General features: G+C 46.5%; 53 protein-coding genes and 1 tRNA gene (2 of these 54 cut by a window edge). 27 read left to right on the forward strand and 27 right to left on the reverse strand.

The genetic code is table 11. The annotated features are described in order from the left end of the window. Nucleotides 1–195, reverse strand: the start of a protein-coding gene (locus tag CWE08_RS10505; protein ID WP_126768087.1) for a hypothetical protein. 846 nt of this gene lie to the left of the window's left edge; the window shows 195 of its 1,041 coding nt (coding positions 1–195); it begins with the start codon at nucleotides 193–195; its stop codon lies beyond the left edge, outside the window. Nucleotides 196–383: 188 nt separating this feature from the next. Here CWE08_RS10505 and gorA point away from each other — a divergent pair, with 188 nt between their 5' ends. Next, complete coding sequence (gene gorA / locus CWE08_RS10510; RefSeq protein WP_126768089.1) at nucleotides 384–1,739, forward strand: glutathione-disulfide reductase; 1,356 nt, start codon at nucleotides 384–386, stop codon at nucleotides 1,737–1,739. A gap of 36 nt (nucleotides 1,740–1,775) precedes the next feature. Here the strand turns inward: gorA and CWE08_RS10515 are convergent, their stop codons facing one another. Continuing rightward, nucleotides 1,776–2,459 (reverse strand): DNA-3-methyladenine glycosylase I, encoded by a 684-nt coding sequence (locus CWE08_RS10515; RefSeq protein WP_126768091.1) that lies wholly within the window; start codon nucleotides 2,457–2,459, stop codon nucleotides 1,776–1,778. A 272-nt stretch (nucleotides 2,460–2,731) separates the two neighbouring features. On the opposite strand from CWE08_RS10515, the gene dsbG reads away from it, so the two are divergent. Beyond that, nucleotides 2,732–3,508, forward strand: a complete 777-nt coding sequence (dsbG, locus tag CWE08_RS10520) for a thiol:disulfide interchange protein DsbG (RefSeq protein ID WP_126768092.1) — start codon at nucleotides 2,732–2,734, stop codon at nucleotides 3,506–3,508. Nucleotides 3,509–3,571: 63 nt separating this feature from the next. Here the strand turns inward: dsbG and CWE08_RS10525 are convergent, their stop codons facing one another. From CWE08_RS10525 to CWE08_RS10535, 3 genes are all read right to left on the reverse strand, one after another. After that, the gene (locus CWE08_RS10525; protein WP_126768094.1) at nucleotides 3,572–4,288 is read right to left on the reverse strand and encodes a YebC/PmpR family DNA-binding transcriptional regulator; all 717 of its coding nucleotides are present in this window, start codon (nucleotides 4,286–4,288) and stop codon (nucleotides 3,572–3,574) included. Nucleotides 4,289–4,377: 89 nt separating this feature from the next. Next, nucleotides 4,378–5,718, reverse strand: coding sequence for a mechanosensitive ion channel family protein (locus CWE08_RS10530; RefSeq protein ID WP_126768096.1), 1,341 nt, complete (start codon nucleotides 5,716–5,718; stop codon nucleotides 4,378–4,380). A gap of 164 nt (nucleotides 5,719–5,882) precedes the next feature. Further along, nucleotides 5,883–8,171, reverse strand: coding sequence for a S9 family peptidase (locus CWE08_RS10535; RefSeq protein ID WP_241973887.1), 2,289 nt, complete (start codon nucleotides 8,169–8,171; stop codon nucleotides 5,883–5,885). A 222-nt stretch (nucleotides 8,172–8,393) separates the two neighbouring features. Between CWE08_RS10535 and prlC the strand changes: the two genes are divergently transcribed. Beyond that, entirely contained in the window at nucleotides 8,394–10,433 is a 2,040-nt protein-coding gene (gene prlC, locus CWE08_RS10540; protein WP_126768099.1) for an oligopeptidase A, read from the forward strand. A gap of 197 nt (nucleotides 10,434–10,630) precedes the next feature. On the opposite strand, the gene CWE08_RS10545 is transcribed toward prlC, so the two are convergent. Together CWE08_RS10545 and CWE08_RS10550 are read right to left on the reverse strand one after the other, a co-directional pair. Continuing rightward, a complete protein-coding gene (locus tag CWE08_RS10545) occupies nucleotides 10,631–10,888 on the reverse strand; it encodes a DUF2970 domain-containing protein (RefSeq protein ID WP_241973888.1) in 258 nt (85 codons plus the stop codon). A gap of 31 nt (nucleotides 10,889–10,919) precedes the next feature. Next, nucleotides 10,920–11,213: a hypothetical protein gene (locus CWE08_RS10550; RefSeq protein WP_126768100.1), complete on the reverse strand. Its 294-nt coding sequence runs from the start codon at nucleotides 11,211–11,213 to the stop codon at nucleotides 10,920–10,922. Nucleotides 11,214–11,412: 199 nt separating this feature from the next. On the opposite strand from CWE08_RS10550, the gene rpe reads away from it, so the two are divergent. Next, nucleotides 11,413–12,090, forward strand: coding sequence for a ribulose-phosphate 3-epimerase (rpe, locus tag CWE08_RS10555; protein ID WP_126768102.1), 678 nt, complete (start codon nucleotides 11,413–11,415; stop codon nucleotides 12,088–12,090). A 129-nt stretch (nucleotides 12,091–12,219) separates the two neighbouring features. Beyond that, nucleotides 12,220–13,224, forward strand: coding sequence for a tryptophan--tRNA ligase (trpS, locus tag CWE08_RS10560; protein WP_126768104.1), 1,005 nt, complete (start codon nucleotides 12,220–12,222; stop codon nucleotides 13,222–13,224). 145 nt (nucleotides 13,225–13,369) lie between these two features. Here trpS and CWE08_RS10565 read toward each other — a convergent pair whose 3' ends face one another. Then, nucleotides 13,370–15,118: a putative bifunctional diguanylate cyclase/phosphodiesterase gene (locus CWE08_RS10565; RefSeq protein WP_126768105.1), complete on the reverse strand. Its 1,749-nt coding sequence runs from the start codon at nucleotides 15,116–15,118 to the stop codon at nucleotides 13,370–13,372. 254 nt (nucleotides 15,119–15,372) lie between these two features. Between CWE08_RS10565 and CWE08_RS10570 the strand changes: the two genes are divergently transcribed. The 6 genes from CWE08_RS10570 to CWE08_RS10595 all read left to right on the forward strand — a co-directional run bounded on the left by CWE08_RS10570 (nucleotide 15,373) and on the right by CWE08_RS10595 (nucleotide 21,859). Further along, on the forward strand, nucleotides 15,373–16,395 hold the full coding sequence (locus tag CWE08_RS10570) for a CNNM domain-containing protein (RefSeq protein ID WP_126768107.1): 1,023 nt from the start codon (nucleotides 15,373–15,375) through the stop codon (nucleotides 16,393–16,395). Nucleotides 16,396–16,497: 102 nt separating this feature from the next. Next, the gene (locus tag CWE08_RS10575; RefSeq protein WP_126768108.1) at nucleotides 16,498–17,145 is read left to right on the forward strand and encodes an anthranilate synthase component II; all 648 of its coding nucleotides are present in this window, start codon (nucleotides 16,498–16,500) and stop codon (nucleotides 17,143–17,145) included. 374 nt (nucleotides 17,146–17,519) lie between these two features. Next, nucleotides 17,520–18,731: an aspartate aminotransferase family protein gene (locus CWE08_RS10580; RefSeq protein ID WP_420837085.1), complete on the forward strand. Its 1,212-nt coding sequence runs from the start codon at nucleotides 17,520–17,522 to the stop codon at nucleotides 18,729–18,731. A gap of 45 nt (nucleotides 18,732–18,776) precedes the next feature. Continuing rightward, nucleotides 18,777–19,790, forward strand: a complete 1,014-nt coding sequence (gene astA / locus CWE08_RS10585) for an arginine N-succinyltransferase (RefSeq protein ID WP_126768112.1) — start codon at nucleotides 18,777–18,779, stop codon at nucleotides 19,788–19,790. Between the two features lie 103 nt (nucleotides 19,791–19,893). Next, nucleotides 19,894–21,369, forward strand: a complete 1,476-nt coding sequence (gene astD, locus CWE08_RS10590; protein ID WP_126768113.1) for a succinylglutamate-semialdehyde dehydrogenase — start codon at nucleotides 19,894–19,896, stop codon at nucleotides 21,367–21,369. An 88-nt stretch (nucleotides 21,370–21,457) separates the two neighbouring features. Further along, nucleotides 21,458–21,859 carry an OsmC family protein gene (locus CWE08_RS10595; RefSeq protein ID WP_198677158.1) on the forward strand — a complete coding sequence of 134 codons (402 nt, stop codon included), beginning with the start codon at nucleotides 21,458–21,460 and terminating at the stop codon, nucleotides 21,857–21,859. A 140-nt stretch (nucleotides 21,860–21,999) separates the two neighbouring features. Here CWE08_RS10595 and CWE08_RS10600 read toward each other — a convergent pair whose 3' ends face one another. Together CWE08_RS10600 and CWE08_RS10605 are read right to left on the reverse strand one after the other, a co-directional pair. Beyond that, entirely contained in the window at nucleotides 22,000–22,881 is an 882-nt protein-coding gene (locus CWE08_RS10600) for a phosphoribulokinase (protein WP_126768117.1), read from the reverse strand. Between the two features lie 198 nt (nucleotides 22,882–23,079). Continuing rightward, a complete protein-coding gene (locus tag CWE08_RS10605; RefSeq protein WP_126768118.1) occupies nucleotides 23,080–23,328 on the reverse strand; it encodes a SlyX family protein in 249 nt (82 codons plus the stop codon). Nucleotides 23,329–23,441: 113 nt separating this feature from the next. On the opposite strand from CWE08_RS10605, the gene CWE08_RS10610 reads away from it, so the two are divergent. Both CWE08_RS10610 and CWE08_RS10615 read left to right on the forward strand, forming a co-directional pair. After that, a complete protein-coding gene (locus CWE08_RS10610; RefSeq protein ID WP_198677160.1) occupies nucleotides 23,442–24,437 on the forward strand; it encodes a BamJ family beta-barrel-assembly machinery protein in 996 nt (331 codons plus the stop codon). Between the two features lie 170 nt (nucleotides 24,438–24,607). Then, on the forward strand, nucleotides 24,608–27,202 hold the full coding sequence (locus CWE08_RS10615) for a penicillin acylase family protein (protein WP_126768121.1): 2,595 nt from the start codon (nucleotides 24,608–24,610) through the stop codon (nucleotides 27,200–27,202). Between the two features lie 100 nt (nucleotides 27,203–27,302). Here CWE08_RS10615 and rsd read toward each other — a convergent pair whose 3' ends face one another. Continuing rightward, entirely contained in the window at nucleotides 27,303–27,785 is a 483-nt protein-coding gene (rsd, locus tag CWE08_RS10620) for a sigma D regulator (protein ID WP_126768123.1), read from the reverse strand. A gap of 226 nt (nucleotides 27,786–28,011) precedes the next feature. On the opposite strand from rsd, the gene nudC reads away from it, so the two are divergent. The 4 genes from nudC to CWE08_RS10640 all read left to right on the forward strand — a co-directional run bounded on the left by nudC (nucleotide 28,012) and on the right by CWE08_RS10640 (nucleotide 34,261). After that, on the forward strand, nucleotides 28,012–28,827 hold the full coding sequence (nudC, locus tag CWE08_RS10625) for an NAD(+) diphosphatase (RefSeq protein ID WP_126768124.1): 816 nt from the start codon (nucleotides 28,012–28,014) through the stop codon (nucleotides 28,825–28,827). 37 nt (nucleotides 28,828–28,864) lie between these two features. Further along, nucleotides 28,865–29,932, forward strand: a complete 1,068-nt coding sequence (hemE, locus tag CWE08_RS10630) for a uroporphyrinogen decarboxylase (RefSeq protein WP_126768126.1) — start codon at nucleotides 28,865–28,867, stop codon at nucleotides 29,930–29,932. A gap of 116 nt (nucleotides 29,933–30,048) precedes the next feature. Beyond that, nucleotides 30,049–31,101 (forward strand): efflux RND transporter periplasmic adaptor subunit, encoded by a 1,053-nt coding sequence (locus tag CWE08_RS10635; RefSeq protein ID WP_126768127.1) that lies wholly within the window; start codon nucleotides 30,049–30,051, stop codon nucleotides 31,099–31,101. A gap of 25 nt (nucleotides 31,102–31,126) precedes the next feature. Next, complete coding sequence (locus tag CWE08_RS10640; protein WP_126768129.1) at nucleotides 31,127–34,261, forward strand: efflux RND transporter permease subunit; 3,135 nt, start codon at nucleotides 31,127–31,129, stop codon at nucleotides 34,259–34,261. Between the two features lie 109 nt (nucleotides 34,262–34,370). On the opposite strand, the gene CWE08_RS10645 is transcribed toward CWE08_RS10640, so the two are convergent. The 3 genes from CWE08_RS10645 to rsgA are packed head-to-tail and all read right to left on the reverse strand — an operon-like array spanning nucleotide 34,371 to nucleotide 37,006. After that, the gene (locus CWE08_RS10645) at nucleotides 34,371–35,090 is read right to left on the reverse strand and encodes a glycerophosphodiester phosphodiesterase (protein ID WP_126768130.1); all 720 of its coding nucleotides are present in this window, start codon (nucleotides 35,088–35,090) and stop codon (nucleotides 34,371–34,373) included. A gap of 20 nt (nucleotides 35,091–35,110) precedes the next feature. Next, nucleotides 35,111–35,977 (reverse strand): archaetidylserine decarboxylase, encoded by an 867-nt coding sequence (asd, locus tag CWE08_RS10650; RefSeq protein ID WP_126768132.1) that lies wholly within the window; start codon nucleotides 35,975–35,977, stop codon nucleotides 35,111–35,113. Between the two features lie 9 nt (nucleotides 35,978–35,986). Then, nucleotides 35,987–37,006, reverse strand: a complete 1,020-nt coding sequence (rsgA, locus tag CWE08_RS10655; RefSeq protein WP_126768134.1) for a small ribosomal subunit biogenesis GTPase RsgA — start codon at nucleotides 37,004–37,006, stop codon at nucleotides 35,987–35,989. A 131-nt stretch (nucleotides 37,007–37,137) separates the two neighbouring features. Between rsgA and orn the strand changes: the two genes are divergently transcribed. The 3 genes from orn to CWE08_RS10670 all read left to right on the forward strand — a co-directional run bounded on the left by orn (nucleotide 37,138) and on the right by CWE08_RS10670 (nucleotide 38,497). Then, a complete protein-coding gene (orn, locus tag CWE08_RS10660) occupies nucleotides 37,138–37,695 on the forward strand; it encodes an oligoribonuclease (protein WP_126768135.1) in 558 nt (185 codons plus the stop codon). Between the two features lie 65 nt (nucleotides 37,696–37,760). Continuing rightward, nucleotides 37,761–37,835, forward strand: a tRNA-Gly gene (locus tag CWE08_RS10665). 290 nt (nucleotides 37,836–38,125) lie between these two features. Beyond that, nucleotides 38,126–38,497: a MaoP family protein gene (locus tag CWE08_RS10670; RefSeq protein ID WP_126768137.1), complete on the forward strand. Its 372-nt coding sequence runs from the start codon at nucleotides 38,126–38,128 to the stop codon at nucleotides 38,495–38,497. Between the two features lie 64 nt (nucleotides 38,498–38,561). Here CWE08_RS10670 and purD read toward each other — a convergent pair whose 3' ends face one another. The 11 genes from purD to CWE08_RS10725 all read right to left on the reverse strand — a co-directional run bounded on the left by purD (nucleotide 38,562) and on the right by CWE08_RS10725 (nucleotide 50,375). Further along, complete coding sequence (gene purD, locus CWE08_RS10675) at nucleotides 38,562–39,845, reverse strand: phosphoribosylamine--glycine ligase (RefSeq protein ID WP_126768138.1); 1,284 nt, start codon at nucleotides 39,843–39,845, stop codon at nucleotides 38,562–38,564. 8 nt (nucleotides 39,846–39,853) lie between these two features. Next, entirely contained in the window at nucleotides 39,854–40,717 is an 864-nt protein-coding gene (locus CWE08_RS10680; protein ID WP_126768140.1) for a class I SAM-dependent methyltransferase, read from the reverse strand. 91 nt (nucleotides 40,718–40,808) lie between these two features. Further along, complete coding sequence (purH, locus tag CWE08_RS10685; protein WP_126768141.1) at nucleotides 40,809–42,380, reverse strand: bifunctional phosphoribosylaminoimidazolecarboxamide formyltransferase/IMP cyclohydrolase; 1,572 nt, start codon at nucleotides 42,378–42,380, stop codon at nucleotides 40,809–40,811. 173 nt (nucleotides 42,381–42,553) lie between these two features. Further along, nucleotides 42,554–43,417: a DsbC family protein gene (locus tag CWE08_RS10690; RefSeq protein WP_126768143.1), complete on the reverse strand. Its 864-nt coding sequence runs from the start codon at nucleotides 43,415–43,417 to the stop codon at nucleotides 42,554–42,556. Between the two features lie 231 nt (nucleotides 43,418–43,648). Further along, complete coding sequence (gene fis / locus CWE08_RS10695; RefSeq protein WP_007419918.1) at nucleotides 43,649–43,945, reverse strand: DNA-binding transcriptional regulator Fis; 297 nt, start codon at nucleotides 43,943–43,945, stop codon at nucleotides 43,649–43,651. Between the two features lie 10 nt (nucleotides 43,946–43,955). Next, nucleotides 43,956–44,939: a tRNA dihydrouridine synthase DusB gene (dusB, locus tag CWE08_RS10700; protein WP_126768145.1), complete on the reverse strand. Its 984-nt coding sequence runs from the start codon at nucleotides 44,937–44,939 to the stop codon at nucleotides 43,956–43,958. 157 nt (nucleotides 44,940–45,096) lie between these two features. Next, nucleotides 45,097–45,981, reverse strand: coding sequence for a 50S ribosomal protein L11 methyltransferase (prmA, locus tag CWE08_RS10705; RefSeq protein ID WP_126768146.1), 885 nt, complete (start codon nucleotides 45,979–45,981; stop codon nucleotides 45,097–45,099). 150 nt (nucleotides 45,982–46,131) lie between these two features. Further along, entirely contained in the window at nucleotides 46,132–47,475 is a 1,344-nt protein-coding gene (gene accC, locus CWE08_RS10710; RefSeq protein WP_126768148.1) for an acetyl-CoA carboxylase biotin carboxylase subunit, read from the reverse strand. A gap of 22 nt (nucleotides 47,476–47,497) precedes the next feature. Continuing rightward, complete coding sequence (accB, locus tag CWE08_RS10715) at nucleotides 47,498–47,998, reverse strand: acetyl-CoA carboxylase biotin carboxyl carrier protein (protein ID WP_126768149.1); 501 nt, start codon at nucleotides 47,996–47,998, stop codon at nucleotides 47,498–47,500. A gap of 38 nt (nucleotides 47,999–48,036) precedes the next feature. Then, nucleotides 48,037–48,489 (reverse strand): type II 3-dehydroquinate dehydratase, encoded by a 453-nt coding sequence (gene aroQ, locus CWE08_RS10720; RefSeq protein WP_126768171.1) that lies wholly within the window; start codon nucleotides 48,487–48,489, stop codon nucleotides 48,037–48,039. A gap of 158 nt (nucleotides 48,490–48,647) precedes the next feature. Then, nucleotides 48,648–50,375: a protein-disulfide reductase DsbD gene (locus CWE08_RS10725; protein ID WP_126768151.1), complete on the reverse strand. Its 1,728-nt coding sequence runs from the start codon at nucleotides 50,373–50,375 to the stop codon at nucleotides 48,648–48,650. 387 nt (nucleotides 50,376–50,762) lie between these two features. Here CWE08_RS10725 and CWE08_RS10730 point away from each other — a divergent pair, with 387 nt between their 5' ends. The 4 genes from CWE08_RS10730 to CWE08_RS10745 all read left to right on the forward strand — a co-directional run bounded on the left by CWE08_RS10730 (nucleotide 50,763) and on the right by CWE08_RS10745 (nucleotide 54,143). Then, nucleotides 50,763–51,317: an FxsA family protein gene (locus tag CWE08_RS10730; protein WP_126768152.1), complete on the forward strand. Its 555-nt coding sequence runs from the start codon at nucleotides 50,763–50,765 to the stop codon at nucleotides 51,315–51,317. Nucleotides 51,318–51,440: 123 nt separating this feature from the next. Continuing rightward, a complete protein-coding gene (locus tag CWE08_RS10735; RefSeq protein ID WP_126768154.1) occupies nucleotides 51,441–51,731 on the forward strand; it encodes a co-chaperone GroES in 291 nt (96 codons plus the stop codon). A 98-nt stretch (nucleotides 51,732–51,829) separates the two neighbouring features. Next, nucleotides 51,830–53,461, forward strand: a complete 1,632-nt coding sequence (gene groL, locus CWE08_RS10740; protein ID WP_126768155.1) for a chaperonin GroEL — start codon at nucleotides 51,830–51,832, stop codon at nucleotides 53,459–53,461. Nucleotides 53,462–53,627: 166 nt separating this feature from the next. Continuing rightward, the gene (locus CWE08_RS10745; protein ID WP_126768157.1) at nucleotides 53,628–54,143 is read left to right on the forward strand and encodes a DUF3016 domain-containing protein; all 516 of its coding nucleotides are present in this window, start codon (nucleotides 53,628–53,630) and stop codon (nucleotides 54,141–54,143) included. 68 nt (nucleotides 54,144–54,211) lie between these two features. Here CWE08_RS10745 and epmB read toward each other — a convergent pair whose 3' ends face one another. Then, a complete protein-coding gene (epmB, locus tag CWE08_RS10750) occupies nucleotides 54,212–55,201 on the reverse strand; it encodes an EF-P beta-lysylation protein EpmB (RefSeq protein ID WP_126768159.1) in 990 nt (329 codons plus the stop codon). A 117-nt stretch (nucleotides 55,202–55,318) separates the two neighbouring features. Here epmB and efp point away from each other — a divergent pair, with 117 nt between their 5' ends. The 3 genes from efp (at nucleotide 55,319) to CWE08_RS10765 (ending at nucleotide 57,422) form a co-directional block, all read left to right on the forward strand. Continuing rightward, entirely contained in the window at nucleotides 55,319–55,885 is a 567-nt protein-coding gene (efp, locus tag CWE08_RS10755) for an elongation factor P (RefSeq protein ID WP_126768160.1), read from the forward strand. Between the two features lie 7 nt (nucleotides 55,886–55,892). Then, on the forward strand, nucleotides 55,893–56,870 hold the full coding sequence (gene epmA / locus CWE08_RS10760) for an elongation factor P--(R)-beta-lysine ligase (RefSeq protein WP_126768162.1): 978 nt from the start codon (nucleotides 55,893–55,895) through the stop codon (nucleotides 56,868–56,870). Between the two features lie 111 nt (nucleotides 56,871–56,981). Then, the gene (locus tag CWE08_RS10765) at nucleotides 56,982–57,422 is read left to right on the forward strand and encodes a MerC domain-containing protein (RefSeq protein ID WP_126768163.1); all 441 of its coding nucleotides are present in this window, start codon (nucleotides 56,982–56,984) and stop codon (nucleotides 57,420–57,422) included. On the opposite strand, the gene trmA is transcribed toward CWE08_RS10765, so the two are convergent. Continuing rightward, nucleotides 57,419–57,671: the 3' end of a tRNA (uridine(54)-C5)-methyltransferase TrmA gene (gene trmA / locus CWE08_RS10770; protein ID WP_126768165.1), read on the reverse strand. Its footprint extends 848 nt past the window's final position; 253 of the gene's 1,101 nt are visible here — the last part of the coding sequence; its start codon lies beyond the right edge, outside the window; the stop codon is at nucleotides 57,419–57,421. The two genes, CWE08_RS10765 and trmA, sit on opposite strands and share 4 nt — an antisense overlap.

Raw genomic sequence — 57,671 nt, forward strand, 5'->3', positions numbered from 1 at the left:
TTGTAAACCATCAAGCCATTTCAATTCGAGAACTTTCTTTTCAGCCACTTCGATATCAGCAGCTTCATCGCCTTCCGTTGCTGGTGGCGTGGCAGGCACAGGCCGCAGTACATCAGCTTCTTGTGCGGCGGTGGGGCCGGCAAGAAACATCACTGGGAATAGCATAAGCACTGTATGCGTATATTTGCTATGCAAGCCGTTATCCTCAAGCAATCGATTTTTCACCTAGATGTTACAAAATTTAGGCATTTCTTTCCCTAGATTGCCCGAATGTAGAATGAACGTCCAGATTGCTTTAATCGAATTTACGTAAATTCAAAACATTCTTGACCGTGATACAATCAGCGCACGCACTAAATTAAATAGATGTAAGGAAAACAGCAATGAGCAAACACTTTGATTACTTGAGTATTGGTGCTGGTAGTGGCGGTATTGCCTCGGCAAATCGCGCTGCAATTCGTGGTGCCAAGGCGGCGGTAATAGAGGCCAAAGCAGTTGGTGGCACGTGCGTGAATGTTGGCTGTGTTCCAAAAAAAGTGATGTGGTATGGCGCGCACATTGCTGAGGCTGTTAAGTATAGCGAGGCCTATGGTTTTAAGCTGCAACAAAATGGTTTTGATTGGGGAACCTTGGTTAAAAATCGCGAGGCCTATATCGAACGCATTCATGGCGGCTACAAACGTGGTTTTGCTGGCAATGGCGTTGAATATATTGAAGGATTTGCCAAATTTGTGGGCCCCCATGAAGTTGAAGTAAATGGCGAGCGCATAACTGCCGACCATATCACTATCGCTGTGGGTGGGCGGCCGACGTTGCCGCCGGTTCCTGGTGCTGAGTACGGTATTGATTCAGATGGCTTTTTTGCGTTAACCGAGCAGCCGAAGAAAGCGGTTGTGGTAGGTGCTGGTTATATTGCCGTTGAGATTGCCGGTGTGCTGCATGCTTTAGGTACAGATACCCACTTATTAGTGCGGCAAGATCGGCCATTACGTTCCTTTGATCGGGATATTATCGATACCTTGATGGGCATTATTGAGCGCCATGGCCCAACACTACACCCGTTTTCAGAGGTGAAAAAAGTGGATAAAGGTAGCGATGGTTTGCTAACCATCACCACTATGAACGATGAAGAGATTACTAATGTTGATTGCTTAATTTGGGCGATTGGCCGCGAACCTGCAACGGATGCTATAGGGCTTGAAAATGCAGGCGTGGAAACGGATGAGCAGGGTTTTATTCGTACTGACAAATATCAAAATACCAATGTACCCGGTATTTATGCCGTAGGTGATATCACGGGTGAAGCGCAACTTACACCGGTGGCAATAAAGGCCGGCCGGTTGTTATCGGAACGCTTATTCAACAAAGATATGCCCGATGCGCACATGGATTACAGCCTGATTCCCACAATTGTGTTTAGCCACCCACCGATTGGTACGATCGGCCTAACCGAAGTTGAGGCGATTGCTGAATATGGCGAGGATCAGGTAAAGGCTTATAGTTCAGGGTTTGCGGCCATGTATAACGCAATTACACCCTATCGTGAGTTGAGTAACTTTAAATTGGTGTGTGTAGGCGAAGAAGAAAAAGTGGTAGGCCTTCACGGTATCGGTGAAGGCATGGATGAAATCTTACAAGGCTTTGCTGTGGCAATGAAAATGGGCGCTACTAAGGCTGATTTCGACGCCACCGTGGCATTGCACCCCACAAGTGCGGAAGAGTTCGTAACGCTTCGTTAGAGGCGCCGTTTTAAGCGTCCACACTAAGCGTCCACACTAAGCGCCCACACTGTAAGATAAAATACGAGATAAATGGGAAAAGGGTAGGCCAGTTTCTTTGTGCCACGCGTTAAAAGCCGTTTGCACTTGGGTGAGGCCTTTTTTACTGGTGGGTGAGGCATCGAGGAGATTGTGATTTTCTAGTGCGGTAACCACATCTGATGAAAGCACGTAACCATCCCACCCTACTCGGCGCAGAAAGTGTTGGGCAGTAGCGCCGCCTAAACGAGCACCGTATTTTTTCAACCACAGCAATAAACCTACTTGGTTATCGGAAGGCCACTGAGCGAGAAACTGGCCAAAACTGCCATGCTCCTCGGAAGCCTCAACAATCATTTGCGCATTTTGCGGTACGGTGAATATCTTCTGCATGTTGCGCACAATGCGTTCATCACGAGCAAGCGCCTCTAATCGCTCTGGTGGCACTTGCTGCCAATATACGGGAACAAAACCACTAAATGCTTCCTCAAAGCCTGCCCATTTATGATTGATAATGCGCCACACAAATCCGGCTCGGAAAACGCACGCAGTAAGTTCAGCGAGGTATCGATCATCACCTCGATTTGATAGCTCAGCGCCTGTGGCTATTTTCGGAAGAGTAGCTTGTATTGCCTTCTTGCTGCCTTTGCGAGCGATTGCGCGCTGATAAAAAAGTTGAAAACTGGGAATGCTAGTTGGCACATCGATTTCCTCATAGGCAAAGAGAAAGCTTAATATAACGTAATCAGTGCAGGCTGGAAACGGATTCTAAACGGATTTATTGAACCATTAGCTGTATAAACCTTGCCTTGAACACGTATTGATTTTGCTCGAACAGATAATAATCGGTAGAATCGATGCGCCTCTTATTTTTTAGTTGGATTGTAATCACGACCTGATTTGTGATGACATTCGAGACGCTGATTTGAATAGCCTCAAGGCTTATCATCGGCGATACACCAGTGGAGTACTAAATGCAGTATTGGAAGTTGTTAGCGTTAGCAGTGGTTGCCTATGCACTCGCAAATAGTAATGTACAAGCGAATACCGAGGAACTCCCAGCGCCAATTCAAACATTGGCGGAACAGGGCCTTACAATTGTTGATCAGTTCCCAGCGCCCGGCGGGTTAACTGGCTATGCCGCAGAATTTCAAGGGCAAGCTATAGCGCTCTACCTCACGGCGGACGGTGAACATGTAGTGGTCGGTAATATGCTTGATTCTGATGGCCGTGATGTTGCAGCCGATTCGCTCTATGATTTGGTAACAGGCCCCGCTATGGAGAGGGCTTGGGCGCAAATGGAGAATGCTACCTTACTCCAAGATGGTGACAAGGATGCGCCTCGTGTTATCTACACCATGACGGACCCAAATTGCCCATACTGCCATCGTTTTCGGGAAGCAGCTGAGCCGTGGATTGCGGCCGGCCAAGTTCAACTTCGCCATTTAATGGTAGGTATTATTCGCGAAGAGAGCCGCGCACAAGCTGCCGCGATTATGGGTTCACCAAATCCAGCCCAAGCTCTACAGGAGCATATAAGTCGTCGTGAGCGCGGCGGAATCGAAACCGTAGCGCGATTTGTGCGGATTGGAGAGCCTATTATTCGCGAAAATCACCGAGTCATGCAGCGCTTAAATTTAACGTCAACGCCGATCATTTATTTTCGTGATGGAAATAACCACGTGCAAATGGTTCGAGGTATGCCGCAGCCTCAGCAATTAGAGGCGATATTTGGGCCGCGGCCACGATAACTGTGATGGCCGGTTCTGTGCGTTGATTAGATAACTAAAAAGGGGCGAAGAAGCCCCTTTCATTTAGAAACGAGCGTTGTGATAAACGCGCTGTACGTCATCGCAATCTTCTAGCATATCTAAAAACTTTTCCATCATTGGCACATCATCTTCCGGAATATCCATGCTGTTTTGCGCTACAAACTGGATTTCATCGGTTTCAAATTCAATGTTGGGGAATGCCGCTAGAAGTGCTTGTTTGGTATTTGCATACTCGGTATGCGGCGCAAAAACGGTAACAACACCACTTTCAACTTCTACATCGGTTACATCAACATCGGCTTCCATAAGTGCTTCAAGCACTACATCTTCATCATCGCCAGCGAAACTGAAAATAGCGCAGTGATCAAACATATGAGCGGTTGTACCTGGAGCGCCAATTTTTGCTTTGCATTTAGTGAAACAATTACGTACATCACCAAAGGTGCGATTTGGATTATCGGTAAGGCATTCGATAATCACCATGCAATTACCTGGCCCAAAGCCTTCATAGCGAGCGGGCGAATAATCTTCACCGCCCACGCCGGCTGCTTTATCGAGGGCATTGGCAATCACGTGAGCCGGTACTTGGTCTTTGCGCGCGCGATCAATTAAACCACGCAGAGAAATATTGGTATCTGGATCGGAGCCTCCCGATTTCGCTACCACATATATTTCGCGGCCATATTTACTATACACTCGGCTTTTTGCAGTTGCTGTTTTGGCAATGGATTCTTTTCTATTCTGATAAGCGCGGCCCATAAAACCCTTCCGTTTAAATACTTTGGTTCAATCAATTGCCATGAATTCTACCGTTTGCTGCGGTTGAATCCTAATGCTTTGTGAACTTTCTATTTTCTTTCAGCCATGTTCTTTTCTATCGCGTTGTTTTCTTCTGCGAGTTTCTCTTGTAATTGCTGCAAGGCGCGAAAATCAACACTCTTTAAATGTAAATCGCGCTGTGGGAAAGGAATTGTTAAACCGTGCTCTTGGAAGGCTTTCCAAATCGCCACGCGAATGGGTGATTTTACCCGTTCTACACCACTTTCCGGATCACTAATCCAGAACCGAAGTTCCATGGTAATGCCGCTCGGGCCGAACTCCTTCAAAAATACGTTTGGCGCGGGATCGCGCAACACCCGATCGGAAGCGAAAGCGCATGGCAACATAACCTCAATGGCTTTTTCAGGGTCGCAACTATATTCAATATCCACTTGCACAGCCATGCGCACATTCCGGTCGGCATAGCTCCAGTTAATAACGTTTGAGGTAATTAAGTTTTCATTAGGAATCAGAGTATCAACACCGGCACGATTACGTAGCACGATATAACGAGATTTTAGCTCTTGCACCCAGCCAAACTCAGTGCCAATAGTTACCACATCCCCCGGTTTAACCGAGCGATCCATAATAACAATAAAGCCACTGATAAAATTCGCGGCAATTCGCTGCAGGCCAAAACCTAACCCGACACCCAACGCGCCACCAAACACCGCAAAGGTTGATAAATCAACACCTACAGAGCTAAGGACGATAAGTAAGGCGATGGTAATCGCAGCGAATTTCACAAACTTAATTAAGCCAACCCGAGCGCTGGCATTGATGCTTTTGTTTTCTGTTAAGCGCACCTCAACTAGGTGCGATAACCAGCCGGCAATTGTGAGTGCAAGTAAAATTAAAATCGATAGCTTTAAGCCCGATAATAATGAAAGCCGAAATGAGCCGATGGTGGTGCCAACAGAATCTAAAGCTGCCATGGCTTGCGGGAGCAAATCGGTTAAATGCAAGCCAACAACAAGCCAAATCGTTGCTGCGATAAAGTTTTCTGAGGCTTTCAAAAATGCGCCGCCGCGCAAACTTTTGCGTAAAAAGTAAACTATAAATCGGATTGCAGCGAACGAGAGTACGAGTGGCACTACGAGATCAAGTAACAAGGTTTCGTACTGATACGTATTCACCACAAGTTGCCCGAGCCAAAGTACCACTAGCATGCTCGCGGGCCACAAGATGCGTTCTAGTGAGCGAATAGCAAAAAGCCGTAAGCCGCGGCTGTTGTTGCCGCGCTCACCGAGCTTTTGTAAGAGAACTCGCCTAGAGATGAGCGCAGCTAAAATTGATAACAGCAATACAACCCATTCAGAAATAGTTTGCTGATTTAAAAATACTTGGATTTGTTCAAAAATAAGTTCCACCGGCTACAAGCTCCCTTCGATTCTAGCTATTTTGTATCATGAACTATTTACCCAGTATGCGCCAGTTATCCAAACCCGGGGAATGCAACGAAAAAGCCCGAACTTAGGATAGCTCGGGCTCTTTTCAATCTTGCACTTGGGCATGGCTTTTAGTTTCTTTGGCTTTATTCTACCGGTAGGGCTTCCCAAAAGAACTCTGTAACCATAGTGCGTAGGTGTAAGCTTGTGCCTTCACCCTCACGAATGCCATGAGTACGATTAGGGTAGCTCATGAAACGAAACTGCTTGTTGTGCTTGATAAGTTCATCTTGTAAGCGCTCACTACCCTGATAATGCACGTTATCATCGGCGGTACCGTGAACCAGTAACAAGCTACCTTGCAGGTTCGCCGCATGAGTAACCGCGGAGGTTTCCTCGTAACTTTCGGCAGCCTCAGGCAACAAACCAGAATAACGTTCTTGATAAATTGTATCGTATAAACGTAAATCTGGAACCGGCGCTAATGCCACGCCCGCATGGAATTTATCCGGGTAACGGAACAACGCATTCAAGGTTTGCGAACCGCCACCACTGTGGCCCCACATACCCACGCGGTTACCATCAATCCAATCCCAGCGTGCAAGCATCTGATCAAGTGCATCGGCTTGATCGCGCACGGTGATAATACCTAATTGCATGTATATTGAGTGGCGCCATGCTTGCCCTCGCGGTGAGCGTGTGCCGCGGTTATCGATAGAAACCACCACATAGCCTAACTGCGTCATGTAATCGTGCCACAAGTGAGTTTGGCCCAACCAGCGGTCGGCTACTGTTTGCCCCCAAGGTTCACCATAGATAAACATGATGAGTGGGTATTTTTTACTCGGATCAAAATCAGCTGGGCGTTTTACGTAGCCATCCAGCACGAGGCCATCGCGAGCTTCAACTTGGAAAAACTCAACATCGGCTGTAAGTTTTTCCGCCAGAACTTCTTTTAGCTCGCTGTTCATTTCAAGCTCACTCACCACGCTGTGGTCGGGTAAACGCACCATCCGAGTTTCACTTGGAACACCCATGCGGGTTACCGTGTGCAAAGCAAAGCGGCCATCGCGAGATACAGCGTAACCGTGGTAACCCGGCCAATCTTGCGGGGTAATGCGCTCAGCGGGCGTTTCACCGCTTAAATCAACGCGGAATAAATAGCGTTGCAGCGGGTTTTCTGGCGAAGCGATAAACCAGGCATAACCATTGCCTTGTTCATCAGCTACGATTTCTAGCATTTGTACGATATCGTAATCGCCCTCCGTTAACGGTGTTAGGCCATTGCCATCGCGGTCGAAACGATATAAATGGCGGTAACCGGAGCGCTCGCTTTGCCATAAAAAACTTTGGCCATCGCGGAAGAAACGAACATCATCTACCTGCTCAACCCATGCATTACTTTGCTCTGTAATCAGGGAAACCGCTTCACCGGTAGCGCGTTCAGCTAACCAAAATTGCATGTTATTTTGGGCGCGGTTCATGTGCTGAATCATTAGCTCATCGCTGTTGCCCGCCCATTCCATGCGCACAATGTAGTGTTGCCGCGGATCGCCTGGCAATTGCACCCACGTAGTATCACCACCGTTGGCAGAGATAGTACCTACACGCAATTCGGAGTTGGTTTCGCCTACCTTCGGGTAAGGGAATTCAGTGAGGGTAGGATAAAGCTCGCTTACGTTATCAATCATAGTGAACATGGGCACGCCGCTAGTATCGAGCTGCCAGTAAGCAATGTGCTCGCCATCAGGTGACCAACGGAAACCATCGCGTAACGAGAATTCTTCTTCGTTCACCCAATCAAAGGTGCCATTAATAATGGTGCTGCTGCCATCGCTGGTAATTTGGGTAATATCTAAGGATGCTAAATCTTGTACATAAATATTGTTTTGCATTACATAAGCAACGCGGCTACCGGCAGGATCAAACTTGGCAAACTGTAAGGTAGATTCTGGAAAATCAGAACCGAGCTGCACTAAGTGGCCGTTGTCCAAGTTCAACACCCAGTAATCGCCTAAGGTGTGCGTGCGCCAAGAACGCTTCGTGTTGGTGAAAATAAGCAATTGCTTACCATCTTCCGACCATTCGTAATTAGCAATGTACAAAGGTTCCTCTGCACCCTCGGGCTGAAGTTGTGCAGCATGCACTAGCACCGTGCGTTCTCCGGTTTCGGGGTGATAGCGCACAATATCCCGGCCGCCATTTTCAGCTTCTTCCAGTGTGGTGTAGCCGGAACCATCGGCTAACCAACGGGTAGTTGGGAAACTCTTTGCGCTAAACATATCGCTTGCGTAAATATCGGCAAGTGAAAAGGTTGTATCGGCTGGCATTGGGCTTGCTTGCCCGCGTGGTGAGGGGAGGTCCGGGCTGCTCACGCAAGCGCTTAGCAGCATACTCACACTTGCGGCAAAGGCCATTATTTTGGTTGATTTCATGATAGGTTTCCGTTGCTTGTTCGTTATTAAAAAAACCGAACAGTTATTTCAATCGATTGTATCGGTTTTTGCGTAGGAATAAAGCCTAATAAAAGCGTTGAACTCATACTTTGGCCTTGAAACTGAGGCATTACGGCCGCATTAATAGCTTATACAGAAAGCTGTTTGTGCTTTGAATCAGAAGCGCACAGCGATTTCCGAATTGAAGAAAAGGAAACCCAAATGACAATGAATGCAAGCAACCCGCTGCTCGGTGATTTCACTAATCCGCCATTTTCGAAAATAAAAGCAGAACATGTGCGGCCCGCTGTAGAGGCTGGTATTTCTGAATGTCGGCAAGCGATTGAGGCGGTGGTAGGGCAAACGGCGCCAACTTGGGAAACGCTGGTAGCGCCATTGGAGCATGCTGACGATAAACTTACGAAGATTTGGGGGCCAATTTCCCATTTAAATGCGGTAATGAGTGAAGAGGCGTTGCGTGAAGCCCATGATGGTTGCCTCGAATTACTTTCTGAATATTCTACTTGGGTTGGCCAGCACGAAGGGCTTTACCAAGCTTATCAAGCTTTGGCGGCGAGCCCTGAATTTGCCCAGTTAAGTGAAGCACAGCAACGTGTAGTTACAGAAACTATTCGTGATTTTAAACTTTCCGGTGTTGGCCTCGAAGACGCGGCGAAAAAACGCTATGGCGAAATTCAAAATCGGCTTTCACAACTGAGTTCGCAGTTTAGCAACCAAGTACTTGATGCAACAAATAGCTGGTATACGCAGGTAACTGACGAAAACCAACTAGCGGGCTTACCAGAGAGCGCGATTGCCGGTGCGCGCGAAGCTGCTGAAGAAAAAGATCTTAGCGGTTGGGTGTTTACCATGGATATTCCAAGCTACTTGCCGGTTATGATGTATGCCGATAATGGTGAATTACGGCAAACCATGTACGAAGCCTATGTAACCCGAGCCTCAGAGCTAGGGCCTGATGCTGGTAAATTTGATAACACTGAAATCATGCAGGAAATTCTCGTGTTGCGGCATGAATTGGCGCAGCTACTGGATTTTGAGAATTTTGCAGATATGTCGCTGGCTACGAAAATGGCAGATAACGCCGAGCAAGTGGTGAACTTCTTGCAAGATCTCGCCACGCGCTCGCTACCGCAGGCAAAATCAGAGATCGCTGAGATCAGAGCCTTTGCGGAAAAAGAATATGGGTTAACCGAGCTGAACGCTTGGGATATTCCTTATTATGCGGAAAAGTTAAAACAGAGTTCGTACAATATTTCTGATGAGCAACTTCGCCCTTATTTCCCAGAGCACAAAGTAGTACAAGGGCTATTCACGGTGGCAGAGCGCTTGTTTGGCATTAGCATTTCAGAGGCTAAAGCGGAAACTTGGCACCCACAAGTGAAATATTTCGAAATCAAAGATAAGTATGGAGAACTCCGTGCCAGCTTTTATCTTGATCTCTATGCGCGGGCGAAAAAGCGTGGTGGTGCCTGGATGGCCGATTGCGCGGTACGCCGCCGCTTGCCAGATGGCCAACTGCAGCTACCCGTGGCGTATTTAACCTGTAACTTTAACAAACCAGTGGGCGATAAGCCGGCGCTGTTTACTCACGATGAAGTGATCACCTTGTTTCATGAGTTCGGCCACGGCTTGCATCATATGCTCACAAAAATTGATGTAGCAGGTGTTTCCGGGATCAATGGTGTGGCGTGGGATGCGGTAGAGTTACCTAGCCAATTCTTGGAAAACTGGTGTTGGGAACCTGAGGCCTTGGCCTTTATTTCTGGCCATTATGAAACGGGTGAGCCTTTGCCGCAGGATCTGCTAGAACGCATGTTGGCGGCCCGAAATTTCCAAGCGGCTATGCAAATGGTGCGTCAGCTCGAGTTTTCCCTGTTTGATATGCAAATTCACCAAGCTGGCGCCGATGTAGATATTCAAGGCATTCTAGATTCAGTACGAGCGCAAGTTTCGGTGGTTAAACCACCGGCCTACAACCGCTTTCAACATAGTTTTGGGCATATCTTTGCCGGCGGTTATGCGGCGGGTTATTACAGCTATAAATGGGCGGAAGTGCTCTCTGCCGATGCGTTTGCTCGGTTTGAAGAAGAGGGTATTTTTAATGCGGATACGGGCCGAGCCTTTTTAGAAAACATTTTGGAAATGGGTGGCAGTAAAGATGCTATGGCGCTCTTCAAGGCCTTCCGTGGCCGCGAACCTGATATCGCGCCACTTCTTCGGCATTCGGGGATTGCAGCCTAACCCCAAGGTTTCGGGCACAGCGTTTGGGCAGGGCGTAAGTATTGCGAGCTAAGCACTAATGCCCAAACACTAGGGCCCAAACACTGGGGCTAAATATTGCTTCCTAAAATTTCGGCCTAAACCTGAGTGTTTGAGCTGCTTCTTACCACAAAAAAGCCTCAAGGTTCCTTGAGGCTTTTTCTATCCATGGAATAAATTTAACTGGAGAGCCCGATAACCAAGCTCACGATGCCGGCGATACTCAGTACAAAAAGAACAAGAAAAACAACAAAAACAATGATGTAGGGAAGTGGGTTGCCGCTGGAGAAATCACGTTTGCGGTTTGCTTCTGTTTGCACACCAAACATAGCCGCAAGCACGCTAATAATCACTGCCCAAAGCCCAGGCTTATCAGCGTCCGAGCTTTCTGGCTTTTTGCTCATCGGTTTTTGGTGCTCTGAAGGTTCCGAATGCATGTTGTTTCCCTTAGGTAGCCTGTAATTTTTATTAACGGAACAAATGATTCATATGCAAAGAAGTGTGCGAATTCGGCTTTTCGCCTTTATCGCCGAACATGAGTTCAAGTAAATCTAAAAAATGAAATTGTGGTGAACGGCTCTTCCCTGATATCCATTCGATCCAGTTCAGGCTTGCTGCACAATCTAAGCGTTGCAGAACTTGGCGCTCACCGGGAATTACAACATCTATACTGCAATTATTGGCGGGCCGATTTGCTGCTACTTGCCACGACATAATGCCAGCAACGGCGATACCTGCAAGAACAACCGATAATTTAACCATATCAACTTCCTATACTTCTTATTACTAGCCACTTCTTGCTGGTTACTTATTGCTAGCATTTTTTTAACATTTTCAACCCGCGTAATTTATCAGCAAACGGGTAAAAAGGCTAATAAGCTTTTTCAGGTGAATGAATTGCTATGAGTTGGTAAACTAGCGCAACTTAATTTGCATCGCTTACACCGATAAGGAATTGCACATGGCCGAATTTCTCATTGCACCCTCTATTTTATCAGCCAATTTTGCTCGCTTGGGTGACGAGGTTGATTCTGTTCTCGCCGCGGGTGCCGATGTTGTGCATTTTGATGTGATGGATAATCACTTTGTGCCGAATCTTACGATTGGCCCAATGGTGTGCGAGGCGCTGCGCAAACACGGAGTTACCGCACCTATCGATGTGCATTTAATGGTGCATCCGGTAGATGCTCTCGTGCCACAATTTGCAGATGCCGGGGCAAGTATGATTACTTTTCATCCGGAAGCCTCGGTACATATCGATCGCACCTTACAATTGATAAAAGATGCCGGCTGTAAAGCGGGCCTGGTGTTTAACCCTGCAACGCCGCTACATTATCTTGATTACGTTATGGATAAGCTGGATATGATTTTACTGATGTCGGTGAACCCAGGGTTCGGTGGCCAGAGTTTTATTCCTACAACCCTAGATAAACTGCGAGAAGTGCGCAAACGCATTGATGCGAGTGGCCGAGATATTGTGCTTGAAGTTGATGGTGGCGTAAAAGTAGATAATATTCGCGAAATTGCCGATGCCGGTGCGGATATGTTTGTGGCCGGCTCCGCTATTTTTAATCAGCCCGATTATGCTGAAGTGATTAAAAAAATGCGGGCAGAATTAGCTGCTAGCACGCGAGCATAGCTAGCCAATTCTTTAAAATGAATTTTGTTCATTTTAAGAATAAATAAACCTGAATGAAATTCATGTAAGTGTGAGTTTCACCGTATAAAAATTAGAACGCACACATAACGAATAAAAGTAGGTACACAAATGACTAAGCCAGTAGTATTAAGTGGATGCCAGCCTTCTGGGCAATTAACCATCGGGAATTATATGGGAGCATTGCGCCAGTGGGTGAGTATGCAAGATAGCCATAATTGCCACTTTATGCTGGTTGATTTACACGCGATTACCGTGCGCCAAGATCCACAGGCGCTGCGCAACGCCACACTCGATGGCTTGGCTTTGTATATGGCATGTGGGCTTGATCCAGAGCGGAGTACTTTGTTTTTGCAATCCCATGTACCAGAGCATTCACAACTGGCGTGGATCTTAAATTGCTACACGCAAATGGGTGAGCTTAACCGCATGACCCAATACAAAGATAAATCGCAAAAACAAGAATCGAATATGAACGCGGGTTTATTTACTTACCCGGTTTTGATGGCAGCTGATATCTTGCTGTATAACGCCCATGAAGTGCCTGTGGGTAACGATCAGAAGCAGCATTTGGAGCTTGCACGCGATGTGGCCGCCCGTTTCAATAATATTTATGGTGATGTATTCAAAGTTCCTGAGCCATTTATTCCGCAGCATGGCGCGCGCATTATGAGCCTGCAAGATCCAACCAAAAAGATGTCGAAATCAGATGATAACCCGAACAACTATATCGGGTTGTTAGAGGAACCGAAGAAAATTGCGAAAAAGATAAAACGCGCGGTTACCGATTCGGATGAGCAGGCTCGCATTTACTTTAACCCAGAAGAAAAGCCGGGCGTTTCCAACTTGCTCACCTTGCTTTCGGGCGCTACCGGCCGCAGTATCGATTCGTTGGTGCCTGAATATGAAGGCAAAATGTATGGCCATTTAAAAGGTGATGTGGCTGATGCCGTAGTAGCCTTTTTAGAACCCATGCAGCAACGTTTTCAGGAAATTCGCAGCGATGAAGTAATGATGAACGCGGTGCTTGCTAAAGGCGCTCATAAAGCGCGTGAAGTGGCTGCGGATACCGTTCGCCGTGTATACGATGCGGTAGGCTTTGTATTACCGCGCTAAGCACTGACGTAAATTGAAATAGAAAGGCAGCCGGCCTGAAGCTCTCCTGAACCGAGCCTGAAACTAGCCTGAAACTAAAAAGCTGCGCTGCCTTTTATTATCTACTGATTTAGTTACTGAATTAGTTATTGAATTAGTTATTGAATTAGTTACTGGTGAGATATTTCAGCATATCGCCCGCGGGCATTGGCCTCGCATACAAGTAGCCTTGAGCCAAATCGCAACCTAATGATTTTACCAACCTATCTTGCTCGGTGGTTTCTACCCCTTCAACAACTACACTCAAACCGAGGCTGTGCCCCACGGTAATAATGGCTTTCATGATGGCCATATCGCTTTCATTTTCCATAGCATGTACCAGAAAGCTCCGATCAATTTTCAGGCTACACACCGGCAACTTACTGAGATAAACAAGTGAGGAATAGCCAGTACCAAAATCATCGATAGAAATATGTACACCCGCATTTTTCAATTGCTTTAACTGATCAATTTGTAGTTCATCACTGCCGATAACTTCGTTCTCGGTGAGTTCCACACCAAGTTGCGATGTTTTTAAGCCATAAGTGGAAAGGCAGTTCAAAATTTGCTTTGCTAAATTTGGGTTAGTCAGTTGCTTACCCGATAGATTTATATCAATTCTAACCTTTTCCAGTGCAGTACCTTGCCAGTTCACCAGTTGCTGACAAGCCGCCTCAATAATCCAATCGCCAATGCGATTAATTAAGCCTGATTTTTCCGCAATGGGAATAAGAACATCGGGGGAAAGGGGCTCACCATTTCGATCTTGGCAACGAAGGAGTGCCTCGCAAGAGAGAATATGATGATCTTGCAAATCGATTTGTGGTTGAAAATGCAAGAATAGGCCGTCTGCTGCAAGGGCATCGTATAAGATAGCTGAAATATTTTGGTAGTGCTGTAATCGATCATTGATATCGGAAGTATAAAAGCAAAGGCTATTTTTACCTTTTTCTTTGGCTTGATACATGGCGGCATCGGCATTTCCCAATAATTCACCAACGGTGTGGCCATCGTGGGGAAAAATACTAACACCAAAACTAGCAGTTACTTGGTACAACAGCCCATTAATTTTAAAGCCGGCATCTAGCGCTTGGCTGAGGCGTTGGTAAAGCTCGGAAATACCTTCAAAGCTATGATAATCATTTAGCACGAGTACGAACTCATCACCCCCGAAACGGCTTATGAAATCACTGCTGCGGGTTTCTGCTTGCAGGCTGGCGGCAACCGCACGGATAAGCTCATCGCCACGGTGGTGGCCCAAAGTATCATTGATGATTTTAAAGTTATCTAAATCAATAAAAACCACAGCCACTTCGCCGTTCGCTCGGCGTTTGGCTTCTGCAATTCGTGTTGCTAACTCAATTTCCATTAATCGGCGATTAGGCAACTCGGTTAAAGCATCATAATTGGCCATCCAATGCAGTTTATCTTGCGCTTTCTTTTGTTCTTGCAAGCTTATATCGATGCAGAACATTTCGCATTCGCCGGTATCTTGTTTAATCATGACATGGCTGGAAAATACCGGTACAAGATGGCCATCTTTATGCTGTAACTCGAGTTCTTGCGCTGGAATGCTTATGTTGTTATCTAACCAATTTTGATGTGCATTTATTACATGCTCGCGCATGTGAGTGGGAATAATCAAATCTTCTAGTAATTGCTCTTCGGCTTCTTCACGGGTATAGCCATAGATAACCCGGCTGGCATCGTTCCAGTAAATTACTCGGCGCTGCTTATCATAGCCCTGAACCGCAACCATGGGCATGCTCTCAATCAGCTCATAGAATCGCTGTTCGCTTTTTTTCGATGCAGGCGCAGATTTTGTTTGGTTCGATGCGGCGGCATGAGTTGATTTTTTGCCAAGCTGGTTTGGCATTCAACGTGCCTCCTGTGGGCGTTTACAAAAGAAAATTAGTTACTTTGAACTTTTCATACATAAATGAGTATAGAAGTTATGTGAGCGAACGCAAAAATTGTAACCTTGGCGTTTGTGGTATTTTAACAACCAGTGGTGATGAGGCCGATTTAAGGCCTCTTAATCTTTTTTGAAAGCAAATGTATTTTTACATTATTAATTGTAAAATAACAGCAGCCATTTGGGCTGATTATTGAGGTTAGCATTACCTAATCATGAGTTTATTAATCGCGTTTGCATTACTCTCTATTCTTGTTTCATTTATCTGTTCTATTCTTGAGGCGGCACTATTATCAATTACGCCTAGTTTTATTGCGCAGCAAAAAGCCGAACGGCCAAAGCTGTATGAAAAGCTTAAAACCCTGAAAGATAAAATAGATCAGCCGCTTGCAGCTATTCTTACTCTAAATACAGTTGCTCATACCGTTGGTGCAACCGGTGTAGGCGCACAAGTAACGGTTGTTTTTGGCGATGGCTATTTAGGTATAGCTTCAGCGGTGATGACCATTCTAATTTTGGTGTTATCTGAAATCATTCCGAAAACTATTGGCGCACGGTATTGGCCACAATTAGCGCCTATTTTGCCAAGCACTTTGAATGCCATGATCCTTATCTTGAAACCATTTATCTGGCTCTCGGATCAGCTCATGAAAGTATTTGGTGGCGGCCACCATCATCATGATTTGCGCCAAGAAATAAAAGCGCTAACAGTTCTTGGCCGGGAAATGAAAACATTGGATGAAGATGAGCAGCGTGTTATCGCCAATATCCTAGATTTACATGATATCAAAGTGCGCGACATCATGACGCCAAGAACCGTGTGTGAATCGGCGCGCCCCGAGGAAGCGCTAACAGATTTTGCCGAACGCGTGCGAACCGGGCAATTTTCGCGGTATCCCGTGTTAGGCGATAACGAAGAGCCACTGGGTATTATTTTCCGCTACGATATGCTTAACATTACTCATGAAACGGTTGTAGCCGATTTAATGAAACCGGTGAAAGTAATTTCAGAGAAAATCAATGCTGAAGAGCTTATGGCAATGCTTATTCGTGAGCGCCAGCACATGTGCTTAGTATACGATGAATATGGAACTTGGTTGGGTGTGGTAACGATGGAAGATGTGCTGGAAACTATTATTGGCCAGCCTATTATGGATGAAACCGATGATATTCCGAATATGCGCCGTTTTGCGAAACGCCGTTGGGAACATCGATTAAAAAACTTGTCTGATGATTAAGTTCGGCAGTTGGGTTCAACGATTGGCAGGCCGAAATTTTCGTGAAAGCGTGCTTGAGAGTTTTCGCGTTTGGTTGCTGCAAAGTAAAATGGCGCACTAACAATGTTATTAATGCTCGATAATTATGATTCATTCACCCATAACTTGGTGCGTTACTTCGAAGAATTAGGCCAATCGGTAAAAGTGGTACGTAACGATGCGCTTAGTGTGGCGGATATTCGAGCCTTGCAGCCTGCTGCATTGATTATCTCGCCGGGCCCATGCACTCCGAACGAAGCGGGTATTTGTTTATCTGCCATTGAACAGCTAGCCGGAGAGTTACCCATACTTGGTGTGTGTTTGGGGCATCAAGCGATTGGGCAGGTGTTTGGCGCCGAAGTTGTGCGTGCTGAAGAGGTGATGCACGGTAAGCTCTCGCGAGTAGAGCATGGAGGTAGCGCCTTATTTGCCGATATTCCCGAATATTTTAATGTAGTGCGTTACCACTCATTAGTGTTACGCGAGGCCACTATGCCTGAGTGTTTGCAGGTTACAGCAAGAGTTGCTGAGCCTGGAATGAGCCCGGAAATTATGGCTTTGCAACACCGTGAACTGCCGATTTATGGTGTGCAATTTCATCCTGAATCGGTGCTTAGCCAGTTTGGCCATCAAGTACTCATGAATTTTTGTAAACTACTGCCTGATTTAACCCCGGCCCAACTGCAAATTCTTGAAAATGCTGAGCGTGAAACCTTACCTACCATTCTGTAGTTGTTGAAATAGGGGGTATTTAACCCCTGATTTAGTGGTGTTCATAAAATATTTCACATTTAAACCACAGAATAACTATTAGTAATAATTCACCCATAGCTCTGAATCTTCTGCGCAAGATGATACTACTTTGCATACTTATGCGGCTTATTCGCAAAACTAATTTTTAATCGAAAAATCCTTTCTCCGTAGGCCCTTGCAGGCACAGACATTTGCCCCTGAACATGCCATAATAGGAAGCATATGCACTTGTCTGTACAAGTAAGAACACAAGTAAGAACACAAGTAAGAACACAAGTAAGAACACAAGTAAGAAATAAATGAAAAGTAAGGCCTAATCGCTGTTAAAGGAGAGATTCTGAATGTCTGATGCTATGCCAGTTACCCGCGCCCTGTTTGATGAAGTGATGGTGCCAAACTATAACCCAGCAGCAATTATTCCTGTGCGCGGCGAAGGCTCGCGTGTGTGGGATCAAGATAATCGTGAATATATCGATTTTGCCGGCGGTATTGCCGTAAGCTGTTTAGGCCATTGCCATCCAGCGATGGTGAATGCGCTTACTGAACAAGCCAATAAACTGTGGCACCTAAGTAACGTACTAACCAATGAGCCCGCATTGCGCTTAGCCAAAAAGCTTACCGATGCCACCTTCGCTGAGCGGGTTTATTATGCAAACTCAGGTGCTGAAGCCAACGAAGCTGCGCTTAAACTTGCGCGCCGTTATGCGCTCGACACCTACGGTGAGCAGAAACAAGAAATTATCGCCTTTCATAAAGGTTTCCACGGCCGCACCTTCTTTACCGTTACTGTGGGAGGCCAAGCAGCTTACTCAGATGGCTTTGGACCGAAGCCAGGTGGTGTGCAACACGTAGAATTTAATAACCTGGAAAGCTTGGCCGCCGTGATGTCGGATAAAACCTGTGCGGTGATGATTGAGCCGTTACAAGGTGAAGGTGGCGTGGTTCCGGGCACGAAAGAATTCTTAAAAGGTGTGCGTGAGCTCTGTGATAAGCACAATGCGGTACTTATTTTTGATGAAGTGCAGAGTGGCTTTGGCCGCACCGGCACCCTATATGCTTATGAGCAAACAGGTATCACTCCCGATATTCTAACTACAGCAAAAGCACTAGGTGGCGGTTTCCCAATTGGCGCCATGCTTACTACTGCGGAAATCGCTGCACATTTGAAGCCGGGTACCCATGGTAGTACTTATGGTGGAAACCCATTGGGCTGTGCTGTAGCCGAAGCTGTAATGGCTGTGGTGAACACCAAAGAAGTGCTTGATGGTGTGAAAGAGCGTGAGCAATGGTTCCGCGCGGCCTTAGAAAAAATTAACGAAAAATACGATGTGTTTGCAGAAATTCGTGGCCAAGGCTTGCTGTTAGGTGCCGCTCTAAATGATAAATACAAAGGCAAAGCCCGTGAGTTTTTAGTAGCAGGTGCAGAAGCTGGCGTAATGGTACTTGTGGCGGGTATGGACGTGATTCGCTTTACACCTTCGCTGGTGATTCCAGAAACTGACATTGCGCAGGGTATGGCTCGTTTTGAGGAAGCCGTAGCGAAAGTGGTTGCAGCCAATAGCTAAAACGCGATGGTGCAATTACAAGTGAACGAAATTTAAGGATTATTTATGTTGGTGATTCGGCCAATCGCTGAAGGCGATTACGAGGCTCTACACAGCTGTGCCGTGGAATCAGGCCATGGGTTCACCTCGCTGCCGGTTGATGAAACGCTCTTGCGTAGCCGCATTCAGCGTGCTCAAGAAGCCTTCGCAAAAAGCTCGGTTGTAGAACCGGGTGAAGAAGGGTATTTGTTTGTAATGGAAGACACGCAAAATGGCGACATTGTGGGTGTGAGTGGCATTGAAGCGGCGGTAGGCTTGAGTAGCGCGTTTTATCATTATCACTTGGGTAGAGTGGTACACCATTCGCCGAAGCACAATATCTATAACGCGCTGCAAACGCTCACCTTGTGTAACGATTACACCGGGGTAAGTGAGTTGTGCACGCTATTTCTGCGTGAGCCCTACCGTAAAAATCGGAACGGCCGGGTGCTTTCAAAGTTTCGTTTGCTTTTTATGGCTCAGTTTCAGGAACGTTTTGCTAAGCAGGTAATTGCTGAAATGCGGGGTGTTTCCGATGAAGCTGGACGTTCGCCGTTTTGGGCTTGGCTCGAGCGCCACTTCTTTACCATGGATTTCCCGAGTGCGGATTACCTTACCGGTGTGGGTGAAAAAACCTTTATCGCAGAATTAATGCCGCGTTTCCCGATTTACGTGAATATGCTGGATAAAGCCGCCCAAGAAGTAGTGGGTAAAGTGCATGGCAATACCCTGCCTGCGCTGAAACTGCTGCAATCGGAAGGGTTCCGGTATCGGGGCTACGTTGATATTTTTGATGCAGGCCCAACCGTAGAGGCCGAGGTGAGCCAGCTTCGCTCAGTGCGTAACAGCCGATTATTAAGAGTGCAGGTGGGGCAGCCTGAAGTAAGTGAAACCATGCTGATATGTAATACCCAAGTGGCTAATTTTCGCGCTTGCCAAGCCGATGTTACCTGTTGTGGTGATCACGTAATACTTACGCAAGCGCAAGCTGATGCACTTAAAGTATCTGAAGATGAGCAAGTGCGCCTTGTTTCGCTCTAAAGGCACTCTAATGGCTCTTTAGAGACGCTTTAGAGGCACTTCAAAAGCAATTAAGATGAATAACCTTCGAAAAACTTTTCGAGGAAAGCAGAGAGGATGTGAAATGAGCTCTACTGAAAAATCTTTATGGATTAATGGCGAATGGGTTGCGGGTGAAGGTGTGGAGATGATTTCCACCGACCCGGCAAAAAACGAAACAGTTTGGCGTGGCCGTGCCGCCAGCACGAGCCAAGTTGATGCCGCCATGAAAGCTGCGCGTGCAGCGTTTCCAGCTTGGTCGCGGAAAAGTTTTGCCGAACGTTTGGCGATTGCCAAGCGCTTTTCTGAATTACTGGAAGAGAACAAAGAGCGTTTGGCCTTAGTTATCGCAAAAGATACCGGTAAACCATTGTGGGAAACGCGCACAGAAATTGGCGCTATGGTAGGCAAAGTTGCAATCTCTGAGCGTGCTTATCATGAGCGCACGGGCACGGTAGAAAACCCAATGCCGGGCGCAAAAGCGTTTATTCGCCATAAGCCGCATGGTGTGGTGGCGGTGTTTGGCCCGTATAATTTTCCTGGCCACTTACCTAACGGCCATATTGTTCCGGCCTTGCTTGCTGGCAATGTTGTGGTGTTCAAACCCAGCGAACTCACCCCATACTTTGCTGAAGAAACCGTGAAGTTATGGGAAGAGGCGGGCTTACCTGCCGGGGTGTTGAACTTGGTGCAGGGTTTCGTAGAAACAGGTAAAGCCCTTACCTCGCACCCAGAAATGGATGGTTTGTTCTTCACCGGCTCTTCTACAACTGGCAAGCTGCTGCATGATCAGTTTGGTGGCCGCCCAGATAAAATTTTAGCGCTAGAAATGGGGGGCAATAACGCCCTTATCGTGAAAGGTGTTGAAGATATTGATGCTGCGGTTCACAACTTGGTGCAATCAGCTTTTATTACCAGTGGCCAACGCTGCACTTGTTCACGCCGCATCTTTATTGAGAACAGCGAAAATGGCGATGCTATTTTAGCGCGCTTCATTGAGGTAGCCGGGCAGATTCAAGTAGGTGATTACGATGCCGAAGAGCAGCCGTTTATGGGTGCTATGATCTCGGCAAAAGCTGCATCAGGTATGGTTGCAGCGCAAGAGCAATTATTAGAAGCTGGCGCGAAATCATTACTAAAAATGGCGCAGCCGGATACTCAGAAAGGTTTTGTAACACCAGGTATTTTAGATGTCACAGCCATCAACGAAATGCCTGATGAAGAGCACTTTGGCCCCTTGGTAAAAGTATATCGATACAACGATTTCGATGCGGCAATCGCAGAAGCAAATAATACCCGCTTTGGCTTATCGGCCGGCTTACTTGCCGATGAACGCGGTGATTGGGATCATTTCTTTACCCATATTCGGGCAGGCATTGTGAATTGGAATAAGCCCATCACAGGTGCGAGCAGTGCAGCGCCTTTTGGTGGTATTGGTGAAAGTGGCAATCATCGGCCAAGCGCTTATTATGCAGCCGATTACTGTGCTTATCCGGTAGCCTCGGTAGAAGCCGAAAAGGTTGATTTACCTGAATCGTTAAATCCAGGTTTGCGGTTCTAAATGAACCGTTAAAACGCTACTGAATTGTTTAACTGTAAAATATTCACGTAAAGGATAAATGATGGCGAACAGCACTAGGAAAAACAGCATGCATGCGCAAGTTGAATGGCAGCAAGGTATGCAATTTAAAGCCACATCAGGTAGCGGCCATGCCGTAACGATGGACGGCGATAAAACCAATGGTGCAAGCCCAATGGAAATGGTGCTCATGGCAGCAGGAAGCTGCTCGTCGGTTGATGTGGTGAGTATTCTAGAAAAAGCAAAACAAAGCTTTGAGCGTTGCGAAGTGGCGATTGAAGGTAAGCGCGCGGATTCTGTGCCCGCTGTATTTACGGATATTCACATGCATTTTATAGTGTATGGAACCGAGGTAGCGCCGAAGCATGTTGAGCGTGCAGTGAAATTAAGCGCTGAAAAATATTGCTCGGTATCCATAATGCTGGGTGCTAGTGTAAATATTACTCACAGCTTTGAGATTGTGGCCGTGTAGTTCTTGGCTTGGCTCTTGGCTCGGCCTCTTGGTTTGGCTATTGGCTCGGGGCTCAATCGTCGTTACCGGCACAGTTTGTTGCCGGTGTTTACCAGCAAAAGGGGCATAACCAGTAAAAAGCACGTGAGACGGTTCGCTTATTAGGCGCCGCTCAGTGCTTTTTTCTGCTTCGCTAACAAGCGTTCTATTAACGGGGTTAAAATCAACTCCATAGCTAATCCCATTTTACCACCAGGCACTACTAGGGTGTTTATACGCGACATAAAAGCCCCATCAATCATTTGTAAATAATAGGGGAAATCGGCATCCGTTATTCCTCGGAATCGAATAACCACAAAGCTTTCATCCATTGAGGGGATATCTTTCGCGCTGAAAGGGTTCGAGGTATCAACCGTGGGTACGCGCTGAAAATTAATATGAGTTCGTGAAAATTGCGGCACGATATGGTGAATATAATCGTCCATACTGCGGATAATACTTTGTGCAACAGATTCACGGGAATGCCCTCGCTCTGAGGTGTCGCGAATAATTTTTTGAATCCATTCCAGGTTTACAATCGGCACCATGCCAATCATTAAATCAACATGTTTGGCTACATCGTAATCTTCACCCGCAACAGCACCGTGTAAGCCTTCGTAGAATAGTAAATCAGTATCTTTCGGTAATTTTTCCCACGGGGTAAAGGTGCCGGGCATTTGGTTGTAAGGAACCGCATCATCAAAACTATGCAGATAGCGGCGATAATCGCCATTGCCAGATTCGCCGTAAGTATTAAAAAGTTTTTCTAAGGCTTGTAAATCATTTGCTTCTGGGCCGAAATAACTAATATGCTTGCCTTGTTCTTGCGCTTTTCGAATAGCAACATCCATTTCGGGCCGCGTGTAACGATGAAAGCTATCACCCTCAACAAAGGCTGCATTTACTCGTAGCGAACGGAAAATATGGCGAACCGCTTGGCTTGTTGTAGTGGTTCCCGAGCCGGATGAGCCGGTTACAGCAATGATTGGATGACGTACTGACATGAAACTTCCTCTTCTAATTTTGTGGTGAATGGCAGTTAGGCATTCCACTCCGAAATACATTTTCGTTAATCGCTTATTAACGTAGCTATTTAACGCAGCTATTTACCACAACTATTTAGCACAGCTATTTACCACACCTATTTACCACACCTATTTCCCACACCTATTTACCGCAGCTATCACTGTACTGATTTGCAATTAATAATGCGGTGGCCTTTCATCACTTTCGGTTTGATCTTGGTTTTCGGGAATTTGTTGTAAGCGTTCAGCTACGAGCACCAAATGCTTTTGTAAACGATGTAATTCTTGGCTTTGAGCGGTAACTAATTCATTAAGTTCACTAATCGTATCTTCTTGAAATGCGAGCTGGCTCTCAAGATCATCAATGCGCTTTTCTAACCCAGCGTAATCATTATTTTGCGGCGTTTCAGCTGGAAAATCTGTCATTCTTTCGATACCCCATAGTCATGCATGGTTGTTTCCGTATATGATAGTGTACTTATCGCGTGCGCATACTTTACCGCGTTCGGCGTTGAATCTATATGATAGCGGAGAAATGCATGAAGTTAATGATTAAATTCTTTTCGGTTGTAACCTTAGCGGTTGCCCTAGTGGCCTGTGGTGGCCAAGCGCCGGAAGAGGTGAACCTAAGTGATGAGCAAGATTTACGTTCTTACGCGGTTGGCGCGGCATCTTTGCGCGAAGCACAACAGCTTATTGATAACGTATTAGAAGAATTCCCCGATCTTGATAACGCTGAAAAGCAAAATATCATGGTAATCGGCTTTATTGATTTATTACATTTAAGCCCACGTGCTGAAATGGAGCGTTTCCAGTTCGAATTAGAAAACCGTGGCATTACTGAAGAGAACATGCTTTCTGATTTACCTGAAATTATGGAATACACCCCAGCTGAAGATGATGAAGTAGGGGAGATGTTATATACCCTAGGCGCTTACATGGGTGTGCAAGTACTCACTATCCATGATTTACTTCTTGATCAAGAGAAAGGCTTAACGGGCGCGGCAGTTATTGCTGGCTTCTCTGATTCAGTGGCAGGTGAAAGCCGCTTAACGGATGAAGAAATTGATGAGCAATGGGAAATTATTCGCGATACCTTAACGCAAACAAGCGAAAATGCGGATGAACCAATGTCGGAAAACCTTGCGATTGGTGTGCGTTTTCAGCAACAAAATGCTGCCCGTGAAGGGGTGATGGTTACTGATTCTGGTTTGCAGTACGAAGTTTTGCGGGAAGGTGATGGTGAGCGCCCAACTGCGCAAGATCGTGTAGAGGTTCATTATCAAGGTTCGTTAATTTCTGGTGAGATCTTTGATAGTTCATACGACCGGGGTGAAACCACAACTTTTCCTTTGAATCGGGTTATTCCGGGTTGGACCGAGGGCTTACAGCTAATGCAGGTAGGCGCTAAATATCGCTTCGTTATTCCGGCTGAGCTTGCCTATGGTGCCTCGGAGCGGGCAGATGGCTTAATTCAGCCCTATTCAACACTTATCTTTGAAGTAGAGCTGTTGAGCATCAACCCAGAAGAATAAGTATCATCATAAAGAATCTATGTACATAAAGGCTTCCATTTGGAAGCCTTTGTTTTATCTGCACTTCCAAAACTGGTTTGACCTTTTTCTTGTTCACGTTAATACTGAAGTGAGCCGCTTACTTCGCGTGGGCAGGCTCTAAAAATAATGACAATAACAAGGATACTACGATGTCTAACTTAGTTTTCACCGCACGCCGTGCCTTAAATGGGCGTGGTGGGCTGCGTGTAAGTGTACTCGCTGTTGCATGTACGCTCGCGCTAACAGGTTGTTTGGATTCTTCTTCCAGCAGCGAACCAACAGTAGTGCCGCCACCAAGTGCAACTACGCCGCCGCCAGTTCCACCCTACCCCGATGTAGCAAGTGATTATGAATTCCCTGCGGTAACCAGTTATGCGCCTGGCGAAGTGAGTGCTGAAATTCGCCGCACTGATTTTGGTATACCTTACATTACTTCCGATAGTTTAGAGGGTATCGCTTACGGAACGGCTTATGCCTTTGCGGAAGATAACATTTGCGTATTGGCAGATCAGATTGTGCGGTTCAACTCACAACGCGCTGCTTATTTTGGTCCCGATGCCGTATTAGGCTCTGGTGATAGTGGTAATGTTATCAACGATTTCACCTATAAAGCTTTGGGCATTCGCGCCTTAGCCGAAGAAAATGTTGGTAACCTAAGTACGCAGAGCCAAGCTTTGTTACAAGGTTATGCTGCGGGCTACAATAAATACTTGAGTGATACAGGGGTTGAGAACATTGCACCGCCATGTGCTGGTGGCGCTTGGGTTCGGCCAATCACTAATGTAGATATGCTTACTTATGCGTTAGGTGTGGCCTTGTTACCCGGTGCTGCAAACTTCTTGCAACCGCTGTTTATTGCTGCGCCTCCAGGCGAAGATTTCACACCTACGCCAACCGCCGGCGCAAACTTCGCTTCTAAGTTTGATGCTTCTACGGTTTCCATGCCAGATATCAACCCTTCTGAGCTGGGTTCAAACGGCTGGGCTCTGGGTAGTGAGATGACAGCGAGCGGCCAAGGCATGCTCTTGGCAAATCCGCACTTTCCCCATGTTGGGAATCAGCGTTTTTGGCGCTTTGGCATCGAGATTCCGGGAGAAATGAAAGTTGTTGGTGGCTCGTTATCGGGTATGCCAGGTGTAGTAAATATTGGCTATAACGAAAATGTGGCATGGACTCACACCTTTTCAACTGCAGAACGGTTTATTGTGTATCAACTGGAGCTTGATCCGAATGATGCCAGTGGCCTCACTTACTTAGTAGATGGCGAGCCACAACAGATAGAGCCAGAAACCTACCAAATTCAGGTTGCTACTGGCCCTGATTCTTCCATTACGCTGGAAAAAACCTTTTATCACAGTTCATTTGGCCCGTTAATGACGATTCCAGGTGCTTTCGAGTGGGGAATGGATCTGGTTGGCACTACATCGGCTTTTGCGTTGCATGATGCCAATTTACCGAATTGGGATATCTTAGATCATTGGTTAGGCTTGAATTTAGCCTCAGATATTGATGAAGTTGAATCACTTTTCGGCAAATATACGGGGTTGATTTTCAATAATGCAATGGTTGTGGATAAAGATGGTGATGCCTTCTTTACTGATGGTTCTTCGGTGCCTGATTTGCGCCCGGAAGTGCTCGAAACCATTCGCACAAGCCTACCGTTGTTGGCTATTCGCGGGCAAGCACCCTTTACCTTGGTGCCCGGGAATAGTGAGATCTTTCGGCCGTTAGGAAAGGTTCCGAATGAACGTGCGCCGCGTTTGCGCCGCAATGATTTCGTTCAGAACTCTAACAATAGCTTTTGGTTAACGAATCCAGATGCGCCAATTGTTAGCAATGATGAGTTTGATTACTTGTTATTTGGCCCAGTGAATGACCAACAAACTCTGCGCTCACGTATGGGCCAGAAAAAGTTGCTGGAATCGAGTGGCATTACCTTGCTTGAGCTAGAAGAAACACTGCTGAGTAATCGCGCCTTTTTAGGCGAAGAATTACTTCCAAGTTTACTGGCTGCTTGTGGTGCCCAGGGCGCAACACCGGTAGCCGTAGGTGAGGCCAGTGTTGATGTTTCTGAAGCCTGCGCTGCGCTGGCGATGTGGGATGGCCGCATGGATAAAGATAGTGTGGGTGCCGTGGTATTCCGTGAGTTTGCGGAAAAATTCAGCCGCAACCCTACATGGGCAATTCCATACAACTATCAACAGCCACTTACCACGCCTACTGGTTTGGGTAACAATGAAGCGGCTATGCGTTTGTTGGCACAAGCTGTGCAAACCGTTGAGCAAGCTGGCTTTAGTGTAATGGACCCATTAGGTGATGTGCAGTTTGTTGAGCGCAGCTTACCAAACGGTGTGGCCAGTGGTAATCGGTTGCCTTGGGGCGGTGCAAACAATATTGAAGGTGGCTTTAACGTATTCCGTTCGCAAGGCGCGGATGATGGCACATTGTTACCGCGCCATCGTTATCCTAGCTTGCCAGGTACTCAACTTGCGCCAGAAGGTTACCATATCACCAGTGGTTCAAGCTGGATGTTTGTGATGGAGTTTACGGAAGAGGGGCCTGTTGGCCGCGGGTTATTAACCTACTCACAATCTTCTGATATTCGTTCACCACACTATATCGATCAAACAGAGTTATATTCTGATATGCCGCAGTTGGCTCCAATCTGGTTCCAACGGGAAGACATCGAAGCGAATACCATTTCCGTACTAAATATTGGTGCGGAAGATTCTGGTGATCGATAAGAAGGATTTGCGCGCAACGTTTGTGCGCAAATTTCAGCAAGTATAAAACGCAAACGGCTTCCCTTGGGAAGCCGTTTTTTTAAATAAATCGAAACTGAGCTTATTCTTCTGTACCAATTACTTCGTGCTCTTCCAGCAGAGCAATTAGCTTATCTTCTAGTTCTAATCGGTTTTGCAATGCTTCACCAAGATTCGATAAATCGTAGGTGAATTTAGGGAGTGAATCGGTATCGGTTACTTCGGCATAGGTATCGTGAAAACTTAAAGCTACTTCCGTAGTGTCACTAATAAGCGGAAACACCTTTTTCCCTAAGGCTAAGGTAGATTGGTTGTGGGCACTGGCCTCTTCTAAAATGTGATCATAAAGCTCGAAATGCCCTGCAGATACGTAATCCACCAGTACTTCGCAAAACTCGCGAATATCATTAGCGGCTGGTAGCTGCCCAGTTTTGCTGTTGTATGGTGGCAGGCCTGCTAATTTACAATAACGCACTAATAGATCTTGGCGTTCATCTAACCAGCGATCCAACGCTTGATGTAACCCAGCCCATTGTTCTTTTGCTGCTTGATTTCGGCTTAACATGCTAACTCCTTGAATGCGTGCAGCGGCCACTGCACGAAGTTACACTTTACTGCGAGAATTTAATGAAAATCAAATTTATTGATAAAACTTTACAGGTGGGGATTGGGGTTCGTTCGTATTTTGCGTAATATTTGCTTTACCATAGGGCTACCGCGAGTATGCTTAGCACCCAGGATATCCGCAATTAGGCGCCACATAGCCTACCGATGAACTAAAAGGAAACACCATGATTCAGCCCGATATTGTTCCCCAAATTAATGAAAGTGTTTGGTGGTTCATTGTTTCTGGTAATCAAATTCTAGTGGCTGAAAATCCCAACGCGGATGCGATTCCTTTTTTGCCTAGCCATGAAGTGCCGGGTGCTGAGGTTGAGTACACGGCGAAAATTGGTGATTACCGCGGTAAGCCCGCGTTTATGCTCATGCAGAAGCAACCTGAATTAAGGTTGCATGGCTATGCATGGCAACCGTTACGAAATACCCTCGGGCGCTCTGATGCGGAGCTATTTGCACTTGGTGGGCGCGCTTGCCAAATTCAACATTTCTTAACCACACATCAATTTTGTGGCAAATGCGGTAGCCATACAGTGCAAGATAGAGATGAGCTAGCGGTTATCTGCCCGGAGTGCGAGTTCCAGTGTTATCCGCGAATTTCACCTTGCATTATTGTAGCTATCTATCGTGATGATGAAATTTTACTAGCCCGAGGCGTGCGCCATCCAGAAGGGTTGTATTCTGTGCTCGCTGGCTTTGTTGAAAGTGGCGAATCACTGGAAGAGTGTTTGCATCGGGAAGTGAAGGAAGAGGCGGGCATTGAGGTTACTGATTTACGGTATATCGCTAGCCAAACTTGGCCTTTCCCGCATTCGCTCATGGCAGGTTTTACGGCGCGTTACGCAGGCGGTGAATTGCGGCTCGATCCAAGCGAACTGATTGCCGGAGATTGGTTTAAACTCGATAATTTACCGAAAATACCACCGCCGGGCACCATAGCTGGAAAATTGATCGCTAAGGTAATAGCTGACGTTAAAGCGCATGGCTGATAGAATTGGCGGATTGAAAATTAAGGAATACGAGAAGATGACGCAAGAGTTAAAAAACGATCGTTATTTACGAGCGCTGATGCAGCAACCGGTTGACCGCACCCCTATTTGGATGATGCGGCAAGCTGGCCGTTATTTGCCAGAATATCGCGAGGTGCGCGGGCAAGCAGGGGATTTTATGAGCCTATGCCGGAATGCTGAGCTTGCTTGTGAAGTAACGTTGCAACCGTTGCGGCGGTTTCCTCTCGATGCGGCTATTTTGTTCTCCGATATTCTTACCATTCCGGACGCCATGGGCCTTGGGTTGTATTTTGAGCAAGGGGAGGGGCCTCGGTTCAAAAACCCAATTCGTAGTGCAAGTGCGGTGGAGCAATTACCCGTGCCGGACCCAGAAGATGAATTGGGTTATGTGATGAGAGCGGTAAGCACAATTCGCAAAGCACTAAACGGTGATGTTCCGCTGATTGGTTTCTCGGGAAGCCCGTGGACACTAGCAACATACATGGTGGAAGGCGGTAGCACGAAGAATTTCTCAGTGGTAAAAGCGATGATGTATCGTGAACCACAAGTTATGCATCAATTGCTGGATAAGCTGGCGCAATCGGTAACTTCGTATTTAAATGCACAAATCGCGAACGGTGCCCAATCGGTAATGATTTTTGATACTTGGGGTGGTGTTTTATCACCGCGGGATTATCAGGAATTTTCCCTGCGTTACATGGCTCAAATTGTTGATGGTTTAACACGCGAGGCCGATGGCCGCAAAGTACCGGTTACTTTATTCACCAAAAATGGTGGCCAGTGGTTAGATATTATGGCGGCAACAGGCTGTGATGCGCTTGGTGTGGATTGGACAACCGATTTGGCTACAGCGCGGACAAAAGTAGGGAACAAAGTTGCCTTACAAGGGAATATGGACCCTAGCGTATTGTATGCAAGCCCAGAACGAATTCGAGATGAAGTGAAAATAATTCTCGATAGTTATGGAAAAGGCTCGGGCCATGTATTTAATTTAGGCCATGGAATTCACCCGGAAGTTAACCCAGAACATGCAGGGGCGTTTATCAATGCAGTGCATGAACTGAGCCCGCACTATCACAAGTGATCGTTTTTGCGACCAATTTCGATATATAAGCGTTGAAGGTGCCCAGCTAACGGGCACCTTTGCTATACAATACCCATACGTTGTATTTGCATTATTATTGAAATGCCGGGAGCACTATGTCTAAGCGATCTTATTTCACCCCTCTTTCCGTTGTTGTTGTTATCGTAGCGGTTATCGTTGGCTACCTCTATTTTGGTGATAACAATACCACTGTTACCGAGCGTCCGGCTGCTGCGGCTAATGTTGTGGGCACACAAGCTCGGATGATGGAGTTTCGTGATGTTATTGAGGGCTTAGGCACCGCACAAGCACGAGAATCTGTTGATGTTATGGCGCGTGTAAGCCAAACAGTTAAACAGATTTACTTCAGCGATGGCGAAGATGTTGAAGAAGGCCAACTACTCATTGCATTGCAGGATCGCGAAGAGCAGGCCCGAGTTCAGGAGCTAGAATTCCGCTTAGCTGATGGCCGCCGACAACTTGAGCGCCTACGAGAATTAGGCCAAGAAAATGCGGCATCTCTTAGTATGATTGAAGAACAAGAAGTTCGTGTTCAGCAAACAGAAGCGGAATTAGAGGTAGCTCGCAGCCGTTTGGAAGAACTAACCATTCATGCGCCTTTCGCCGGCCGTTTAGGTACTCGCCAGGTGAGCACCGGGCAGCTAGTGCGCCCAGGTGATGTGATCACTACTTTAGATGATATCTCACCTATTTATGTGGATTTTGCGGTTCCGGAACTCTACCTACCTAGTTTATCACCTGGCCAAAACGTGGCTGCCATCTCTGCAGCTTATCCGGGGCGTGAGTTTGCCGGCCAAATCGAGAGCGTTGCCTCGCGCGTTGACCCAGTAACGCGTTCCATTATGGTGCGTGCGGCGGTTGAGAACGAAAACCTTGAGTTACGCCCTGGCATGTTGTTACGAATTGAACTGGAACGCCGAGTTGATCACACGCTAATGATTCCAGAAAGCGCAGTTATCCCTATTCGAAATGAGCACTTTGTTTATAAAGTTGAAGATGAGCGAGCAGTTCGCACAACTATTACCATAGGCCGCAGATTACCCGGTTGGGTTGAAGTAACCAGTGGCATTACGGAAGGTGAAACCATTATCGTTGAAGGCACCATCCGAGTGCGTGATGGCTTACCCGTATCGCTTACCCAACAATAACGTTGATTTAACGGAGCAGTAATTCATGTTTTTATCAGATGCCTCAGTAAAACGGCCCGTTTTTGCCACCGTTATCAACGTGCTTTTAATTATTTTCGGGGTTGTTGCCTTTACTTCCTTACCACTTCGAGAATACCCAAACATCGAGCCACCCGTGGTTTCCGTGGATACGCGTTATCCTGGCGCCAATGCCGAAATTATTGAATCGCAAATTACGCAAATTATTGAAGAACGGATAAGTGGGATTGAGGGCATTAAATCAATCAACTCTCGCAGCCGTGATGGCCGCTCTTCTATCACCATTGAATTTGAAGGTGATCGCGATATTGATTCCGCCGCTAACGATGTTCGGGAGCGAGTGCAACGAGTAATTCGAAGCCTACCTGAGCAAGTTCAACCCCCGGAGGTTACTAAAGCCAACGCCGATGAAGATACGGTTGTTTGGTATAACCTTCGCAGTGAAAACATGACCACCCTAGAGCTTACTGATTTTGCTAATCGGTTTATTGTTGATCGATTGGCAGTAGTTGATGGTGTGGCGCGAGTGAATATCGGTGGTGAGCGCCGCTATGCCATGAAGTTATGGCTGGATCGCAATGCCATGGCTGCTCGTGGTATTACGGTTACCGATATTGAGAATCGCTTGCGCGCGGAAAACGTTGAGTTACCAGCAGGTACGATAGAATCTCGCGATCGTGAATTTTCTGTGCGAGTTGCCCGTAGTTATTTATCGCCAACTGATTTTGCTAATTTAAGTATTATTTCCGGTTCCGATGGCTATTTAGTGCGCTTAGGTGAAGTAGCCAGGGTGTCGTTGGAAGCCGAGGATGACCGTTCGGAATTTAGAGGCAATGGCATCAATATGGTGGGTATCGGCATTATCCGCCAATCAGATGCCAACACCTTGGATGTAGTGGATAAAGTAAATGAGGAAGTAGAACGCCTACGGCAAACCTTGCCGGCAAGTATGATTTTGGTACCGAGCTACGATTCTTCAATTTTTATTCGTGATTCCATTCAAGAGGTTTACAACACGCTCTTCATTGCTATGGCGATGGTAGTGATTGTGATTTTCCTATTCTTAGGAAATCTGCGTGTAACCTTGATTCCGGCAATTACGGTGCCGGTGGCGCTGCTATCATCTTATATTGTGCTATATGCACTCGGGTTTTCTATCAACTTGCTTACCTTGTTGGCGCTTGTTCTGGCTATCGGTTTGGTGGTGGATGATTCCATTGTTGTGTTAGAAAATATCTACCGGCGGGTGGAAGCGGGCGATCCGCCATTGCTTGCGGCTTATCGTGGCGCGCGCGAGGTTGGTTTTGCCGTGATTGCCACAACTTTAGTGCTGATATCAGTATTCGTGCCGCTAATTTTCCTTGAGGGTAACATTGGCCTGTTGTTTACTGAGTTTGCCATAGCGCTCGCGGCGGCAGTGGCCTTCTCAAGCATTACCGCGCTTACACTTTCGCCCATGTTATGTTCCAAAATTCTGAAGAAGAAAGAGAAGAACACGGGCTTCAGTAACCTTATTGATCGCAACTTTAAAAAGATCGAAGAAGGCTACGAGAGAATGGTTAAGAAAACCATTACCGTACCTGCAATGGCCTTTATTCTTGTTGTGCTCTCGGGCTTTGGTGCATATTTGTTGCTTGATCGGTTGGGCCAAGAATTTGTTCCACCAGAGGATCGCGGAAACTTCTTCGTGATTGTTCGTGCAGCTGAGGGGGCGAGTCAAGAATCAAATTCACGGAATATGCAAATCGTAGAAAGTGTGCTCCTTCCTTATATCGATGAAGGCAAGATCGATCGGCTCATCGTGCGTACTCCCGGTTGGGGTAATAGTGCCGGTGTAGCTATTGTTGGTACTGTGCCTTTTGATCAACGTGATTGGAGTTCGTTTGAATTAATCAATGAGATTCGTGGCAAGCTTGAACAAATCCCCGATGTTGTTGCATTTGCCAACATGCGAACAGGTATAAGGGGCGGTGGTAGCTCCCGGCCAATTGAGTTTGTGTTGCAGGGAAATACCTACGAAGATTTAGCGCGGTATCGGGATATCGTGCTAGAAAAGGCGGCGGATAATCCGGGCTTACTCTCACTCGATAGTGATTATGATGAAACAGTGCCGCAATTACTCATTCAAATTGACCAAGAGCGCGCAGCCGATTTAGGTGTTTCGGTGGGTGATATCGGCCGCACCTTGGAAAGTATGTTGGGGCAACGGCAAGTAACACGCTATCAGGATCGAGGCGAAGAATATAACGTGCTGCTTGAAGGCGAACGTGCAGATTATCGTTCTCCACAAGATATCGATAACATTTATGTTCGCTCGCAACGCACTGGCGAATTAGTACCAATGTCGAACCTTGTAAATGTTACTGAGGGCGCAACGGCACGGCAATTGAACCGCTATAACCGCATGCGCGCCGTAACGATTACGGGTAATTTAGCAGAAGGTTACTCATTGGGTGATGCGTTGGCTTATTTAGAAAATATTGTTGCCGAGGAATTACCTGATGATGTGATGATTGATTACAAAGGGCAATCACAGCTCTATCAAGAGGGCGGCAGTACGATTATCTTCATTTTCGCACTAGCGCTCGCTATTACCTTCTTGGTGTTAGCCGCTCAGTTTGAGAGTTTCGTGCATCCATTTGTTATTATACTCACGGTACCTCTAGCAGTATTTGGTGCAGTAGCTGGGCTCTGGGCCACGGGGCAAACGATTAATATTTATAGCCAAATTGGCATAATCATGTTGATTGGTTTAGCCGCCAAAAACGGTATTTTAATCGTAGAGTTTGCGAATCAGCTTCGCGATGCGGGTATGCGTTTTGAAGATGCGTTAGCTCGGGCTTCTCGTTTGCGTTTACGGCCAATTATCATGACCGCGTTCACTACTTTGATGAGTGCGTTACCTTTGGTATTAGCGAGTGGCCCTGGTGCCGAAAGCCGGATGGTAATTGGTATTGTAATCTTCTGTGGTGTAGCCTTCTCGGCCTTTATGACCATCTTCTTAGTGCCTGCGTTATACATGGGCTTGGCGAAGAACACAGGTTCACCAAAAGAGCTTGAGAAAAAACTCGAAGCTTTGGAAGCTGAATACCCGGATCGTCGTGCCGAAGATGAAGCCTTAGCTGAAGCTAAAAATATCTAAGCACTGGCCTCTGATAATGAGTTGCAAAAAGCTGCTGGCCTTTCGGTTCAGCAGCTTTTTTTATTAGCTTCGGGGGTTGCGGCGATTATTCATTTAGAAAGCTGGAAATTTAAATCCCGTAGGGTGATTTATTCGTGTGCCCTAACAATACATTGCGGGTGTGTTGGGGGTGGTTGGTAAAGATGCCATCAACGCCAATATCCCGCATAAACTGGATATCCTCCGGTTCATCTACGGTGTATACAAACACCTGTAAGCCGCGTGAGTGTGCATCGCTCACAAACGCTTGGGTAACAAAACCGATATCAATATGCACCGACCAAGCCTGCAAATCTTCTGCAAAGCGCGCCAAACCTAGCGGACAGCCAGCGGTAAGTGCACCGATACGAAGCTCCGGTAAGAGTTGTTTTAGCGTTTGTAGCCAATGATGATTGAACGAGGATACTAAAAGTGTTTCGGTGTTGAAGGCGTGTTCGCTTTCTGCGTCTCGAAGATGTTCGGCGAGTAATTCGAGGTCAACGTCACTTTTTAATTCGATATTCAGTAAACAGCGCCCACGAATAAGAGCGATAGTTTCTTTGAGAGTAGGTACCGGGTGCTGGCTGAAGATACGAAGAGCGGCAACTTGTGCTTTGCTTAAATCGATAAATCGACCCGGCTGAGCGGCGAGCCGACGCAAATAGCGGTCGTGGAAAACGTATATCTCGTCTTCCACTTGCATAATATCAATTTCAATCGCATCGGCGTGCGTATCTAAAGCCCGCTTGAACGCCGCTACGGTGTTTTCAGGCGCCTCGGCACTGGCACCTCGATGGGCAATAACCAGCATCTGAAATCCTTAAACGGAAGTTACTTCAGTGTTCCCATTACTGTACCCATGCGAGTAACAGTTTGCGGTTCTAAGTTAGCAGCAAATTCCATCATATCTTCAGGAAATACAAGAATTACCGTAGAGCCAAGCTTAAAGCGGCCCATTTCTTCACCAATATCTAATTTAATGCTATTTAAGCCTGAAGCTGGATAATCCCAGCTGTGTATGCCGGGGCCGCGCGGAGGCGTTACCGTGCCTGCCCAAATTGTTTCGATACTGGCAACAATAGTTGCGCCAACGAGCACCATTGCAAACGGGCCTTTCTCACTATCAAACACCGCAATAACACGCTCATTGCGCGCAAACAAATTAGGCACATTCTCGGCGGTAAATGGATTTACGGAGAATAGATCGCCGGGCACATAAATCATTTGCCGTAACGTACCTTTTAGTGGCATGTGAATACGATGATAATCTCGAGGCGCTAAATAAATGGTAGCAAATGAACCGTTCGTAAATTCTTTGGCTAAATCATAATCACCACCAAGCAGCTCTTGCATACTGTAATCGTGGTTTTTTGCTTGAATGATAGTATCGCCCTTTATTGAACCTAATTGGCTTACTGCGCCATCAACAGGGTGTGCGAGTTCGCCCTCGGCGGCTTCAAGAGGGCGTGCATCAGCGCGCAATGGTCGCGTAAAAAATGCGTTGAAGGTTGCATAAGCGCGTGGGTCTGATTCTGCGGCTTCACTCATATCCACGTTGTAGCGTTTAATAAACCACTGGGTGAATGCCCGCGTAAACCATCCGGCTTCAGCACTGGCAAACTTTCCCATCGCGCGAGAAATTAAGTGCTTTGGCGTGATGTACTGTAATGTAATTTTAAGGCGATCAAAATTAGCCACGGATATTCCTCAGTTTTGCTGGAGCGATTGAATGATACGATGATAGTTCTCGAGCCGGCCTGCGTCTAGTTCGCCATCGGCCACTGCTTGTTGCAGAGCGCAACCCGGATCCGATGTATGGCTGCAATCGCGGAATTTACAACCACCTAAAAACGGTCGGAAATCTTTGAAGCAGTAGGTAACACGATCAGCAGCAATATGCCACAGGCCGAATTCTCGAATGCCGGGTGAATCAATAAGTGCGCCGCCCTTCGCTAATGGAAACCAACGCGCTACTGTGGTTGTATGCTGCCCTAATCCGGAGTTGCTAGAAATGGCACCAATGGCCAAACTTACCTCAGGAAGCGCCGCCTGAATAAGCGATGATTTACCTACTCCAGATTGCCCCACTAATACCGAAATTTTATTTTCAAAGGCAGCACGCAGTTCAGCAATGCCCTCATTGGTAGTAGCGCTAGCATGAAGAACTTGATAACCCATGGCTGCATACACTGCCAATCGATTGGCGATGTGTTCTGCTTCTTCAGCCTGAATTAAATCAGTTTTATTCATCACAATCACAGGTTCAATACCAGCATCTTCACAAGCCACTAAATAGCGGTCAATAATTTGATCGGAAAAAGCAGGTTGCGGGCTGGAAACAATAAATATGCGCTCCACGTTAGCAGCAATGGGCTTGATGCCATCGTATTGATCGGGCCTACAAAGAACCGATTCACGATCCTCAGACGCTTCAACTACGCCCTGTAAACCTTGTTCAGTAGCCGCAGCTCGGCGCCAGGCTACTCTATCGCCGGTTACCAAAGTACTCACATTACGGCGAATATTGCAGCGTAAAATTTCGCCGGTATCGGTTAAAATATCTGCGTGTTGGCCAAATCTGCTCACTACGCGGCCGGATTCAAGCCGCCCGAGTTGGTCGTCTTGCCACTCGGTTTCATTTTCGGATTGACGTTTAGCGAGCCGTTGATCACGGTTCGAACGCACGCGCCGCATTTGCCCCTTAGTGAGTTTTGTTCGCTTTGCCAAATCTATTCCTGAGTTACCTTGGTGTGTATAGGCTGCATGATAGCAAATACTGACGCCGAGAGTTAATGGAAGTTAACCATTCTTGAAGGCTCCGTGATAGCATTACGAAAGAATGGTAAAGGAGATGAAAGATGAGTGATAACACTGGGCGTTTAATCTGGATTGACCTAGAAATGACAGGCCTCAGCCCTGAAAATGATGTGATTATCGAAATTGCTACCATCATTACTGATGATGAACTAAATATCGTTGCCGAAGGCCCGGTAATTGCCGTACACCAAAGTGAAGAGAGAATGAATTCTATGGATGAATGGAATACTCGCACACATGGTGAATCGGGATTAGTGCAACGAGTAAAAGATAGTGCTTATCGGGAAGCCGAGGCAGAGTTGGCCACCATTGAATTTCTGAAGCAGCACTTAGAGCCTGGTGTATCGCCTATGTGTGGTAATAGCATTGGTCAGGATCGACGTTTTTTGGCGCGTTACATGCCTACGTTAGAAGCATTCTTTCATTACCGCAACTTAGATGTAAGTACTGTTAAAGAGTTGGCGAAGCGCTGGAAACCAGAAATACTGCCTGGCTTTAAAAAGCACAATAAACATGAAGCTTTGGCCGATATTATTGAATCGATTGAAGAGCTTCGTTATTATCGCGAACATTTTTTCGCCGAACAGACAAAATCTTGATGAAAGGGGGTTGCATTGGCCCCCGAATTCAGTAAAATGCGCTCGCAGTCGACAGACAGCACCAAGCGGGAATAGCTCAGTGGTAGAGCACAACCTTGCCAAGGTTGGGGTCGCGAGTTCGAATCTCGTTTCCCGCTCCAAATTTTGAAAGGCAGCCTTAGGGCTGCCTTTTCTATTTCTCATCTGAGTTATTCAATTTATATCTCTTACCAGCATGTTGTGCGTTGCTTTGATGATTCGTTCGCGAATAAATAAACCGTTTTGCACGAAAAAGATTGACAAAACAATTAATCGCCTCTATATCGTTTCTTGAATATTGCAGTGCGCTGCTTTTTCGAAATAATTTTTTGCGAATTGTTTTGCGAACTTGTTTCGCATTAGTTGTCTTGCGAACTCGTTTGGCATTAGTTGTCTGAATGGTGGAAATGATATGGCGACTCAAACCCGTGATACCTTGCTTCGGAAGCCTTTTAATGACTTCCGTAATTATCCTTATGGATTCGCTCGCTCCGGTGATTTTTCGATTCGAGAAAGCGATGCACTTTTACATTACGGTTGTTTAATAACTGCAATGTTAAATAGTGAGTACACCGCTGAAACTGAAGAAGATAAATCGTTGTTAGCGGTAGCACTTGGCCAAAAAGAAGCTGAAACTCAAGTAGAAAAAGCTTGGGTGAAATATACAGCGCGAATTAATCGCCCGAAGGTTGGCAGCATGTATGGCCGCTCGAAAGTAGTTGAAGACGACGGTGATTACGATAGCGCTAGCTCTACCGAAGATGATTTGGTGGTAGAAGATTAATAAGAAATGGCTCCCGCGGGAGCCATTTCTTTAAGCGTTACTTTTTAGTAGCGTGCTTCGAATTTTAGCTTTGCTCACGTTTTATGGCGCGATGGCCAATATCTGTGCGGAAATAAGCATTTTCCCATGATATGGATTTTACCAGCTCATAAGCGCGTTGTTGAGCTGTCGTTACCGATGGGCCCAAGGCTGTGCAACACAGCACTCGGCCACCGGCAGTAACCACATCACCGGCATTATTTTTAGTGCCAGCATGAAAGGTTTTGCTATCTTCGGTTGCGTTAGGGATACCGCTAATCACATCACCCTTGTTGTAGTGCTCAGGATAGCCACCTGCGGCCATAACAACACCCACTGCAGCTCTGGTATCGAATTCAATTGGCGTGTCGCCCAATCGGCCGGCAAGGGCATCTAAACACAAGGCTACCAAATCTGATTGTAACCGCAGCATGATCGGTTGAGTTTCTGGGTCACCGAATCGGCAATTGTACTCTAGCACCTTAGCAGTACCATCAGGGGCGATCATTAAGCCAGCGTAGAGGAAACCAACGTAGGTGTTGCCTTCGGCACGCATTCCCTCCACGGTGGGCTTCATTACATGTTCCATAACCCACTGATCAACCTCGGGTGTAACCACGGGTGCTGGCGAGTAAGCGCCCATCCCACCGGTATTTGGGCCTTTATCGCCGTTATCCCGAGCTTTGTGATCTTGGCTAGAAGCGAAGGGCAAGATAGTATCGCCATCCACCATGGCAATGAAACTTGCCTCTTCGCCCACCAAAAATTCCTCAATAACCACCCGGCTACCGGCATCGCCAAATTTATTACCGGCGAGCATGTCATCAATAGCCGCATCGGCTTGCGCTATGCTTTCAGCAATAATCACGCCTTTACCAGCCGCCAAACCATCAGCTTTGATTACAATCGGTAGTTGATTAGCTCGCACGTATGCTTTGGCAGGCTCAATCGCTGTAAAGTTCTCGTAGGCGGCAGTTGGAATATTATGCCGTGCTAAAAAATCTTTACAGAACGCTTTTGAGCCTTCTAGTTGAGCTGCGCCCTTGGTGGGGCCAAAAATAGCTAAGCCATGCGCCTGAAAAGTATTTACAACACCTTTCACCAATGGCGCTTCTGGCCCAACAATCGTAAGTTCAATCTTCTCTTTTTGAGCAAACGCCAACAGTGCATCAATATCTGCAGCATCGATACTCACGTTAGTTATCATCGATTCTAGCGCTGTACCGGCATTACCGGGGGCTACGAATACGTGTTCTACTCGAGTAGATTGGGCCGCTTTCCACGCCAAGGCATGCTCACGGCCGCCACCACCAATTATCAAAACTTTCATGGATTCACTCATTCACTCGTTTCAGGTTTTATAAATTTTAGGGTGAAGCGATCGCTTTCACCAATGGCTTGATAATGAGCCCGATTTTCATCACCTAAGCGTAGTGTTGGCGGAAGTGTCCACACACCACGAGGATGATCGGCTGAATCGTTCGGATTAGCATTTACTTCGCTACTATCGGCTAACACGAAACCAGCTTGCTCAGCGTAGCGCACAACAAGGCTTTGTTTCACATAGCCCGATGAACGCATATCGGCATCTGGGCGATCTTCGGGTAGCCGGTGATCAACCACGCCCAACACGCCGCCCGGTTTTAATGCTGTGAAAAAGCTAGCAAACGCACCTTCGAGTGCATCATCGCCATCACCCATATACCAGTTGTGTACATTGCGAAACGTAAGTACCACATCGGCACTACCAGCAGGCGCAATGGGAGTTTGCTCTAAAGGCGCGAATTCGGTTACCACGGTACTGGCAAATAATGGATCTGAGGCTACCCGCTCAATGTAACGGTTACGAGAATTCACATAAAAATTACGCGTTTCTGATTGCGGGAAGTGTGCGGCATAAAACTGGCCATAAGGCTGCAAGTACGGAGCCAAGATTTCACTATACCAACCGCCACCTGGCCAAATTTCCACTACGGTCATGTCGGGTTCAACCCCAAAAAACTCAAGTGTTGCTACCGGATTGCGATATTCATCACGCGCTGCATTGGCCGGCGTTCGCGCAGTGTTATGTAACATGCTGGTTAGATTGTGTGTAGCTGGAATTTCTACCGCTGCCGCCGGAGCTTGCTGTGCTGATGGTTGGCAGGCTACCAAGCCTAAACTAAGTACGAGAGTGCTGCCGTAAAAAAGTGAAGGTTTCATAAGTGTATCCTCTGTGAGTATTTGCTAATCCTAGTAGTGTAAATGCTGAGGGGCAATATTTATTGCCCCTCGATTCACTTATCAGTACGGATTAATGACGGAAATGGCGCATTCCCGTAAATACCATGGCGATACCATGTTCATTAGCGGCTTCAATAATTTCATTATCGCGAATCGAGCCACCCGGTTGAATAATCGCTTTTACACCCGCCTGTGCAGCCGCATCAATAGAATCGCGGAATGGGAAAAAGGCATCGGAAGCCATAACTGAACCGGCAATTTCTAGCCCTTCATCTTCTGCCTTTAAAACCGCTACTTTGGCGCTATACACACGGCTCATTTGGCCGGCGCCTACACCAATGGTCATGCCATCTTTCGCGTACACAATGGCGTTTGATTTTACGTACCGAACTACTTTCCAAGCGAACAATAAATCATTGAGCTCGCGATCGTTAGGTTTCGCGTTGGTTACTAGTTGTAATTCGGAATCTGCCACCAACCCATGGTCAATATCTTGCACTAACAAGCCACCTTGCACGCGTTTGAAATCAAATTGCGCTTTGCGCGTACCGAAAGCTTCGGTAATCAATAAGCGCACATTCTTTTTCGCCGCTACTATAGTTTGTGCCTTTTTACTGGCACCAGGGGCGATAATCACTTCAACGAACTGGCGGTTGATAATCAAATGCGCCGTTTGTTCATCAAGTGGCTCATTGAACGCAATAATGCCGCCAAAGGCTGAGGTAGGATCGGTTTTAAAGGCTCGCTCGTAGGCTTCCTGAATGTTTGCTCCGATCGCAACACCACAAGGGTTTGCGTGCTTCACAATTACACAGGCCGGTGAAGTGAATGATTTTACGCACTCTAGGGCAGCATCGGTATCGGCAATGTTATTAAATGAAAGTGCCTTGCCTTGCAGTTGCGTAGATGAAGCTACGGAAGCCTCATGGTGGCTTGGGTCGATGTAGAAAGCCGCGTTTTGGTGGCTGTTCTCGCCGTAACGGAGATCTTGTTTCTTCTCAAGTTGGAAATTAAGAGTGCGAGGAAAACGTTCTGGCTCAGCTGGATTCTGCAAGCGTTGGCCAAAATAGTTTGCAATCATGCCATCATAAGCGGCTGTGTGCTCAAATGCAGCAACTGCGAGATCGAAGCGCGTGGCATCGGTAACACCCGAGAACTCGGCAAGCTCACCTAACACCCGATCATAATCCTGTGCATTTACGATAATAGTAACATCGTTGTGATTCTTAGCCGCTGCTCGAACCATGGTGGGGCCACCAATATCAATGTTCTCAATCGCATCGGCAAAGCTACAGCCGGGCTTTTTAACCGTTTCGGCAAACGGATATAAGTTAACGGCCACTAAATCAATTGGGCCAATGCCATGTTCAGCCATCACCGCTTGGTCTTGATCACGGCGCGCTAAAATACCCCCATGAATTTTCGGGTGCAGAGTTTTTACTCGGCCATCCATGATTTCTGGTTGGCCCGTGTAGCTGGCCACCTCAATTACAGGAATTCCGGATTCTTCTAGAAGTTTCGCGGTGCCGCCGGTAGATAAAATTTCTACGCCGCGCTGATGCAGCGCACTGGCAAATTCAACAATACCGGTTTTATCGGAAACACTGAGTAACGCACGTTGGATAGGGCGGATCTGGCTCATGGTCAGTTCTCGTTTTTGCTAGCTAGAGAGGATAATCATTCGGGTAACTTGGCGTTAACGCTAATGATCAGGGTGCGGTTGAGTATTATACGGGAAAAGTGGGTAGAAGCGAACTACTACCCACCTTGCTTATGGATAAATTTAATTGCGAAAATGCTGTGCGATTTCTTAGCTTATTGGTCTTGGCGTAATTGATTGATAATTGCGCGCGCTGGGTTATACCCGGGAATAACACCACCGGTTGATTGGATAATAAATGGCGTGCCCGATATGCCAATGCGCTGGCCCATAGCAAAGCCTTGGCGCACTAGCTCACGGCATTCCGTGTCATCGCCTTGAATGGCATATTTGTTTCCAGCTTCACTGTTCTTAAAATCGGTCATGGCTTGTGCTGAATCATCGGCACACATGATTTGCAGTAGTTCCTGGTAATCACGCCCACCATTTAAGCCCGAACGTGGGTAAGGAATGTAATAGAGGTTTACCCCGGCCTCAGCGTAGGTTTCCCTTTCGTTATGCAAACGTTGGCAATAAGGGCAGGTTGGATCGGTAAAAATATACAGCGAACCGAGTTCGGGAACGCCTTGGTTAGCAGGAAAGGCAATGGTTAACTCAGAACTGATATTAGCCATTTCATTTTCTGCTGCGGTGGCTAAACGTTCATTCCGAAAGTTAGCCGATAAGTTGTTTACGCCCTCAAGTTGGAATAAATCGCCAAGTACCGCATATTCCCCGCTACGGTTTACTATCATGCTTTGGCTGCCAATCGAGATTTCGTAAAAGTTTGGGAAACCAAATTCGCTAAGCTCTCGAAATACCGTAATAGGTGCATTTTGAAATTGTGGGCTTTGGCTCCGAATTGCGGCAATTAACGCTTCTTCCTCAGTAATTTCAGATTCGGAAACAACTGCATCTGAGGCATTCGCAGCCGCAATAAGTGGCTTGGCAGTAGCGTTTGAATTTGCACTTGGCATGAGATTTAAAGTAATAGCGGCTGTTAGAGCAGCACCAACAATAAAGGCAATAAATAACTTCATAGTAATAATATCCAGCTGAGAAAAGGAACGCTATGCACTTTACCCGAGCCGCATCGGTTCCGCAAAGGCAAATCCTGGTAACAATCCCGTTAATCGAGGAATACGGCGTTAAATTACACTATTTGAGGTTGAGCAATAAAAAAGCCAACACCTTTTTAGGTGTTGGCCTCTGTATGCCGAGTTGTTTAGTAAAATCTAATCAACAACTCACTAACTCTCGCTGTGCGAGCTTTAGTTCATACCATATTTTTTTAATTTTTTACGCAGGGTGCCGCGGTTAATGCCTAACATAGTGGCTGCGCGAGTTTGATTACCGCGAGTGTATGTCATTACTTCTTCCAACAACGGTGCTTCAACTTCTGCTAATACTAGCTCATACAAATCATCTGGATCTTGCCCATCTAACTGCTTTAAGAAGTTATTTAGCGCCTGCTTTACCGAGTTCCGTAATGGCTTCGGGTTAGAATTTTGGCCAATGGTAGTCAAAGGCGTGGTTACTGCATCACGATTTCCGTTTTGGTCAAACATAATAGCGCTCTTATCTCTCGTTAAAGTTAACAAAATAATGTTCAAGTGCAGCAAGCTGAGCTTCTGCTGATTCCAGCGTATTAAATTCACGCCGAAAGTCAGAAGAGCCTGGAGCTTGTTGCAAATTACCCTGCATGTACCAACCAATATGCTTGCGAGCGATGCGCATGCCACGATGCTCACCGTGCAGTTCATGGAGTTGGCGTATATGCCGTTTCATCACCTGGGCTATTTCTGTGCCGTTTGGAGCTGCAAGCATCTCCCCGGTGCGAAGGTAGTGAACAATCTCGCGGAAAATCCATGGATTTCCTTGAGCGCCACGGCCAACCATCACGGCATCAGCTGCGGTGTAATCGAGTACCTCCCGTGCTTTCTGGGGGGAGGTAATATCACCGTTGGCAATCACCGGAATATTAATCGCGGCTTTAATTGCAGCAATGGTGTCGTACTCCGCAAAACCTTTATACATACAAGCGCGCGTTCGCCCATGCACCGCTAGCGCTTGAATTCCTGCTTGTTCTGCTATTTTCGCAATGGTTACACCGTTGCGATGTTCAGGGGCCCAACCCGTTCTTATTTTTAGTGTTACTGGCACATCAACTGCGTTAACAACACTATGCAGAATTCGCTCAACGAGTTCAGGATCTTGTAACAAGGCCGAACCCGCTAATTTTTTATTTACCTTTTTCGCCGGACATCCCATGTTGATATCGATGATCTGAGCACCTTCAGCCACATTGTGCTGAGCTGCCGAGGCCATCATTTCCGGATCTGAACCGGCAATCTGTACAGAACGAATGCCGGGCTCATTGGAATGTACCATTCGCGCTCTTGATTTCGCTGTATCCCACACTCTCGGATTACTCGAAAGCATTTCCGAAACTGCCATGCCTGCACCAAGTTCCACGCATAAGCGACGGAATGGCAAATCGGTGATTCCTGCCATTGGTGCAAGTAATACATTGTTCGCAAGCTGATATGAGCCTATCCGCATCGGTTATTTTCTGTTCAGCGAAAGGGGGATGAATTTTAGGGAATTTAACGCAGAAAGGAAAGGCGATAAAGTAAACAAAACAGCATAAAATTGTAATTTTTGCTCTTGACTTTACCGCCTGCAAAATGCAGTTTGCGGTGAATTGTTATGCAAATGTTTAAGGATTCACTTTTCTGCCGTGTAAAAAGCACCAATCACCGCTTTCACGCACGGGTTCAAATTGAATTAAGGGCTCATAAGCGGCCATTACGGCTTCGGCTTGGCGTACTAAAATACCTGACATAGCAATCATGCCACCGGGCTTTAAATAGGCTAACAAGTTCGGTGCTAATTCCCGCAATGGGCCGGCAAGAATATTGGCAATCACAACATCGGCTTTATGCTCTGGTGCCTCTTCTGGTAAGTAAACTGAAAACTTATCGGCTACACCGTTCAATTCCGCATTTTCATGAGTAGCCTTTAATGCTTGTTGATCGATATCGGTGCCTAAACAGCTAACTGCGCCGAGCTTCAGTGCGGCAATGCCCAAAATGCCCGATCCACAGCCAAAATCAACTGTACTTTTATCGGTTAAATCTTGCTCAGCTAGCCATTGTAAACACAGTGACGTAGTTGGGTGTGTGCCGGTACCGAAGGCCATGCCTGGATCAAGCAGAATGTTGGCGGCGTCGGCTACTGGCGGCTGATGCCAAGAAGGCACAACCCACAAGCCATTTCCAAAATCGATAGGCTTGAAATTATCCATCCACTCGCGTTCCCAATCCTTATCTTCCAGCTGATCGGTTTTGTAACGCAGAGGCTTAGCCAGAAAACTTACTTTGCTGAGGTTCTTGATCACTGCCTGCATATCGGTTTCGGCAGGGTATAAACCGGTTACTTGGGTGAGCTCCCAAAGCGGCACTTCACCGGGGCCTGGCTCAAAGATAGGCGCATCTTTGGCATCACGATAGGTAACCGCCTGTGCTTTATTGGCCATAAGTATATCGCCAAGTTGGCGGCCATAACTTTCTTTCGTGGTAAGTGTAAGTTGTATCCAAGGCATTCCGATTTCCTACAATTGTGCGTGCTCAGCAATAATCTAGCGCCGCTGTGCTACCCGAGCACTAAATACATACAACGCCAGAAATGCATGAAAAAAGCCCAGGCTATTGGCCTGAGCTTTTTATTATATCGCGAGTTTAGCACACTGGCGCTAACTCATACCTAGCTTTTTCTCGAGGTAGTGAATGTTGGTACCGCCATTTTGGAAATTTTCATCCGCCATAATATCTTTTTGCAGTGGCGTGTTGGTTTTAATGCCTTCAATAATCAACTCACTTAAGGCGTTGCGCATACGCGCAATGGCAACTTCACGGTTTTCACCGTAAGTAATGAGCTTACCAATCATTGAATCGTAATTCGGCGGCACGCGGTAATCTGAGTAAATATGAGAATCCCAGCGTACACCCATGCCACCTGGAGGGTGGAAGCGCGTAATTAAGCCTGGTGAAGGAATAAAGTTCTTCGGATCTTCGGCGTTAATTCGACACTCAACGGCATGACCACGAACAATCACATCTTCTTGGTTAATTGAGAGTGGGCGGCCCGCGGCAATGCGCAACTGCTCTTTCACCAAATCAATACCGGTTACCATTTCGGTAACGGGATGCTCTACCTGAATTCGGGTGTTCATTTCAATAAAATAGAACTCGCCGTTTTCATACAAGAACTCGAAGGTTCCGGCGCCACGGTAGCCAATTTCAACACAGGCTCGGGCACAACGTTCACCAATGCTCTTACGCATTTCTGGCGTTATGCCAGGAGCTGGCGCCTCTTCCACAACTTTCTGGTGCCGGCGCTGCATTGAACAATCACGCTCGCCAAGGTGAATCGCGTTGCCTTGGCCATCGGCTAACACCTGAATTTCAATGTGCCGTGGGTTCTCGAGGAACTTCTCCATATAAACTACGGGATTACCAAATGCAGAGCGCGCCTCACTTTGGGTTGCTTGAATCGATTTAAGTAAATCTTTTTCCTCGCGAACCACACGCATACCACGGCCACCGCCGCCGCCAGAGGCTTTAATGATGACCGGGTAGCCAATTCGTTTCGCAATTTTCTTATTTTTATCATCGTCGTCGTCAAGCGGGCCACCAGAGCCTGGGACACAAGGAACACCCGCTTGCTTCATGGCTTCAATGGCAGCTACTTTATCGCCCATGATGCGGATAACATCAGGCGTAGGGCCGATAAAAATAAAACCAGAATTCTCCACCTGCTCAGCAAAATCAGCGTTCTCGGCCAAAAATCCGTATCCCGGGTGAATCGCGGCTGCGTCGGTTACTTCCGCTGCGCTTATGATACGAGGAATATTGAGGTAGCTTTCAGTGGCCGATGCCGGTCCGATACAAATTGATTCGTCGGCGAGCAGCACGTGTTTCAAATTTTTATCAATCGTAGAGTGAATGGCTACGGTTTTAATGCCAAGCTCTTTACATGCTCGCAGAATTCGCAGAGCAATTTCACCACGATTGGCTATAACAACTTTATCTAGCATAACAATTGCCTTATCTGGTGAATTACTCAATCACGAATAAAGGTTGATCAAATTCAACCGGCGCTTCGTTTTCTACCAGAATTTGTTTCACTACACCGGAAACTTCCGCTTCGATGTGGTTCATCATTTTCATTGCTTCTACGATACACAAGGTATCACCTACATTTACTCGTTGCCCCACAGCGATAAAAGCTTTAGATCCTGGGGCTGGTGATTCGTAATAGGTGCCTACCATTGGTGAACGAACAACGGTACCGCTCACTTCTTCTGCTTTTGCCGCATCAGAACTCGGCGATTGCGCCCCTTGATGAGCCTCATTGGCTGGCGCTTGGCCCTGTACCTGCATGGGTGCTTGCCCTTGCACCTGCGTAGGGGCTTGCATTGGATAGTGCATCATTTGCGGTTGTGGCGCGGTTGAATGCCGGCTAATGCGAACTGATTCTTCACCTTCGGTAATTTCTAGCTCAGAAATGCCAGATTCTTCGAGAAGTTCGATCAACTTTTTGATTTTGCGAATATCCATTATTTATTAACCTTTCACTGTATATGCGAATTAAATGATTATTTGTTGTTGGCTAAACGCTGCATAGCAGCTGTTAAAGCGAATTCGTAACCTTGGGCGCCAAGCCCACAGATCACGCCTTGTGCGCAATCTGAAAAATAGGAATGATGGCGGAATGCCTCGCGTGCATGCACGTTCGATAAATGTACCTCGATGAATGGAATATCAACGCCAAGCAGGGCATCACGAAGCGCTACGCTAGTGTGGGTGAAAGCCGCCGGGTTGATGATAATGAAATCGGTGGAGGCCGCCGCTTCATGAACGATGTTAATGAGTTCATGTTCAGCGTTGCTCTGTACAAAGCGCAGGGTACAACCTAACGCATGTGCTTGCGTTTGCAGTTGGTTCTCAATATCGGCCAAGGTAGTAGCACCATAAACTTCAGGTTCTCGGCTACCAAGTAGATTTAGATTTGGCCCATTTATTACTAAAATTTGGCTTTTGTTGGTCATTGTGTTGGTATCTGCTGCGAAATTAAAAGAAACGCCATCATATACAAAATGACCCGAAACTTTCACAAGAGTTCGGGTCATTATAAGGTTAATTTCAATTTTAGCAGCAAAATACTGGTCTTATCAGCGAAATTCGCGGCAACTCTACTCTTTTTATCTTAGCGTTGCTGGATTTGTTGCAAGCGTTCTTCGAATGCTTCTGCATTCATAAATCCGGTAACACGAAGTTCGCTAAGTTCTTCGCCAGATTGATTAAAGAACAAGATAGTGGGCAGCCCAAGCACCTGGTACTCACTAAGTAATTCAGTGTTGGTGGCATTTACCGAGGTAACATCGGCTTGTAGCACCACAAAATTCTCTAGGCGCGCTTGCACATTCTCATCACTAAAAGTGTAGCGCTCTAGCTCTAAACAAGCAGTGCACCAATCGGCGTATAGATCCAACATAACCCACTGATTGTTGCTTTGAGCTTCGCTAATGCGTTGCTGTAGTTCGTTTAAATCACGAACATACTCAAACTGCAATTTACTTGCGGCAAAACTGCCATCAACATAGGGCTTCTGCCAATTTACACCTACTCCAGCAAGAACAATGAGCACGATAGCCGCGATAGTGCGGCCGGTAACGGCGAGCTGTTGGTAGAATTCGCGATATAAAATAATGGCGGATACCACAAAGAAGCTTATCCACAGCCATGCTGCAACCGTGAGTGGCAATAAGCGTTCCACAAGGAAGAGTGCAACGGCTAACATGAGCACGCCAAACATTACTTTCACACTATTCATCCACGGGCCACTTTTGGGCAGCAGTTTGCCGCCAGATGCGCCAATGGCTAGAAGCGGGATGCCCATACCCAAACTGAGTGCATAAAGCACAACGCCGCCTACCAAAACATTTCCAGATTGGGCAATGAACAGGAGAGCGCCAGAAAGCGGAGCTGTGGTACATGGTGAAGCAATCATGCCGGAAAGCACACCCATCAGAAACACGCTTGGGTAAGCCCCACCTTTTTGATTCTGGCTAATAGCATTCAGCTTATTCCGCCAACTTGCCGGCAGATCAAAGGCAATGGTACCGAACATAGCGAGCGCAAAAATCACAAACAGAGCGGCCAACACGCCGAGTAAAACAGGATGCTGCAGATAAGCTTGATATTGCATACCCGCAAGCGCCACCACAATACCCAACAAAGTGTAGGTGATGGCCATGCCTTGCACATACACGAACGAAAGCATGAAGCCCCGGCGCATACTTAGTGGCCGTTTTTGGCCCATAATAATGCCGGAAATAATTGGATACATGGGAAACACGCACGGTGTGAATGCTAAGCCCAAGCCTAGAAGTAGGAAAACACCCGCGGTAAATGCGAGCCTATCGGGCTGGAGAAACTGAAACACGCCACTGGGTTCTGCAGTATTGGTTTCGGAAAAATCAGCAAGTTGATAACCGCCTGCTTCGTTATCACCGGATGTGGCTTGCAGATAGAGTTCCGTAGTAGTGGGTGCATAACACAAGCCGGCATCGGCACAGCCTTGATATCGTAAAGTGAGCACATCACCAGTTTCTGCAGCGGCAAGATCTACAGTTAAACTTACATAATCGCGGTAGATATTTACATCACCAAAAAACTCATCGTTGTATGGCATCGCCTCGGGTAAGGTTAAATCACCTACAAGATCTTCTGGTGTTAGCCCAAACCTGTGCTGATACAGATAGTAACCTTCGGTAATACGGAAATTAATAAAGAGCGTATCGCCCTGTTGTTGGTAATCAAGTTGAAACGCTTCCTGAACAGGCAGGAAATCGCCGGTATTATTGCCAAAAAATGAAGGTTGCGTTTGCGCATTTGCGGTTCCTGCGGCGAGGGCCAGGAGAAGTGCAAACATTATTGATAACTTGGGTGTACGAAAATGGTTAAGGCGTGCGCTCTTTTGTGTAGCCCCGTGTTGGCCAAAGCTAGCGAATTGGCAGAAAACAGAAAACACTTTGGAAAATCGGTTTGCGGCAAAAAATCTTTTCATAATCCCATAAACTGCATTGCGGATAAATTGAACGAGCATATTAGCTTTTTCTTATTAAAGTGTCGATTCCTGTTGCCCAAACTTACACTCTTCAGGGTGAAGTGCGGAATTGTTTTTAATGCAGCGCGTGGTCAACCGCATCGTGATCTCTTCGTGTTGTAATGCAGAATTGTCGCTCGCCTCTTGAAATATCAACGCAAACACCCCACATATGAGCTATAACCGAGGTAAGCGCAGCTAAGTGAGGAACGCATGTTTCCGGTCATCTTTTTATTATTCATCGTTATGCCACTACTTGAAATTTTAGTGTTAATTCAAGTGGGCTCGGTAATCGGTGGTTTGAACACAGTTTTGGTTCTTATTGTCACGGCGTTGATTGGCGCCGCGTTGGTGCGCAGCCAAGGCATGCAGGCTTGGCAACAAGCGCAGCAGCGCATGGCTGTTGGAGAAATGCCAGGCATGCAGTTAGCTGAGGGCATTCTAATATTTGTAGCGGGCTTGATGTTCGTTACCCCAGGTTTAATCACCGATGCATTCGCCATCTTATTGTTGGTGCCCTTTATTCGAAAAGCATTAGCACTGAAAATTATGGCGCGCATGCAGGTTCAAGTGAGCATGGGTGGGGCGCAAGGGTTTGGCTTTCAAAGCCGGGGTTTTCAGCGCTCGAATCGCTCCCCTTTTGATAGTGATAATGTTGATAGTGACAATGGCGCGGATGGCCGAACTTTCGAAGCGGATGCCTTCGAAAGTAAAGATGAAAACGAGCAAAGCCAACAGTTGAAAGACGACCGCAACGAAAAAAAATAAATTTTTTTAAATGGGGGGCTTGGAAAGCTCTTCAGCGCCCCCATTTGTATTGCAACTAAAACTTTAACACCGGCCAGTTGGCCTTTCGTTAATTATTAACACTGATATGGGAGTATCAAAAGAATGAAACTTCGTCCATTACATGATCGCGTAATCGTGAAGCGTGCAGAAGCAGAAAGCAAATCACCAGGCGGGATCGTATTAACCGGTTCAGCGGCAGAAAAATCAACACGCGGTGAAGTGATTGCCGTGGGTAACGGCCGTGTTCTCGATAGCGGTGAAGTGAAAGCCCTTGATGTACAAGTAGGTGATTTAGTGTTGTTCAGTGAGAGCTACGGCGTGAAAGCTGAAAAAATCGACGGCGAAGAATATTTGATTATGAGTGAATCAGACATTCTTGCGATTGTTGAATAAGTAAGTAAATAGGCACGTGAGCACCCAAGCGCATACTTGGAAAGCATCACTCGAATTTTCAACATTTCACTGAATTCTCAGAATAAGGAATAGAAAAGATGGCAGCTAAAGAAGTTAAGTTTGGTAACAACGCACGTCAAAAAATGCTGAAAGGCGTTAACGTATTGGCTGATGCGGTGAAAGTTACATTGGGCCCGAAAGGCCGCAACGTAGTGCTCGATAAATCATATGGTTCACCAACTATCACCAAAGATGGTGTTAGCGTTGCTAAAGAAATCGAACTTGAAGATAAGTTTGAAAATATGGGCGCGCAAATGGTGAAAGAAGTGGCTTCTCGAGCAAATGATGAAGCTGGTGATGGCACCACAACCGCTACTGTTTTAGCGCAATCAATTGTTTCTGAAGGCTTGAAGGCAGTTGCTGCGGGTATGAACCCTATGGATCTGAAACGCGGTATCGATAAAGCGGTAATCGCTGCAGTAGCAGAATTGAAAAATATTTCGCAACCATGTTCAGACAACAAGGCCATTGCTCAGGTAGGTACGATTTCAGCGAATTCTGATAGCACCATCGGTGAAATCATTGCTAAGGCGATGGATAAAGTAGGCAACGAAGGCGTTATCACCGTTGAAGAAGGCCAAGGCCTTGAAGATGAGCTTGATGTTGTTGAAGGTATGCAGTTCGATCGTGGTTACCTTTCGCCATACTTCATCAATAATCAAGAAACGGGCACGGTTGAATTAGATAACCCACTGATTCTTGTTGTTGATAAGAAAATTAGTAACATCCGCGAATTGTTGCCAATTCTTGAAGGTACTGCGAAAGCAGGTAAGCCTTTGTTGATGATTGCCGAAGATGTTGAAGGCGAAGCCTTAGCTACCCTAGTAGTGAACAACATGCGCGGTATCGTAAAAGTTGCTGCGGTGAAAGCGCCTGGTTTTGGTGACCGCCGTAAAGCGATGTTGCAAGATATTGCGGCACTAACTGGTGCTACTGTAATTTCTGAAGAAATTGGTATGGAACTGGAGAAAGCGACACTTGACCAGCTCGGTAGTGCTAAGCGCGTAGTTATCAACAAAGATAATACTACAGTTGTTGATGGCGCAGGTGATGAATCTGCCATTGAGGGCCGCGTTGCGCAAATTCGTCAACAAATCGAAGAAACATCTTCTGATTACGACAAAGAGAAACTGCAAGAGCGTTTAGCGAAACTTGCCGGTGGTGTTGCTGTAATTAAAGTAGGCGCAGCTACTGAAGTTGAAATGAAAGAGAAAAAAGCGCGCGTAGAAGATGCGCTTAACGCAACTCGTGCAGCAGTAGAAGAAGGTGTAGTGCCTGGTGGTGGTGTTGCCCTTGTTCGCGCAGCGAGCAAATTGAGCGAGCTACGTGGAGATAACGAAGATCAAAACGTAGGTATTAAACTTGCACTACGCGCGATGGAATCACCGTTACGCCAAATCGCTGAAAATGCTGGCGCTGAAGGCTCAGTAGTTGCCAACAAGGTAAAAGCTGGCGAAGGTAACTTCGGTTACAATGCAGGTAACGATACCTACGGCGATATGTTAGAAATGGGTATCCTTGACCCAACTAAAGTAACGCGCTCAGCATTACAGTTTGCTTCATCAATTGCGTCACTCATGATCACAACCGAAGCCATGGTTGCGGAGCTTCCGAAAGACGAAGCACCAGCAATGCCTGGCGGCGACATGGGCATGGGCGGCATGATGTAAGCAAGGAGCTTACTGATTTAAACTAATGTTCATAAAGCATTACAAAAACGGCGCTTCGGCGCCGTTTTTTTATACAAAATCTATGCCGATTTGCCGCGCGCAAGCTTGTAGTTTGGCTTCAGATCGCCTATATCTATGTGAGGTTTACTAGCAACTAGGAGGGCTTATGTTGCGCATAGTTTCAATAGCAATGGTAGTTGGCCTCATTATGCCTTCGCAGGTTTTAGCTGCGGATGTGGAAGTGTTATGGCAGGAGCCTGATAAATACAGAGATATCCAATCAACCCAGATCGGCCAAAATGAATATAAAGATCGGGTGATGGAAGCATTTAATAAAAAGTTTTACGAGTTAGCACAGCAATTACCAGAAGATCAATTGCTGCAAATTACAGTTACAGACGTTGATTTAGCCGGGCGAATTGTGCTGCAAGATTTTGGTGCTGGTGTGCAAAATGTTCGTATCATTGAAGGTTTAGATTATCCGGGCATGGCCCTGAGTTATAAACTTTTTGATGGGGATGGCAACGTTTTAAAAGAAGGTGAGAACCGACTCAAAGGCCATGATTTACCAGGCCAAGGCATTTCAACACCGCAACGCCGCCGTGGTACAAACATTATCGAGTATGAAACGCCCATGGTTGAGCGTTGGTTTCGAAATACGTTTGAGCGCGAAGATAGTTAACTTGGTTTTTGCGTAAAAATTTACAGCCAGTGGTGAGTAGCCACTGGCTTTTTTTATGGGTGGTTGTTTCAAAGAGGTGTTTTACTTGCCTCGCCACCTATTTCACGAACAAGCTTGGGTACTAAAAATCCAGGGAGTAATTTTAAGAGCTGTGCTTGAATCGCCAGCGCTTTCTTATCTTCAACTTGAAAATGAGCTGCGCCGGCTACTTTATCTAATTGGTGCAGGTAATAGGGTAAAATGCCTGCAGCAAATAACTCTTCACTAAGTTCAGCTAATACTTCCGCATCGTCGTTCACACCAGCAAGCAGCACACTTTGATTCAGCAGTGTTATTCCGTGTTGTTGCCAAATTTGCAACTTCGTTTTCAGTGCTGATGAGATTTCTCGAGGGTGGTTGGCATGAACCACTAATATAATTTGCAGCTTGGTAGCTTGTAACTGCTCAGCTAATGTTTTGGTTAAACGATCTGGGATAACGATAGGCAATCGAGAATGAATTCGCAGACGTTTAATTTGTGGCAGTTTCGCTAATTTTTGCGCGGCTTTAATAAGGTGCGCATCACTGGCCATCAGTGGATCGCCACCGCTTAGTATCACCTCATTCACCTCTGGGTGAGCAAGAATATAGGCTTCTATCGTGGCCCATTTTTGCTGAGTTAAGTGGTGTTCTTGGTAGGGGAAGTGACGGCGAAAGCAATAGCGGCAATTAACAGCGCAGCCGCCCCGAAAAATAAGCAACACACGTGATTCGTATTTATGTAGCATACCTGAGGTGCTTGCGGCATCGTTTTCAACGAGTGGATCGTGGCTAAATCCGGATACCTCGTTGAATTCATCACGATTTGGCATCACTTGCAGGAGTAAAGGGTCGACGGGATTTCCTTCCTGCATAAGGCTGATAAAATGCCTTGGAACTCGCATGGGGAATAATGATCGCGCTTGGCTGTGTTGCGCAACCCAATTCGCAGGCAAGTTAAGCAGGTTGCCAAGTTCGGTGGGTGAGGTAACCGCTTCGGCTATTTGCCGTTGCCAATTTTCTTGTAATTGTATTTGCACGAAAGTATAGAACCATAGTGATGTTAAATGAACTCGCGTTATTTTACCTGAAATCAAATCGGCTTTGGTTTATTATTAGGCCAGTTTTGATCATGCTTTACAGGAAATGAGGGGCATATGGCCAATTTCAGCACAAACGAATTCAAATCAGGGCTCAAAATCATGCAAGATGGCGAGCCTTGCGTAATTTTAGAAAACGAGATGGTAAAACCGGGTAAAGGCCAGGCATTTAGCCGTGTTCGTATTCGTAAATTACTGTCAGGAAAGGTAGTTGAGAAAACATTTAAATCGGGTGATAGCGTTGAAGGCGCCGATGTAGTTGACGTTGAACTTGCATATTTATATTCCGATGGCGAGTTCTGGCACTTCATGAACAACGAATCTTTTGAACAAATTGCGGCTGATGATGCGGCGGTAGGTGATAATAAAAAGTGGTTGGTTGAACAAGATGTTTGCACCATTACTCTTTGGAACGGCAAGCCTATTAACGTAGCGCCACCTAATTTTGTTGAATTAGAAATTACAGAAACCGATCCTGGTTTGAAAGGCGATACTGCCGGTACTGGTGGTAAACCAGCTACTCTAGTAACAGGTGCAGTAGTACGTGTGCCGTTATTCGTGCAAATTGGCGAAGTTATTAAAGTAGATACTCGCTCGGGTGAATACGTTTCACGAGTGAAGTAAGGCAGTAATGTCTTCTATTGAGTGGCGGCCAACAGCAGGTTGGCAAGCAATAAAAGAACGCGCGGAAATGCAGCAATGTATCCGCGCGTTTTTTGCTAAAAGAGATGTGTTGGAAGTGGAAACACCGATTCTAGCGCGCGCTGGTGTAACCGATGTGCATTTGCATAATGCCGTAACGCGGTTGCAAGGCCCGGGCATGCCACAGCCTCAAAATTTCTATCTACAAACTTCACCGGAATATGCGATGAAGCGCCTATTAGCGGCTGGTAGTGGGCCAATTTTTCAAATTTGCAAAGTAGTACGAGATGATGAAATAAGCCGCCGCCATAATCCAGAATTTTCAATGTTGGAATGGTATCGCCCTGGGTTTGATGATTACGCACTAATGGCAGAGTTAAATTTGCTCATTCAACAAGTGCTAGGTTGTGAATCAGCAGAATGTTTAACCTATCAGCAGGCATTTATTCAAACTTTAAACATTGATCCTTTAGATATAGCAGCGAAACCTAATCTGTTATCGATTTTACAGAAGCAGGGCTTTGCGGATGCCGTAAGTGAAAGCGATAGCCTAGATACCTTATTGCAGTTAGCCATGAGTGTGTTAATTGAGCCGGTTATTGGCCAACAAAGGCCGTGTTTTGTGAGCCACTTTCCAGCGAGCCAAGCTGCTTTGGCGCGAATTTCAAAGCAGGATATGCGTGTATCGCATCGGTTTGAGTTGTTTTATAAAGGGCTTGAGTTAGCAAATGGATTTTGGGAACTTGCAGATGCTGAACAACAGCGGCAACGATTCCGTGATGATAATCGCCAAAGAAAAGCCATGGGTTTACCCGTACAGCCGATTGATGAACATTTGCTTGCTGCGCTGGCAAGTGGGTTGCCTGATTGTAGTGGTGTTGCTGTGGGATTAGATCGGCTCTTAATGCTGCGCGTAGGTGCAACCGATATCGCTGAAGTTTTGACCTTTCCTGTGGGAAGCGCTTGAAATGTTATATTATCACAGTTATACTCCGAGCATAGTTTTACACCAGAAAATCCTATTTGTTTCTCAGAGCAAAATCTTGCAAGCAAATTAGGCATTACAGCCGGAGTTTCCATGCATCACAAACCACTTGATAAAGCAGGTATTATTGTTGCCGTGTTATGCGCGCTGCATTGCCTACTATTGCCTGTGGTGCTGCCAACTTTAGGATTAATGGGGCTCTCGTTTCTTGGTTATGATTTATTCGAGCGAATTATTCTCAGCACGAGCTTATTCGTTGGTGGTATCGCGGTGATTATGGGTATGCGCCACCATCAGAGTTGGTGGCCAGTAATATTTCTCGTTTTAGGTGGCGTTCTTTATTTTAATAAACACCAGATTGGCCACGCCTTTGGCCATGGATGGGAAATACCCGTTGTCTTAGTGGGCGCAAGTTTGATTGTAATTGCGCACACATTGAACCTCCATCTTTGCCGAGCCCGAAATCGCAAACCATGCGAAGAAGTTGAAGAATTGCTGCACGAAGAAAGTGCGCTAGATGAGCCCACTATTTAGGATTTTCGTTTCTGTAAATACACACCAGTTTCGATGTGGTGAGTGAACGGGAATTGATCAAATAAAGCTGCTGCGGAAATATCATGAGTTTTATGTAGTTGCTCTAAATTATTGGCAAGCGTTTCTGGGTTGCAGCTGATATAAACAATATTCTCGAAGTCAGCCACCATGGCTAGAGTATCGTCATCAAGCCCAGCCCGCGGTGGATCAACTAACACGGTTTTGAAGTTATAGCTCAGCAAATCCATA

This window comes from Aliidiomarina iranensis (assembly GCF_003987135.1).
Classification (GTDB): Bacteria; Pseudomonadota; Gammaproteobacteria; order Enterobacterales; family Alteromonadaceae; genus Aliidiomarina; species Aliidiomarina iranensis.

What these genes read in the sequence shown, in the direction of transcription:
- gorA (WP_126768089.1), top strand. Translation starts at nt 384, where the DNA reads ATGAGCAAACACTTTGATTACTTGAGTATTGGTGCTGGTAGTGGCGGT.
- dsbG (WP_126768092.1), top strand. Translation starts at nt 2,732, where the DNA reads ATGCAGTATTGGAAGTTGTTAGCGTTAGCAGTGGTTGCCTATGCACTC.
- CWE08_RS10525 (WP_126768094.1), bottom strand. Translation starts at nt 4,288, where the DNA reads ATGGGCCGCGCTTATCAGAATAGAAAAGAATCCATTGCCAAAACAGCA.
- CWE08_RS10535 (WP_241973887.1), bottom strand. Translation starts at nt 8,171, where the DNA reads ATGAAATCAACCAAAATAATGGCCTTTGCCGCAAGTGTGAGTATGCTG.
- prlC (WP_126768099.1), top strand. Translation starts at nt 8,394, where the DNA reads ATGACAATGAATGCAAGCAACCCGCTGCTCGGTGATTTCACTAATCCG.
- CWE08_RS10545 (WP_241973888.1), bottom strand. Translation starts at nt 10,888, where the DNA reads ATGCATTCGGAACCTTCAGAGCACCAAAAACCGATGAGCAAAAAGCCA.
- CWE08_RS10550 (WP_126768100.1), bottom strand. Translation starts at nt 11,213, where the DNA reads ATGGTTAAATTATCGGTTGTTCTTGCAGGTATCGCCGTTGCTGGCATT.
- rpe (WP_126768102.1), top strand. Translation starts at nt 11,413, where the DNA reads ATGGCCGAATTTCTCATTGCACCCTCTATTTTATCAGCCAATTTTGCT.
- trpS (WP_126768104.1), top strand. Translation starts at nt 12,220, where the DNA reads ATGACTAAGCCAGTAGTATTAAGTGGATGCCAGCCTTCTGGGCAATTA.
- CWE08_RS10565 (WP_126768105.1), bottom strand. Translation starts at nt 15,118, where the DNA reads ATGCCAAACCAGCTTGGCAAAAAATCAACTCATGCCGCCGCATCGAAC.
- CWE08_RS10570 (WP_126768107.1), top strand. Translation starts at nt 15,373, where the DNA reads ATGAGTTTATTAATCGCGTTTGCATTACTCTCTATTCTTGTTTCATTT.
- CWE08_RS10575 (WP_126768108.1), top strand. Translation starts at nt 16,498, where the DNA reads ATGTTATTAATGCTCGATAATTATGATTCATTCACCCATAACTTGGTG.
- CWE08_RS10580 (WP_420837085.1), top strand. Translation starts at nt 17,520, where the DNA reads ATGCCAGTTACCCGCGCCCTGTTTGATGAAGTGATGGTGCCAAACTAT.
- astA (WP_126768112.1), top strand. Translation starts at nt 18,777, where the DNA reads ATGTTGGTGATTCGGCCAATCGCTGAAGGCGATTACGAGGCTCTACAC.
- astD (WP_126768113.1), top strand. Translation starts at nt 19,894, where the DNA reads ATGAGCTCTACTGAAAAATCTTTATGGATTAATGGCGAATGGGTTGCG.
- CWE08_RS10595 (WP_198677158.1), top strand. Translation starts at nt 21,458, where the DNA reads ATGCATGCGCAAGTTGAATGGCAGCAAGGTATGCAATTTAAAGCCACA.
- CWE08_RS10600 (WP_126768117.1), bottom strand. Translation starts at nt 22,881, where the DNA reads ATGTCAGTACGTCATCCAATCATTGCTGTAACCGGCTCATCCGGCTCG.
- CWE08_RS10605 (WP_126768118.1), bottom strand. Translation starts at nt 23,328, where the DNA reads ATGACAGATTTTCCAGCTGAAACGCCGCAAAATAATGATTACGCTGGG.
- CWE08_RS10610 (WP_198677160.1), top strand. Translation starts at nt 23,442, where the DNA reads ATGAAGTTAATGATTAAATTCTTTTCGGTTGTAACCTTAGCGGTTGCC.
- CWE08_RS10615 (WP_126768121.1), top strand. Translation starts at nt 24,608, where the DNA reads ATGTCTAACTTAGTTTTCACCGCACGCCGTGCCTTAAATGGGCGTGGT.
- rsd (WP_126768123.1), bottom strand. Translation starts at nt 27,785, where the DNA reads ATGTTAAGCCGAAATCAAGCAGCAAAAGAACAATGGGCTGGGTTACAT.
- nudC (WP_126768124.1), top strand. Translation starts at nt 28,012, where the DNA reads ATGATTCAGCCCGATATTGTTCCCCAAATTAATGAAAGTGTTTGGTGG.
- hemE (WP_126768126.1), top strand. Translation starts at nt 28,865, where the DNA reads ATGACGCAAGAGTTAAAAAACGATCGTTATTTACGAGCGCTGATGCAG.
- CWE08_RS10635 (WP_126768127.1), top strand. Translation starts at nt 30,049, where the DNA reads ATGTCTAAGCGATCTTATTTCACCCCTCTTTCCGTTGTTGTTGTTATC.
- CWE08_RS10640 (WP_126768129.1), top strand. Translation starts at nt 31,127, where the DNA reads ATGTTTTTATCAGATGCCTCAGTAAAACGGCCCGTTTTTGCCACCGTT.
- CWE08_RS10645 (WP_126768130.1), bottom strand. Translation starts at nt 35,090, where the DNA reads ATGCTGGTTATTGCCCATCGAGGTGCCAGTGCCGAGGCGCCTGAAAAC.
- orn (WP_126768135.1), top strand. Translation starts at nt 37,138, where the DNA reads ATGAGTGATAACACTGGGCGTTTAATCTGGATTGACCTAGAAATGACA.
- CWE08_RS10670 (WP_126768137.1), top strand. Translation starts at nt 38,126, where the DNA reads ATGGCGACTCAAACCCGTGATACCTTGCTTCGGAAGCCTTTTAATGAC.
- purD (WP_126768138.1), bottom strand. Translation starts at nt 39,845, where the DNA reads ATGAAAGTTTTGATAATTGGTGGTGGCGGCCGTGAGCATGCCTTGGCG.
- CWE08_RS10680 (WP_126768140.1), bottom strand. Translation starts at nt 40,717, where the DNA reads ATGAAACCTTCACTTTTTTACGGCAGCACTCTCGTACTTAGTTTAGGC.
- purH (WP_126768141.1), bottom strand. Translation starts at nt 42,380, where the DNA reads ATGAGCCAGATCCGCCCTATCCAACGTGCGTTACTCAGTGTTTCCGAT.
- CWE08_RS10690 (WP_126768143.1), bottom strand. Translation starts at nt 43,417, where the DNA reads ATGAAGTTATTTATTGCCTTTATTGTTGGTGCTGCTCTAACAGCCGCT.
- fis (WP_007419918.1), bottom strand. Translation starts at nt 43,945, where the DNA reads ATGTTTGACCAAAACGGAAATCGTGATGCAGTAACCACGCCTTTGACT.
- dusB (WP_126768145.1), bottom strand. Translation starts at nt 44,939, where the DNA reads ATGCGGATAGGCTCATATCAGCTTGCGAACAATGTATTACTTGCACCA.
- prmA (WP_126768146.1), bottom strand. Translation starts at nt 45,981, where the DNA reads ATGCCTTGGATACAACTTACACTTACCACGAAAGAAAGTTATGGCCGC.
- accC (WP_126768148.1), bottom strand. Translation starts at nt 47,475, where the DNA reads ATGCTAGATAAAGTTGTTATAGCCAATCGTGGTGAAATTGCTCTGCGA.
- accB (WP_126768149.1), bottom strand. Translation starts at nt 47,998, where the DNA reads ATGGATATTCGCAAAATCAAAAAGTTGATCGAACTTCTCGAAGAATCT.
- aroQ (WP_126768171.1), bottom strand. Translation starts at nt 48,489, where the DNA reads ATGACCAACAAAAGCCAAATTTTAGTAATAAATGGGCCAAATCTAAAT.
- CWE08_RS10725 (WP_126768151.1), bottom strand. Translation starts at nt 50,375, where the DNA reads ATGTTTGCACTTCTCCTGGCCCTCGCCGCAGGAACCGCAAATGCGCAA.
- CWE08_RS10730 (WP_126768152.1), top strand. Translation starts at nt 50,763, where the DNA reads ATGTTTCCGGTCATCTTTTTATTATTCATCGTTATGCCACTACTTGAA.
- CWE08_RS10735 (WP_126768154.1), top strand. Translation starts at nt 51,441, where the DNA reads ATGAAACTTCGTCCATTACATGATCGCGTAATCGTGAAGCGTGCAGAA.
- groL (WP_126768155.1), top strand. Translation starts at nt 51,830, where the DNA reads ATGGCAGCTAAAGAAGTTAAGTTTGGTAACAACGCACGTCAAAAAATG.
- CWE08_RS10745 (WP_126768157.1), top strand. Translation starts at nt 53,628, where the DNA reads ATGTTGCGCATAGTTTCAATAGCAATGGTAGTTGGCCTCATTATGCCT.
- efp (WP_126768160.1), top strand. Translation starts at nt 55,319, where the DNA reads ATGGCCAATTTCAGCACAAACGAATTCAAATCAGGGCTCAAAATCATG.
- epmA (WP_126768162.1), top strand. Translation starts at nt 55,893, where the DNA reads ATGTCTTCTATTGAGTGGCGGCCAACAGCAGGTTGGCAAGCAATAAAA.
- CWE08_RS10765 (WP_126768163.1), top strand. Translation starts at nt 56,982, where the DNA reads ATGCATCACAAACCACTTGATAAAGCAGGTATTATTGTTGCCGTGTTA.